Annotated in this window: 40 protein-coding genes, 1 tRNA gene and 1 pseudogene (1 of these 42 only partly in view); 19 read left to right on the forward strand and 23 right to left on the reverse strand. The window is 68.5% G+C overall.

Annotation, left to right across the window (positions count from 1 at the left end):
* Together G328_RS0111290 and G328_RS15220 are read left to right on the forward strand one after the other, a co-directional pair.
* Nucleotides 1–1,166, forward strand: partial view of a hypothetical protein gene (locus G328_RS0111290; protein ID WP_019619465.1) — the 3' portion only. 238 nt of this gene lie to the left of the window's left edge; 1,166 of the gene's 1,404 nt are visible here — the last part of the coding sequence; the start codon falls outside the window, past its left edge; it ends in the stop codon at nt 1,164–1,166.
* A gap of 42 nt (nt 1,167–1,208) precedes the next feature.
* Nucleotides 1,209–2,354: a DNA recombination protein RmuC gene (locus G328_RS15220; protein WP_019619466.1), complete on the forward strand. Its 1,146-nt coding sequence runs from the start codon at nt 1,209–1,211 to the stop codon at nt 2,352–2,354.
* A gap of 16 nt (nt 2,355–2,370) precedes the next feature.
* On the opposite strand, the gene glpX is transcribed toward G328_RS15220, so the two are convergent.
* Entirely contained in the window at nt 2,371–3,315 is a 945-nt protein-coding gene (gene glpX / locus G328_RS0111300) for a class II fructose-bisphosphatase (RefSeq protein WP_051082908.1), read from the reverse strand.
* Between the two features lie 216 nt (nt 3,316–3,531).
* Here glpX and fbaA point away from each other — a divergent pair, with 216 nt between their 5' ends.
* From fbaA to G328_RS0111325, 5 genes and pseudogenes are all read left to right on the forward strand, one after another.
* Nucleotides 3,532–4,560, forward strand: coding sequence for a class II fructose-bisphosphate aldolase (gene fbaA / locus G328_RS0111305; protein ID WP_019619468.1), 1,029 nt, complete (start codon nt 3,532–3,534; stop codon nt 4,558–4,560).
* Nucleotides 4,541–5,074, forward strand: a pseudogene (locus G328_RS0111310) (DUF6264 family protein); the annotation flags it as partial. The gene fbaA and the pseudogene G328_RS0111310, both read left to right, overlap by 20 nt.
* A gap of 116 nt (nt 5,075–5,190) precedes the next feature.
* Nucleotides 5,191–6,402: an exodeoxyribonuclease VII large subunit gene (gene xseA, locus G328_RS0111315; protein WP_019619470.1), complete on the forward strand. Its 1,212-nt coding sequence runs from the start codon at nt 5,191–5,193 to the stop codon at nt 6,400–6,402.
* 5 nt (nt 6,403–6,407) lie between these two features.
* Nucleotides 6,408–6,695 (forward strand): exodeoxyribonuclease VII small subunit, encoded by a 288-nt coding sequence (locus G328_RS0111320; RefSeq protein ID WP_019619471.1) that lies wholly within the window; start codon nt 6,408–6,410, stop codon nt 6,693–6,695.
* Nucleotides 6,696–6,698: 3 nt separating this feature from the next.
* Nucleotides 6,699–7,355, forward strand: a complete 657-nt coding sequence (locus G328_RS0111325; protein WP_019619472.1) for a DUF4245 domain-containing protein — start codon at nt 6,699–6,701, stop codon at nt 7,353–7,355.
* Nucleotides 7,356–7,438: 83 nt separating this feature from the next.
* Here G328_RS0111325 and G328_RS0111330 read toward each other — a convergent pair whose 3' ends face one another.
* The 4 genes from G328_RS0111330 to G328_RS0111345 all read right to left on the reverse strand — a co-directional run bounded on the left by G328_RS0111330 (nt 7,439) and on the right by G328_RS0111345 (nt 11,950).
* Nucleotides 7,439–8,863: a class II fumarate hydratase gene (locus G328_RS0111330; protein WP_390295465.1), complete on the reverse strand. Its 1,425-nt coding sequence runs from the start codon at nt 8,861–8,863 to the stop codon at nt 7,439–7,441.
* Between the two features lie 51 nt (nt 8,864–8,914).
* Nucleotides 8,915–9,370 (reverse strand): prepilin peptidase, encoded by a 456-nt coding sequence (locus G328_RS15225; protein ID WP_019619474.1) that lies wholly within the window; start codon nt 9,368–9,370, stop codon nt 8,915–8,917.
* Between the two features lie 93 nt (nt 9,371–9,463).
* Nucleotides 9,464–10,855 carry a PhoH family protein gene (locus G328_RS0111340; RefSeq protein ID WP_019619475.1) on the reverse strand — a complete coding sequence of 464 codons (1,392 nt, stop codon included), beginning with the start codon at nt 10,853–10,855 and terminating at the stop codon, nt 9,464–9,466.
* A 306-nt stretch (nt 10,856–11,161) separates the two neighbouring features.
* Nucleotides 11,162–11,950, reverse strand: a complete 789-nt coding sequence (locus G328_RS0111345; RefSeq protein WP_019619476.1) for an isoprenyl transferase — start codon at nt 11,948–11,950, stop codon at nt 11,162–11,164.
* A 39-nt stretch (nt 11,951–11,989) separates the two neighbouring features.
* Here G328_RS0111345 and trhA point away from each other — a divergent pair, with 39 nt between their 5' ends.
* Complete coding sequence (gene trhA / locus G328_RS0111350) at nt 11,990–12,712, forward strand: PAQR family membrane homeostasis protein TrhA (protein ID WP_019619477.1); 723 nt, start codon at nt 11,990–11,992, stop codon at nt 12,710–12,712.
* Nucleotides 12,713–12,738: 26 nt separating this feature from the next.
* Here the strand turns inward: trhA and G328_RS0111355 are convergent, their stop codons facing one another.
* From G328_RS0111355 to mca, 3 genes are read right to left on the reverse strand one after another with little or no spacing between them, the layout of a single operon-like run.
* Nucleotides 12,739–14,571, reverse strand: a complete 1,833-nt coding sequence (locus G328_RS0111355; RefSeq protein WP_019619478.1) for an AMP-dependent synthetase/ligase — start codon at nt 14,569–14,571, stop codon at nt 12,739–12,741.
* Nucleotides 14,568–14,918 carry an FxsA family protein gene (locus G328_RS15230; protein ID WP_019619479.1) on the reverse strand — a complete coding sequence of 117 codons (351 nt, stop codon included), beginning with the start codon at nt 14,916–14,918 and terminating at the stop codon, nt 14,568–14,570. The genes G328_RS0111355 and G328_RS15230 overlap by 4 nt, the downstream gene beginning before the upstream one ends.
* Nucleotides 14,915–15,820, reverse strand: a complete 906-nt coding sequence (mca, locus tag G328_RS0111365; RefSeq protein ID WP_019619480.1) for a mycothiol conjugate amidase Mca — start codon at nt 15,818–15,820, stop codon at nt 14,915–14,917. Before mca ends, G328_RS15230 begins: the two co-directional genes overlap by 4 nt.
* A gap of 83 nt (nt 15,821–15,903) precedes the next feature.
* Between mca and G328_RS15235 the strand changes: the two genes are divergently transcribed.
* Complete coding sequence (locus G328_RS15235; RefSeq protein ID WP_235619881.1) at nt 15,904–16,302, forward strand: DUF4307 domain-containing protein; 399 nt, start codon at nt 15,904–15,906, stop codon at nt 16,300–16,302.
* A gap of 127 nt (nt 16,303–16,429) precedes the next feature.
* Complete coding sequence (gene greA, locus G328_RS0111375) at nt 16,430–16,915, forward strand: transcription elongation factor GreA (RefSeq protein ID WP_019619482.1); 486 nt, start codon at nt 16,430–16,432, stop codon at nt 16,913–16,915.
* Between the two features lie 95 nt (nt 16,916–17,010).
* On the opposite strand, the gene ilvA is transcribed toward greA, so the two are convergent.
* From ilvA to eno, 12 genes are all read right to left on the reverse strand, one after another.
* Nucleotides 17,011–18,267: a threonine ammonia-lyase gene (gene ilvA / locus G328_RS0111380; protein WP_019619483.1), complete on the reverse strand. Its 1,257-nt coding sequence runs from the start codon at nt 18,265–18,267 to the stop codon at nt 17,011–17,013.
* Nucleotides 18,260–19,474 carry an AI-2E family transporter gene (locus G328_RS15240; protein ID WP_083919637.1) on the reverse strand — a complete coding sequence of 405 codons (1,215 nt, stop codon included), beginning with the start codon at nt 19,472–19,474 and terminating at the stop codon, nt 18,260–18,262. The genes ilvA and G328_RS15240 overlap by 8 nt, the downstream gene beginning before the upstream one ends.
* Before the next feature lie 6 nt (nt 19,475–19,480).
* On the reverse strand, nt 19,481–20,053 hold the full coding sequence (locus G328_RS0111390; protein WP_019619485.1) for a LemA family protein: 573 nt from the start codon (nt 20,051–20,053) through the stop codon (nt 19,481–19,483).
* 85 nt (nt 20,054–20,138) lie between these two features.
* The gene (locus tag G328_RS0111395) at nt 20,139–21,125 is read right to left on the reverse strand and encodes an ABC transporter substrate-binding protein (protein WP_019619486.1); all 987 of its coding nucleotides are present in this window, start codon (nt 21,123–21,125) and stop codon (nt 20,139–20,141) included.
* Between the two features lie 53 nt (nt 21,126–21,178).
* A complete protein-coding gene (locus G328_RS0111400; RefSeq protein ID WP_019619487.1) occupies nt 21,179–21,979 on the reverse strand; it encodes an amino acid ABC transporter ATP-binding protein in 801 nt (266 codons plus the stop codon).
* Nucleotides 21,976–23,142, reverse strand: coding sequence for an amino acid ABC transporter permease (locus G328_RS0111405; protein WP_019619488.1), 1,167 nt, complete (start codon nt 23,140–23,142; stop codon nt 21,976–21,978). The genes G328_RS0111400 and G328_RS0111405 overlap by 4 nt, the downstream gene beginning before the upstream one ends.
* Nucleotides 23,143–23,317: 175 nt before the next feature.
* Nucleotides 23,318–23,884 carry a GNAT family N-acetyltransferase gene (locus tag G328_RS15245; RefSeq protein ID WP_019619489.1) on the reverse strand — a complete coding sequence of 189 codons (567 nt, stop codon included), beginning with the start codon at nt 23,882–23,884 and terminating at the stop codon, nt 23,318–23,320.
* A 152-nt stretch (nt 23,885–24,036) separates the two neighbouring features.
* Nucleotides 24,037–24,110: transfer RNA gene (locus tag G328_RS0111415), tRNA-Leu, on the reverse strand.
* A gap of 69 nt (nt 24,111–24,179) precedes the next feature.
* Entirely contained in the window at nt 24,180–25,529 is a 1,350-nt protein-coding gene (locus G328_RS0111420; RefSeq protein ID WP_019619490.1) for an NAD(P)/FAD-dependent oxidoreductase, read from the reverse strand.
* 108 nt (nt 25,530–25,637) lie between these two features.
* Entirely contained in the window at nt 25,638–26,162 is a 525-nt protein-coding gene (locus G328_RS0111425) for a DUF501 domain-containing protein (RefSeq protein WP_019619491.1), read from the reverse strand.
* Nucleotides 26,159–26,584 (reverse strand): FtsB family cell division protein, encoded by a 426-nt coding sequence (locus G328_RS15250; RefSeq protein WP_019619492.1) that lies wholly within the window; start codon nt 26,582–26,584, stop codon nt 26,159–26,161. The genes G328_RS0111425 and G328_RS15250 overlap by 4 nt, the downstream gene beginning before the upstream one ends.
* Before the next feature lie 88 nt (nt 26,585–26,672).
* Nucleotides 26,673–27,965, reverse strand: coding sequence for a phosphopyruvate hydratase (eno, locus tag G328_RS0111435; protein ID WP_019619493.1), 1,293 nt, complete (start codon nt 27,963–27,965; stop codon nt 26,673–26,675).
* 287 nt (nt 27,966–28,252) lie between these two features.
* On the opposite strand from eno, the gene G328_RS0111440 reads away from it, so the two are divergent.
* From G328_RS0111440 to G328_RS0111480, 8 genes are all read left to right on the forward strand, one after another.
* A complete protein-coding gene (locus G328_RS0111440) occupies nt 28,253–29,320 on the forward strand; it encodes an LLM class flavin-dependent oxidoreductase (RefSeq protein WP_019619494.1) in 1,068 nt (355 codons plus the stop codon).
* Nucleotides 29,321–29,349: 29 nt separating this feature from the next.
* Nucleotides 29,350–30,465: an LLM class flavin-dependent oxidoreductase gene (locus tag G328_RS0111445; protein WP_019619495.1), complete on the forward strand. Its 1,116-nt coding sequence runs from the start codon at nt 29,350–29,352 to the stop codon at nt 30,463–30,465.
* A gap of 30 nt (nt 30,466–30,495) precedes the next feature.
* Nucleotides 30,496–31,869 carry an NtaA/DmoA family FMN-dependent monooxygenase gene (locus G328_RS0111450; RefSeq protein WP_019619496.1) on the forward strand — a complete coding sequence of 458 codons (1,374 nt, stop codon included), beginning with the start codon at nt 30,496–30,498 and terminating at the stop codon, nt 31,867–31,869.
* Nucleotides 31,870–31,964: 95 nt separating this feature from the next.
* Nucleotides 31,965–33,614, forward strand: a complete 1,650-nt coding sequence (locus G328_RS0111460; RefSeq protein ID WP_019619497.1) for an ABC transporter substrate-binding protein — start codon at nt 31,965–31,967, stop codon at nt 33,612–33,614.
* A gap of 51 nt (nt 33,615–33,665) precedes the next feature.
* Complete coding sequence (locus G328_RS0111465; RefSeq protein WP_019619498.1) at nt 33,666–34,643, forward strand: ABC transporter permease; 978 nt, start codon at nt 33,666–33,668, stop codon at nt 34,641–34,643.
* A complete protein-coding gene (locus tag G328_RS0111470; RefSeq protein ID WP_019619499.1) occupies nt 34,640–35,488 on the forward strand; it encodes an ABC transporter permease in 849 nt (282 codons plus the stop codon). The genes G328_RS0111465 and G328_RS0111470 overlap by 4 nt, the downstream gene beginning before the upstream one ends.
* Nucleotides 35,485–37,167: a dipeptide ABC transporter ATP-binding protein gene (locus G328_RS0111475; RefSeq protein WP_019619500.1), complete on the forward strand. Its 1,683-nt coding sequence runs from the start codon at nt 35,485–35,487 to the stop codon at nt 37,165–37,167. Before G328_RS0111470 ends, G328_RS0111475 begins: the two co-directional genes overlap by 4 nt.
* On the forward strand, nt 37,164–38,258 hold the full coding sequence (locus G328_RS0111480; protein ID WP_019619501.1) for an MsnO8 family LLM class oxidoreductase: 1,095 nt from the start codon (nt 37,164–37,166) through the stop codon (nt 38,256–38,258). The genes G328_RS0111475 and G328_RS0111480 overlap by 4 nt, the downstream gene beginning before the upstream one ends.
* Here G328_RS0111480 and hisS read toward each other — a convergent pair.
* Both hisS and G328_RS0111490 read right to left on the reverse strand, forming a co-directional pair.
* Complete coding sequence (hisS, locus tag G328_RS0111485) at nt 38,255–39,544, reverse strand: histidine--tRNA ligase (protein ID WP_019619502.1); 1,290 nt, start codon at nt 39,542–39,544, stop codon at nt 38,255–38,257. The two genes, G328_RS0111480 and hisS, sit on opposite strands and share 4 nt — an antisense overlap.
* Nucleotides 39,545–40,201 (reverse strand): nucleoside triphosphate pyrophosphohydrolase, encoded by a 657-nt coding sequence (locus tag G328_RS0111490; RefSeq protein WP_019619503.1) that lies wholly within the window; start codon nt 40,199–40,201, stop codon nt 39,545–39,547. It abuts the gene before it with no gap.
* Between the two features lie 44 nt (nt 40,202–40,245).
* Between G328_RS0111490 and G328_RS0111495 the strand changes: the two genes are divergently transcribed.
* Complete coding sequence (locus G328_RS0111495) at nt 40,246–40,752, forward strand: hypothetical protein (protein WP_019619504.1); 507 nt, start codon at nt 40,246–40,248, stop codon at nt 40,750–40,752.
* A gap of 32 nt (nt 40,753–40,784) precedes the next feature.
* Here the strand turns inward: G328_RS0111495 and G328_RS0111500 are convergent.
* The coding region (locus G328_RS0111500) for an HNH endonuclease (protein WP_026339849.1) at nt 40,785–41,175 on the reverse strand (391 nt) is incomplete at its 5' end.

Raw genomic sequence — 41,175 nt, forward strand, 5'->3', positions numbered from 1 at the left:
TCTTCCCCGAACAGTTCGCGTGGCGCACCGCGATCGCCGAGCCGGGCCCGCGCATCCGTGCCGCGTTCGGGGCGAAGGCCCTTGACGCCCTGCGCAACTGGGTCGACTCGGGCACCGCCGTTGACCTGCCCGCCGATGCCGCGACGGCGCTGCGCATCCTGCACCCCGACGACCACGACGAGGTCTACCTCGGCGCGCGACGGTTGCTGCTCGAACGCGCCCACACCGAGGTTGTGCAGCGCACCAGTGCGCAGCAGCGGGCGACAGAAGCCGCCGAGGCCGCCAAGGCCGAAACCGACGGAGACAACGTCGACGACAACGACAAGGCTGCCTCCGACGCCGAATCCGGCGACGATGCGCCCGAGGCGCCGAGCGACGACACGACCGCCGAGGACCTCGCGGTGCTCGAGTCGGCGATGGCGAGTTCCGAGCTCGTCGACACGGCCGAACGCATCGCCGACAGCCTGCTGATCGCTGCAGCTCGCGCGACTCCCGACTCACCCGGCGTCGAGCGAACCGTGCTCTCGTACTGGGGCCAGGCCGAGCCACTCGACGCCGTTCCCACAGCAAACCCACACCCGGGCGAGCCTCCCGCCTCGTGGACCGCGACGTGCGCGATCATCGCCGCGAGCAAGTCGGCGCGCACCGCCGAGGCATTCATCACGCTCGCCGAATCGTATGGCGAACTGCACGGTCGCGAGCTCGACGAGTATCTCGATGCGCTCACGGTGAGCCATGCACACCGGGCCGACGAGGTGCTGCTCGAGCTCGCGAAATCGGATGCGTCGGCGGCAGGTCGCGCCGTGCGCGCGCTCGCCGATCGGCGTCGGCGACTCGCGAAGGCTGACCCACCCATGATGGCCCGACTCGACGTGCTGGTCGAGACGATGCACGAGCACGGGATTCTCACGGAGCTTCCCGGCGTGCAGGCTCGGACAGCCCTCGCAAAACAGCGCACCGATGTCGAGACGCCGCTCGAGGCCGCGATTGCGGTCGCCGATGCCTTCGGCCGTCCGACCGGTGCCGAACTCGCGCTCGAGTGGGCTTCGTTTGCGAGTTGGCTCGAAGAAGCCGAGCTGCCGGGCGCGGCGCCGGTGCCGCCGGCGGCTCCCCAGCGCCGAACGCGGGGCGGCGGATTCCGCGGCCTGTTCGGCCGCGGAGGGTAGGTCGCGTCGACCGATGTCGCAGGCCCGTGCGACGCTACGGACATGGAAACCCTCGGCTTTGTTCTCGCCCTCGTGATCGGTGCTGTGCTCGGCGCCGCGATCACCTATTTCGCCACCCGCGGGCGCGCCCAGAGCGCGGAGGCGCGCCTCGAGGAAGTGCGGCGCGCGCACGAGCACGACCAGCTGCGCACCGCGGGCGACTCGCGGGTGCTCCAGGAACTCGCGCCGGTACGCCGCGAACTCGAGCACCTGCGCACGACGGTGCAGCAGCTCGAGGCCGAGCGGCAGCAGCTGAACGGACGGCTGAGCGAACAGCTGCGCGTGCAGGCGCAGTCTGACGCCGAGTTGCGCGAGGCGACGCAGCAACTCACCGCGGCGATGCGTTCGACGACGGCCCGCGGCAACTGGGGCGAGGCACAGCTGCGCAACCTGTTCGAAAGCGCGGGGATGCTCCCCCACGTCGACTTCGAAACGCAGGTGACAATCGAGGGCGACGACGGTCGGCTGCGGCCCGACGCGATCGTGCGGCTGCCCGGCGAGCACGCGCTCATCGTCGATGCGAAGGCCCCAATGAACCGATACCTCGAGGCCCTCCGTGTGCCGCAACCGGGTAGCGGCGACGACGAGAAACTCCGGAGGCGACTGCTTCGCGAACACGCACAGGCGGTGCGCGGCCACGTCGACACGCTCCAGGCACGCAACTACCAGGCGCTCGTGCCCGGCTCACCGAGCCTCGTGATCGCCTATCTGCCGAGCGAGGCGGCGCTCTCGGCCGCGGTCACGGCCGATCCTGGACTCCTCGACGACGCCTTCGCGAAGAGTGTCGCGCTTGCATCGCCGACCACGCTGTGGGCGATTCTGCGCTCGGTCGCCGCGGCCTGGCAGCAGGAGCGCGTGAGCGAGTCGGTCGCCGAGGTGCTCACCCTCGCAAACGACCTCTACCGACGCATCGGCACGGCCTCGGGCCACCTCGCGAAGCTCGGCCGGCAACTGCGCGGCTCGGTCGAAGCGTACGACCAGTTCGTCGGCTCGTATGAGGGTCGGGTGCTGCCGACCGCGCGCCGGCTCGTCGAGCACGACGCTTCGGCGCGCCCGCTCGAGACGCCCCGACCCGTGGAAAAAACACCCCGCCCCCTCACCGCGCCCGAGCTGGTGCCGGATGCGAGTGCGGAGGCGGGGGTCGAATAGTCGATCCGGCGCGTGGTTACGCGTCGTCGCCGAGCCACTTGTCGGCGCGGTGCACGGCCGTCACGCGGCGGAACGTGCCCGACCGAGCCCGCAGCACAACCGAGTCGGTCGTGATGTTGTCGCGCTCGCGATTCACGCCCCGCACGAGGCCACCGTCGGTGACGCCCGTGCAGACGAAGAAGGTGTTGTCGGTGCGCACGAGGTCATCTGCCGTCAGCACGCGGCCGAGCTCGTGGCCCGCGTTCACCGCGTTGCTGCGCTCCTCGTCGTTCCGCGGGTAGAGGCGGCCCTGCATCACGCCGTCGAGGCCCTTGATCGCGCACGCGGTGATGATGCCCTCGGGCGTCCCGCCGATGCCGACGCACATGTCGATGCGCCCGTTCTGGAGCGCCGCATTGATGCCGCCAGCGACGTCGCCGTCGAGCATGAGCTCGGTGCCGGCGCCCGACGCCCGGATGTCCTGAATGAGCTGCTCGTGGCGCGGACGGTCGAGCACGGCGACGGTCATGTCTTCGACGTGCTTGCCGAGCGCCTCGGCGAGGGCCGTAATGTTCTCGCCGATCGGCCGCTCGAGATCGATGATGCCCTTTCCCGCGGGGCCCGTGACGATCTTCTCCATGTAGAAGACCTCCTTCGGGTTGTACATTGACCCGCGATCGGCAACCGCGATAACGCTGATCGCGTTCTGGCGACCCGCCGCCGTCAGGCTCGTGCCGTCAATCGGGTCGACCGCGATGTCGCAGAGCGGACCGCGACCGTTGCCGACAACCTCGCCGTTGAACAGCATCGGTGCTTCGTCTTTCTCGCCCTCACCGATGACGACCTCGCCCTGAAACTCCACGGTCGCGAGGAATTTGCGCATCGCGTCGACGGCCGCACCGTCGGCGGCATTCTTGTTGCCGCGGCCAATCCACGGCACCGCCCGAATCGCCGCAGCCTCAGTCGCGCGAACCAGCTCCATTGCGAGGTTGCGATCGGGGTGCTCGATCAGCTCTGCTTCATGACCGGCTTGGTTGTTTTCGGACACGCTGAACCCTTTCGACGGTGGCAGATCTGCATTCAGCCTACAAGTCTGAAACGAATGCAAGATGACGCCGCACCTGCACGTCCCGCCCACTCGCGATGGCTACACTGCGAGGGTCGATGATCGGTGCCGATTGACAGTGAAGGAGTCGCTATGCCTATCGCCACACCCGACCAGTATGCCGAGATGCTCAACCGTGCGAAGGAGGACGGATTCGCCTACCCCGCGATCAACGTCTCGAGTTCGCAAACGATCAATGCCGTGTTGCAGGGCCTGACCGAGGCGGGGTCTGACGGAATTCTTCAGGTGACGACGGGCGGTGCCGACTACTTCGCCGGGCAGACGCGCACGGCTCGCGCCTCGGGCGCGCTCGCAATGGCCGCCTTCGCGAAGGAGGTCGCGAAGAACTACCCCATCACCGTCGCGCTCCACACCGACCACTGCCCGAAGAACGCGCTCGACACCTTCGTGCTCCCGCTCATCGAGGCGTCGGAGGATGCGGTGAAGCGCGGCGAAGAGCCAATCTTCCAGTCGCACATGTGGGATGGCTCGGCGGTGCCGCTCTCCGAGAACCTCGAGATCGCGAAGGAACTGCTCCCGCGCATCCGCAACAACGGCCAGATCCTCGAGGTCGAGATCGGTGTTGTCGGCGGCGAAGAAGACGGCGTCGCGGCCGAGATCAACGACAAGCTCTACACGACGGTCGACGACGTCATCGCGACGGTCGAGGCGCTCGGCCTCGGCGACGAAGGCCGCTACATGGCGGCGCTCACGTTCGGCAACGTGCACGGCGTCTACAAGCCCGGCAACGTGAAGCTGCGCCCCGAGCTCCTCGCTGAGCTGCAGGCCGGCATCGCCGAGAAGTACGGCACCGGCCCGAAGCCGCTCGACCTCGTGTTCCACGGCGGCTCGGGTTCGAGCGCCGAAGAGATCGCGACGGCGGTCGGCAACGGCGTCATCAAGATGAACATCGACACGGATACGCAGTACGCGTTCTCGCGTTCAGTCGCCGACACGGTGCTCAAGAACTACGACGGGTTCCTCAAGGTCGACGGCGAGGTCGGCAACAAGAAGGTCTACGACCCCCGCTCGTGGGGCAAGAAGGCCGAGACCGCCATGTCGGACCGCGTCATCGAGGCCACGCAGCAGCTCGGCTCGCACGGCAAGTCGCAGTCCATCTAGCGTGTCGCAGACTCCACCCACCGGGCCCCGCGCTTCCAAGCCGGGGCCCGGTGGCCAATTTTCACCCGAAGAATTGCGTCGCCTGCGGCTCCGCAGCGACCGCACGATGGGCATCGGCCTGTTTGCGCTCGGCATCTTCGGCACGATCATGCACATGACGTCGGTCGGCGAGCAGGCACTTGTCTCGCAGGTGGTGGTGCTGTTCGACCAGTTTGGGCTCGGCGCCTACCACCGTCCCTCGGGCCTCGCGGCGATTTCGTGGACCGGCATCGTGCTCCACGTCGTCAACTACGCCGTGTGGCTCTACGTTGCGGTGCGCCGCTGGCAGGCGCAGAAGTTCGCGCTCTGGTGCGCGGGAGTCGGCGCGGTGTGCGCTCTCGTGATCACGCTCGTCGTCGTGACGATGGCGCTGTTCGCGCACCCCGAGATCATCGATTGGCTTGTCGCGGGCGGCGAGCTGCCCGGCGCGTCAACGACGCCGAATCCCACAATGACACCGACACCGACGCCGTAACCACGCTTATCCACAGCGCTCCGCGCGCCCGGCTGTGGCCGCGTATCCTCGTCATGCGCCGCGTCTCGGCTCCACGACGGCCCGGCCACACATCTCTCGAAGGCAGGTGAACTCGCTTGGCGGCGAACCAGTCAACCCCCGAGACCCCGTTTCAGGTGTCGTATATCTCGCAGGCGATCCACGACTGGGTCGCGAAGCTCGGCAGTGCCTGGGTCGAGGGCGAGCTCACGAGCTACGACATTCGCGGCGGTCACGCCTACGCGAAGATCCGCGACCTCGAGCAGGACGCCTCGCTGTCGATCGTGATGTGGCGGTCGGTGCGCGAGCGCCTCACCGAACAGTTCAAGAAGGGCGACCGCGTCATCATCAACGCGAAGCCCGACGTGTGGGTCAAGGGCGGCTCGCTCTCACTGCAGGTGTACGACATGCGCCACGTCGGCATCGGCACGCTGCTCGAGCAGCTCGAGCGGCTGCGTCGCAAGCTAGGCGAGGAGGGGCTGTTCAACCTCGACCGTAAGCGCCGGCTGCCGTTCCTCCCGAATCGCATCGGGCTCATCACGGGCCGCGATTCCGACGCCGAAAAGGATGTGCGCCGCAACGCCGAGCTGCGGTGGCCGGCCGTGCAGTTCCGCACCGAGTACGCGCGCGTGCAGGGCGATAGCGCCGCCGCCGAGGTCGTCGCGGCGCTCCGGCTGCTCGACGATGACCCCGAGGTCGACGTCATCATCATCGCGCGCGGCGGCGGCGACTTCCTGCACCTGCTGCCCTTCAGCGACGAGACGCTCGTGCGGGCCGCGGCGGCCGCGAACACCCCGATCGTGAGCGCGATCGGGCACGAGGCCGACCGCCCAATTCTTGACGAGGTCGCCGACCTGCGCGCCTCGACGCCGACCGACGCCGCGAAGCGGGTCGTGCCCGACGTTGCCGAGCAGCTCGACCTCGTCTCGCAGCTGCGCGCGCGCATCCGCCGCCACCTCACCGACCTCGTGCGGGTCGAGGGGCGTCGCTTCGAAGACCTGCGGTCGCGGCCGGCCCTCGCGAACCCGAGCTGGATGATCGACCAGCGCGGCGACGAAGTCGGCCGCTACGCGACTCGCGCAAATGAGCTCATGGACTGGCACCTGCGGCGCTTCGACGACCAGGTCACGGGTCTCGGCCACCGACTCGCGGCGCTGTCGCCGCTCGGTACGCTGCAGCGCGGCTACGCCATTGTCGAACGAGTCGACGGCGACTCCCCCGGCGTCATCGCCGCGACCGGCCAGGTCGAATCCGGCGCGAAACTCAATATCCGTGTCACCGACGGCAGAATCGAGGCAACCGTAGAATGAGCAGCATGGCCGAATCGCAGCCAGCAGGCAGCCCGACAGCAGACCAACAGCACCCCGGCAGTGGGTCGACTGAACCGACCCCGGTCTCGGAGCTGAGCTTCGAACAGGCCCGAGACGAACTCGCGCTCGTGGTGCAGTCGCTCGAACAGGGCTCGCAGTCGCTCGAAGACTCGCTGCGCCTGTGGGAACGGGGCGAAGCACTCGCCGGCCGGTGCGAGCACTGGCTCAAGGGCGCGCGCGAGCGCCTCGAACGCGCCCGCGAGGCGAACGACCCCGAAGCTGCCGAGGAGTAGCGCTTGGCCGACCTCCCCAACGAATCCCGCGTCGTCGCCGAACTCGGCCGGCCTGAGACGCCCGAAGAGACCGCCGCCCGCAAAGCGGAATCGTCGCGCAAGTACCGTCAGCGCAAGACCGTCCAGAACCTCATCGCCGCACTCGGCGTGAGCGTCGCGCTCATGGCCGTCATGATCCTCGTCGTGCCGCGCGACGACCAGGAGCAGCTGCCCGACATCGACTACACGCAGGCCGCCGCCGAGGCGCAGCCGCAGTTCGAGGTTGAGCTCGTGGTGCCGGAGCTCGGCGACGACTGGCAGTCGAACGGTACCGAGATTCGCACCGGAAACGACGACGTCACCGAGTGGTACATCGGGCTGCTGAAGATCGAGAACGACCGCGCCGACGAGTTCGTTGGCGTCCGCCAGGCCGTGAACGCGAACGACACCTGGACGTATAGTAAGGTCGGCAACCGCACGCCCACCGGCACGACCAACGTCGGCGGCATCACGTGGGACGAGTACGACTACACCGACCTCGACCGTGAGGATGCGGGCAATAACCGGTACGTGCTCGTCGCGACGCGCGCAGGGTCGACCTATATCGTGTTCGGCTCGGGCTCGATCGAGTCGGTGCAGGAGGTCGCGAGTTCGATCGCCGACCAAATTCCGGCTGAGTAGTCGGCGCCCGACCGACTCACCACACGAACGAAGAAGCCGGCCGGCCCGCGAATGCGGGCCGGCCGGCTTCTTCGATGCACGCCCTACAGGTTCGGCGTCGTCATCTTCAGCACGTCGAGCTTCGCGTCGAGTTCAGCCTCGGTGATCTCACCGCGCTCGACAAAGCCAAGGTCGATGACCGCCTGGCGCACCGTCACCTTGCTCGCGACGGCGTGCTTCGCGACCTTCGCCGCGGCCTCGTAGCCGATCACGCGGTTGAGCGGCGTCACGATCGAGGGCGACGACTCCGCGAGGTCGCGCGCGTGCTCGACGTTCGCCTCGAGGCCCTCGATGGTCTTGTCGGCGAGCACCCGCACCGAGTTCGCGAGCAGGCGGATCGACTCGAGCAGCACGGTGCCCATGAGCGGGATCTGCACGTTGAGCTCGAACGAGCCCGAGGCGCCACCGAACGCGATCGCCGCGTCGTTGCCGATGATGCGCGAGGCGACCATGAGCACCGCCTCGGGGATCACGGGGTTCACCTTGCCGGGCATGATCGACGAGCCCGGCTGGAGGTCGGGAATCGCGATCTCGCCGAGGCCTGTGTTCGGGCCCGAGCCCATCCACCGCAGATCGTTGTTGATCTTCACGAGCGACACCGCGATCGTGCGCAGCGCGCCCGAGGCCTCCACGAGCCCGTCGCGGGCGCCCTGGGCCTCAAAGTGGTCGGCGGCCTCGTGCAGCGGCAGGCCAGTGTTCGAGGCGAGCTCGGCAATGACCTGCTCCGAGAAGCCGGCCGGCGTGTTGATGCCCGTACCGGTGGCGGTGCCGCCGAGGGGCACCTCGGCGACGCGCTCGATCGTCGCGTTCACGCGGTCGACACCAAGGCGGAGCTGGCGGGCGTAGCCGCCGAACTCCTGGCCGAGGGTGACGGGGGTGGCGTCCATGAGGTGCGTGCGGCCCGCCTTCACGGCGTCCTTCCACAGCTCCGCCTTCGCCTCGAGTGCGCCGGCGAGGTGCTCGAGCGCCGGCACGAGCTCCTCGAGGAGTGCACCGGTGACCGCGACGTGGGCCGAGGTCGGGAAGACGTCGTTCGACGACTGCGACGCGTTCACGTGGTCGTTCGGGTGCACCTGCTCGCCGAGCGATGCCGACGCGAGGGTCGCGAGCACCTCGTTCATGTTCATGTTCGAGCTCGTGCCCGACCCGGTCTGGTAGACGTCGATCGGGAACTGGTCGAGGTGCTGGCCGCCGATGATCTCCTCGGCCGCGGCCACGATCGCCTTGGCACGGCCACCGTCGACGATGCCGAGCTTCTCGTTCACGATCGCGGCGGCGCGCTTGATCTGCGCGAGCGCGATGATCTGCCGGTCTTCGAGGCGGCTGCCCGAGATCGGGAAGTTCTCGACGGCGCGCTGCGTCTGGGCCGCGTAGAGCGCGTTCTTCGGAACTCGCACCTCGCCCATCGTGTCGTGCTCGATCCGGTACTCGGTCTCGGGGGTGTTCACCACGTGTGTGCCTTTCTCCACGGCGAAAATTCGACCTCCTCAGCCTAGTTGACGGGCGGGATCACGGGCTGGTTACTTGCCAGACGCCCACCAGACCGCCGCGACCCAGAATCCGAGCAGCAGCCAGGGGCCGAAGGCGAGCTGCGCATCCCGCCGCCGCGTGCGCACGAGCACAATAAGCGCCGCGAGGCCACCCGAGGCGAAGGCGATCACGAGCCCGAGCGCCGCATTCACTGGCCCGACGAGCCCGAGTCCGATCGCGAGCGGCACCGCGAGCTTCACGTCGCCGAGGCCGAGCCCTGCGACCACCGCGAAGAGCCCGAACAGCACGAGCGCTGCGGCACCCGCCACAACGCCCGCGGTCGGGAAAGACCCGGTCGTCGCCCAGTCGACGACAAGACCCACCAGGCCCGCGATCCAGCCCGGCAGGGTCCAGACGTTCGGCAGCCGATGCTCGCGCAGATCTGCAGCAACAAGCGGCCCCGTGGCCACGGCGAAGTACGCGATGACGACGACGCTCCCCCACATACGTCCGAGCGTAGGCGCCCACACGAATCGGCCGCCGAGTTGTCCACAGGCACACGGCGGCCGATTCGAGTCGTTACGAAGTCGCGGGCCCGGCTAGAAGTTGTAGTCCTCGAGCAGGTCGGTCACGAGCGCCGCGATTTCGCTGCGCTCCGAGCGCGTGAGCGTGATGTGCCCGAACAGCCGGTGCCCCTTCAGCGTCTCGATCACCGAGGCGATGCCGTCGTGACGCCCGACCCGCAGGTTGTCGCGCTGAGCGACGTCGTGGGTGAGCACGACCTTCGAGTTCTGTCCGATGCGCGAGAGCATCGTGAGCAGCACGTTGCGCTCGAGCGACTGCGCCTCGTCGACGATCACGAACGCGTCGTGCAGCGACCGGCCTCGGATGTGCGTGAGCGGGAGGACCTCAAGCATGTTGCGACCGATCACCTCGTCGATGACGTTGTCCGACACGATCGAAGACAGCGCGTCGTAGACCGCCTGCCCCCACGGGCTCATCTTCTCGTCGGCGTCACCCGGCAGGTAGCCGAGCTCCTGCCCGCCCACCGCGTAGAGCGGACGGAAAACCATGATCTTGCGCTGCAGCTGCCGCTCGAGCACGTGCTCAAGCCCCGCCGCGAGCGCGAGCGCCGACTTCCCGGTGCCCGCCCGACCGCCAAGCGAGACGATGCCGACCGTCGGGTCCATGAGCAGGTCCATCGCGAGCCGCTGCTCGGCCGAGCGGCCGTGCAGGCCGAACACGTCGCGGTCGCCGCGCACGAGGCGCACCTTGCCGGGTTCGACGACGCGGCCGAGGGCCGAACCGCGCTCGGAGCTGATCACGAGCGAGGTGTTCACCGGGTGCGCCGCGACCTCGTCGGTCTCGAGTTCCTCGGCGTCGTAGAGGGTGCCCATGTCGTCGGCGCCGAGGGCAAGCTGCCCAAGCCCCGTGTAGCCGGTGTCGCGCGCGAGCTCGTGCCGGTACTCGTCCGCCGCCATGCCGATTGCGGAGGCCTTGACGCGCATCGGGGTGTCCTTTGACACGACCGTGACGTGCGCGCCCTCGGAGGCGAGGTTCGCCGCGACCGCGAGGATGCGCGTGTCGTTGTCGCCCTGCTGCATGCCGCTCGGGAGGATCTGCTGATTCGAGTGGTTCAGCTCGACGCGGATCGTGCCGCCCTGCTCGCCGACCGGCATCGGCAGGTCGAGCCGCCCATACTCAACGCGAAGCTTGTCGAGCAGTCGCAGCGACTGGCGGGCGAAGTAGCCGATCTCGGGGTCGTGGCGCTTCTTCTCGAGCTCGGTGACGACGACGATCGGAATCACGACCTCGTGCTCCTCGAAGCGGAACATCGCGCGCGGGTCGCTGAGCAAGACCGAGGTGTCGAGCACGTAGGTGCGCACCGCGACCCGATCGCCCGTCTCACCCCCGCCCTGCGGCTCGCGCTGCGCATCCGTTGCCGCTGCGTTCGTGTCGTCGAGGTGTTCGGGAATGGTGGTGCTGGTCACGGAATTCGCTCCTCGCCGAGCGGGTGCTCGTTGCTGGTGCGAAACGGCCACGGGGGTTACGACGCGAACTTATGTGGCCGCCTCGATCAGGACGCATACCTGATACCTGCAACCTACGCCGAGGCGGCTCGACAACGCGGTAGCCGAGGGCAGTTCTTCGAGGTCATTGCCGGTTCGTCACCGGAAGTTCATCTGCGGCGTTACTGGTGTGACGCAAGTGACGGATGTTGTGCTCACGACGGCAAAACCATCACCAAAGTTGCAACCCGCGCTTGAGGGTTCCGGCGTGTCGGCCGACACGCCGGCCTATTTGCCGTAGCGGCGCTCGCGCTTCGCGAAGTCGCGCAGGGCGCGGAGGAAATCGATCTCGCGCAGGTCGGGACCGAGCGCCTCGACGAAGTAAAACTCGGAGTGCGCGGCCTGCCAGAGCATGAAGTCACTGAGCCGCTGCTCCCCCGACGTGCGAATCATGAGGTCGGGGTCGGGTTGACCACCGGTGTAGAGGTGTTCGCCGATCATCTCGGGCGTGAGGATGTCGGCGAGCTCCTGGATGCTCCCGCCCGAGTCGGCGTGCCCCTGCACGATCGAGCGCATCGCCTCGACGATCTCGTTGCGCCCGCCGTAGCCGATTGCGAGGTTGACGTGCGGCCCGCGCGCCTCGCGCGTCGACGCCTCGACCCGCTCGAGCGTCGATGCGAGTTCGGGGGCGAGCCCCTCGGTCGACCCGACGTGCTGCACTTGGAATCGCCCGGCCTCGGCGATCTCGTCGGCGAGCAGGCCGATGATCACCATGAGTTCGCGCAGCTCGTCGGGCGAGCGGCTCGTGAGGTTGTCGCGCGAAAGCAGGTAGAGCGTGACGGTGCCGACATGGGCACGGTCGCACCACCGCAGAAACTCGATCATCTTTGCGGCGCCGGCGCGGTGCCCCGCGGCGGCGTCCTCGAGTCCGAGCTGCTTCGCCCAGCGCCGATTCCCGTCGATGATCATCGCGAGGTGATTCGGGCGGGTTTGCGTGCGCTGCAGGGAGTTCCACAGCCGACGCGCGTACAGCCGATACAGGAAGGCTGGGATGCGCACGACGGTTTTGCGATTCACACCCGTCAATCTAGTGCACCGCGTACGATCGGGAGCGTGATGAAGACGAGTGATCGACGCGCCGCGACACGGCCCGACTCCCCCGCGACGACGGGCGAGGCGGGCACAACGTCGTACCTCGCGGTCGCCCGACCGCTCCTGCGCGGCTGGCTGCACACGGGCGCTGCGCCCCTCGCGCTCGTGCTCGGCACCCTACTGTTCCCGTTCGTACACAGCGCGCGAGGCGTCGCCGCGGTGACCGTGTTCACGCTGTGCTCGATCATCCTGTTCGGGATGTCGGCGCTGTACCACCGCTTCGACTGGAAGCCGCGCACGAAGGCGCTCCTGCGCCGCTTCGACCACGCAAACATCTTCTTGCTCATCGCCGGCACCTATACGCCGCTCGCGCTACTCGCCCTCCCGCCGCAGAAGGGCTGGATCCTGCTCGCGCTCGTGTGGACGGTCGCCGTCATCGGCATCGTCTTCAACGTCGCCTGGATCACGGCACCGCGCTGGCTCACGACCGCCCTCTATCTCGCCACCGGCTGGATCGCGATGATGTACATCGTCGACCTCGTGCACGCCTCGGTCGGCATGATGGTGCTCGTGCTCGTCGGCGGGCTCATCTACACGGCGGGCGCCGTCGTCTACGCGCTCAAGCGGCCGAACATCTGGCCGAACACGTTCGGGTTCCACGAGGTGTTCCACGCCGCCACGGTCGCCGCGTGGGTGTGCCACTGGGCCGCGATCCTGCTCATCGTGCTCGACCCGGTCACGGGCTAACCTCGCCTGACCGGGCGCAGGCGGCGCTACTTGCGGTCGTAGATCTCCTCGAGCGACTCCGCAAAGTGTTCGAGCACAACGCGCCGCACGAGCTTCGTCGAGGCCGAGACCTCCCCGCGATCCTCGCTGAAGGCGCGGGGCACGATCACGAACTTGCGAATCGACTCGGCCCGCGACACGTGTTCGTTTGCGCGATCGACGGCCGACTGCAGCGACTCGAGCACGGCCGGATGCGTGCGGGCCTCCGCGAGCGTCAGCTCGCCAAGGTCGTGGTTGCGCAGCCACCCGGGCAGCATCGACTCGTCGAGCGAGATGAGCGCGCCGATGAACGGGCGGCCGTCGCCGACGACCATGATCTCGCCAATGAGCGGATGCGACCGCAGGTCGTTCTCGAGCACGGCCGGCTGCACGTTCTTGCCGCCCGACGTGACGAGAATCTCCTTCTTTCGCCCTGAGATGCGCAGGTAGCCGTCGGCGTCGATCTCCCCGAGGTCGCCCGTGTGGAACCAACCATCGGCATCGACCGATTCGGCCGTCGCGTCGGGACGGCCTCGGTAGCCACGGAACAGGCTCGGCCCCTTGATGAGTACCTCGCCGTCGTCGGCGATCGCGAGCGACATGCCCGGATACGGCGCCCCGACCGTGCCGATCTTGCTGCGCCCCGGTCGGTTGACGCTCGCCGGAGCGGTCGTCTCGGTGGCCCCGTAGCCCTCCATGATCATGACGCCGAGGCCGCGATAGAAGTGCGCGTGCCGGGTCGACAGCGCGGCGCCGCCCGAGATTGCGAACTCGACGTGGCCGCCCATGACCTCGCGCACCTTCGCGAGTACGAGCCGATCGGCGACGGCGTGCCGGGCGCGGAGCCCGAGGCCGGGACCGCCCTTCGCCTCAAGCGCCTCGGAATAGCACACGGCCGTGTTCACTGCCCAGCGGAAGAGCCGCAGCTTCGCGCCCGAGCCCGCCTTCGCATCCGCCGCGTTGTAGACCGTCTCGAACACCCGCGGCACGGCGATGAGCCACGTCGGTTTGAATGCCTGAAGGTCGTCGACGAGCCGCTTCGTGTCCGGCGCGTAGCCGAGCACCGAGCCGGAGTGCACGCAGAGGAACTGTGCGAAGCGCCCGTAGACGTGCGCGAGCGGCAGGAACAGCAGCGTGCGCTTCGCTGCACCGTCGTCGCCGGACGTCACGACGTGGCCAAGGCCCGGGTCGAGCACGCCGTTCACGACGTGGGCGAGCCAGTTGCGGTGAGTGAGCGCGACGCCCTTCGGGCGGCCGATCGTGCCAGAGGTGTAGACGATCGACGCGACGTCGTCGATGCGCACGCCGTCGGTGAGCTCGGCGAGCCGGTCGTCGTCGATCTCGGCGTCGGCGCCCCGCTGCGCGAGCGTGTCGAGATCGCCGCAGTCGATGACGTAGACGCGCTCGAGCCCCGTGCGCTCGCGAATCTGCTCGGCAAGCGCCGCGTGTTCCTCGGTCTCGACAATGAGGGTCGCGATGTTCGAGTCGGAGCAGATCCACTCGAGCTGCTCCGCCGACGAGGTGTGATACACCGGCACGACGACGCCGCCGACGCCATACACGGCGAAGTCGGCGACGGTCCAGTCGTAGCGGGTGCCGGCCATGATGCCGACCGTGTCGCCCGTTGTGACGCCGGCCGCCGCGAGCCCGCGGGCGACGGCGCGCGCGTCATCGACGAGCTGACCGACGGTGATCGCCTCGAAGTCACCCTCGCGGCGATGCTCGCCGAACACCGAGTCGCGCCCGCGCGCCGCGCGCCGCTCGAGCATCCCGAGCAGCGTGTCGGTCTCGGCGAACTCGCCGAGCCCCTCGCTTTCGACGGTGTTCGTGATCGCGGTCACGAGCGCGGCTCCCCCGCGTCGGGCGAAGGATCGTCGTGGCTCGGCTCGTCTGGCCCGGGCGTCGCGTCAGGCTGTTCGGGGCGGGCGCGCTCAGCCGCCCGCGCGGCGTCCTCTTCAGCCGCCTCGCGTTCGAGCTGCTCGCGGATGTCATAGCGAGCGTTCGCGCGCGCCGAGCGACGCATGAGGCTCATCGCGAGCAGGCCGACGGCGAGCATGAGCAGCATCGTCGCGAAGAACCCGATGGGCCCCGGCGTCACGTCGACGGGGTCAAACGGCAGGTCGGTCGGCGACGGGCTCGGCGATGGTGTCGCCACGGCGGCGAGCAGGTTCGGCAGGTGGAGGGTCATCGCGCGGGGTGCTCCTGGGAATCTTGGCCGTCGCTCGCGGCAGGGTCGTCGTCGGCGATGCCGTTGAAGAGATCGTTCTCAGGCAGCTCGCAGGGTACGCGCGAGGCGACGAGCTCGTAGTCGTCGTACGGATACGCGAGGCGCTCGAGGTCGCGCGGGTAGCCGAAGAAGAACTCGTTGTCGGGCCCGACCTGGCTCGCGTGCGCGCGAAGGGCTGCGTCGCGCACCTGAAAGTGCTCCTCGATCGAGATCTGGGTCGTGATGTTCGCCTGGCCCTCCATGAGCCGCGCGAGCATCGCCTCGACGCGCTCGGTGAGGTGCACCTCGGGGTGGTCTTTCAGCAGTTCGGCCATCGACTTCGCGCGCTGCTGGTTCATCGTGCGGTCGTAGTAGAGCTTGAGCGGCGCCCAGGGCTCGCCGAGCTCGGCGTACCGGTCTTCGCCCGCGAGCTGCCACGCGAGCATCGTCACCTCGTGGGTGCGAATGTGGTCGGGATGCGGGTAGCCGCCGTTCTCGTCGTACGTCACGAGCACGTGCGGGCGGAACTCGCGAATGAGGCGCAGCAGCGGTCGCACGCTCACCTCGAGGGGGATGCGCGCGAACACGCCGGGCTCGAGCCGGCCGTCTTCGGGCATGTCGGAGTCGCGATACCCGAGCCACCGGTGCTCGACGCCGAGCACCCGCTGCGCCTCGGACATCTCGAGGCGACGCAGGCCCGGAAGGTCGCGCTCGGCATGCGAGCGCGCGTGCACGGCAGTGTTGAGGATGCTCCCGGCCTCCCCACCCGTGCAGCTCACGATCATGACCTCGGCGCCGCCGTGCACGTACGCGGCGTAGGTCGCCGCACCCTTTGACGACTCGTCGTCGGGGTGGGCGTGGACGGCAAGCAACCGAAGCGACACGGCAAAACTCCTGATTCCGGTGCGACATCGTGCCGGCGGTAGGCTGGCACCAAAGGGAAATCTTATCGCGGGGAATGGGCAGCGTGACCGATCTCGACACCAGGTACGGGCGAACCCGCACCCAGCGCCGTTCGCCGCGGTGGCTGTGGGGTGGCCTGTTCGGCGTCCTCGTCGCCGGCGTCATCGCGTTCTGGGGCTTCTCGCAGCTCAATGCCGCCGCGACGATCGAGGCGCAGACCGGTGGGTTCACGGTGGCGTCTGACAGCGAGGTCTCGGTAACGGCGCGGGTCTCGGTGCAGCCGGGCACGCCGGTCGCCTGCGCCCTCGAAGCGACGAACACGACCCAGACGGTCGTCGGCTACAAGGTGGTCGAGCTCGAGGCCGCCACCGAGCAGCACCGAACAGTGCACGTCACGCTTCGCACGACGGGGCCTGCTGTAGGGGCCGCGGTCGCCGAATGCTGGGTACTCGACGGCGAGTAGCGCGGGAAAAATCCCTGATCGCTTCGGCGCGCCTGGCCAGACCGCATTTGGACGCGCTAGAATAGTCGCTATTGCAGCAGCCTCGACGCGGTCGAGGCTGCGTTGTTATATCCAAGGAGACTGACCGATGACCACCTCTGAGCCCACCTGGCTGACGCAGGCCGCGTACGACCGTTACGCCGAGGAACTCGAGTTCCTCACGACGACCCGCCGCGTCGAAATCGCCAAGGAGATTCAGGAAGCCCGCGAAGACGGCGACCTCAAGGAGAACGCCGGCTACCACGCCGCGAAGGATGAGCAGGGGCAGATCGAGTCGCGCATCGTCGAGCTCGAGGCGCTCCTGAAGTCGGCCGAGGTGCACGAGGCTCCGCAGGCATCGGGCCGCGTTGAGCTCGGCACCGTCGTGAGCGCCAAGGTGGCGGGCCGCGACCAGCGTTTCCTCTACGCGAGCACCGAGCTGCAGGGCGAGACCGACCTGCGCATCTTCTCGCCCGAAAGCCCCATCGGCAAGGTCATTGACGGCCTGAAGATCGGCGAGAAGGCGAGCTACGAGGCGCCGAACGGCCAGCAGGTCGAGGTCGAGATCACGAACGTCGAGACCTTCGAGTCGTAAGGGGCTTCGCGGCCGCACGGCCACAGCAACCGTCACAAGGGTGGCGGCGGGTATTCCCGCCGCCACCCTTGTGCATGTGGGTGATTGCTCGCTGGCTAGACCGTCGCATTGCGGTCGATGCGCGGCTCGTAGCCGGCTTCGCGCAGCGCCGCGATCACCTGCCGCGCGTGGGTGGTACCGCGGGTCTCGACCGAGACCTCGAGCTCAACGCGGTCGATCTGCAGCGCCTTGTTGTGCCGCGTGTGGAGCACCTCGATGACGTTCGCGCCGATGTCGGCGAGGATCGTCGCGATGCGCGCGAGGTGCCCGGGCACATCCTGCAGCGCGATGACGAGCTTGAGGTAGCGGTCGGACGCCGTGAGGCCCTGCGAGATCACCTTTTCGAGCATCATCGGGTCGATGTTGCCGCCAGTGAGCAGCGCGACCGTCTTGCCCGTGTCGCGCACCTCCCCGCTGAGGATCGCGGCGACGGTCGCCGCGCCCGCCGGTTCGGCGACGAGCTTCGCGCGCTCGATGAGCAGCAGGATCGCGCGCGAGAGGTCGCCCTCCGACACCGTGATGATGCGGTCGAGGTAACGACGAACAAGCTCGAACGTGAGCGAACCGGGCTCGGCCACCGCGATACCGTCGGCGATCGTGGGGCGCGCCGCGATCTTCACCGGGTGCCCCGATTCGAGCGACACGGGGAACGGCGCCGAGTTCGCGGCCTGCACACCGATCACCTGAATCTCGCGCCCCGCTTCGGCTGCGTACTGCTTCAGCGTCGCGCCGAGCCCCGCCGCGAGGCCACCGCCGCCGATCGGCACGAGCACCGTGTCGAGATCGGGCAGCTGATCGATGAGGTCGAGCGCGAGCGTGCCCTGCCCCGTGATGATGTCGGGGTGATCGTACGGGTGGATAAACACCGCCCCCGTCTCCTCGGCAAAGCGTTGGGCACCGGCGAGCGCCTCGGCGACGCCGTCACCCTCAAGGCGAATCTCGGCGCCGTAGCCCGCCGTCGCCTCGAACTTCGGGATCGGCACGCCCTTCGGCATGAAGATGGTGGCGGGGATGCCGAGCTCACGCGCGGCGAACGCGACGCCCTGCGCGTGGTTGCCGGCCGAGGCGGCGACGACGCCGCGGGCGCGCTCGTCATCGGTCAGCTTCGAGAGCCGGTTCGTCGCGCCGCGGAGCTTGTACGAGCCCGTGCGCTGGAGGTTCTCGGCCTTGAGGAACACCTCGGAGCCGACGTACTGCTGCAAAAATCGTGCCGATTCCAGCGGCGTGGTGCGCGTCGTCTTGCGCACAATGTCTCTGGCGGCCCGCACGTCGTCAAGAGCTGGAACGAACGAGGTGTCGAGCGATTCACTCACCTGGAGTGGCCTTCTTTCTCACGCGAATTTTTAGGGGACGACGCACGGGAATTTTCTCGGCGTGCGTATCGAACGCGGGTTCGAGCCCGCGGGTCGGGTCGGGTTCATCGCGCCACTTGCCCGACGCGATGTACCGCACCATGACGTTGACCGCCGCGACCAGCGGCACCGCGACGACGGCGCCGGCGATGCCGGCGAAGATCGAGCCCGCGCTCACCGAGACCAGGATCGCCAGTGGGTGAAGTTGGACCGCCTGCCCCATGATGAGGGGCTGCAGGACGTTCGACTCGATCGCCATGACGGCGACCACGATAATCAGCATAATCACTGCGGGCCAGAGCCCGTGCGCGAGGAGCGCGAGCACGACCGCGAGGGCCCCCGACAGGAACGCACCGATAAGCGGCACGAACGCGAACAGGAACACGATGATGCCGATCGCGAGCGAGAACGGCACCTGCAGCACGACCGCGCCGATGTAGATGCCGACCGCGTCGATGAGCGCAACGACCACCTGCACTCGCACGTAGTGGCCGACCGAGATCCACGCGCGCTCCCCCGCACCGTCGACCGCGGCGCGAGCCGCGCGCGGGAAGAGGCGCACGACGAAGAGCCAGAGGCGGCGTCCGTCGAGCAGGTAGAAGATGATCGCGAAGATCGTGAACGCGAACCCGGTCGCGATACCGGCGATTGTGCTGCCGGCGGTGAGGGTCGTCTCGATGAGCGTGCCCGCGTTCGTCTCGAGCCACGCGGTCGCGCTCGTCAGCCACTCCATGAGCTGCGCCTCGTTGAGGTGCAGCGGCGAGTTCTCGGCCCACGAGATGAACTCCTCGTAGCGGGTCGTGAACTGCGAAAGGTCGAGCCGCTCCCCCGTGCGGAACGCGAGCACCGTGAGCGCGACGAGCGCCGCCACCGCGCCGAACAGGGCGACGAGTGCCGCGACGAGCGCGAACCCCTTGTGCCAACCGAGGCGGAATCGCAGGTAGTTCGTGAGCGGCACGAGCAGGGCCGTGAACAGCAGCGCGACGACGAGCGGCACGACGATGAATGTCGTCTTCGCGAGCAGCCAGAAGATCGGGATACACCCGACGACGATAATGATCCATCGCCACGACCAGGCCGCGGCGATGCGCACCGGCCTCGCGACGAGGTCGGCGTCACTATCGCCCGCGGCCTGCGGGGGTCGTGGTGCCTGGGTGGACCCTGCCATACGGCGCTAGAACTGCACCCGCGGCGGCTCCGAGATGGCGGCGCGATCGGCGACGTCAAAGAACTCGTGGTCGTGGAAGCCGAACGGCCCGGCGATGAGGTTGTTCGGGAACACCTTGATCGATGTGTTCAGCTCGCGCACGCTGCCGTTGTAGTAGCGGCGCGACGACTGAATCTTGTCTTCGGTCTGCACGAGGTCGCGCTGCAGCTGCGTGAAGTTGTTGCTTGCCTGCAGCTGCGGATACGCCTCCGCGACCGCGAACAGGCTGCGCAGGGCTCCCTGCAGGTGGTTCTCGGCCTGCGACGCCTGACCTGGGGTCGACGCCTGCAGCGTCTCGCTGCGAGCCCGCGTGACGTCTTCAAACACGCGCTGCTCGTGCTTCGCGTATCCCGCGACCGTGTTGATGAGGTTCGGGATGAGGTCGGCACGCCGTTTCAGCTGCACGGTGATGTCGCTCCACGCCTCATCGACGCGAATGCGATTCTTCGTGAGGCGGTTATAGGTCGTCCACACCCAAATGACGAGGGCGATGACGACGACCGCGATGACAATAAGGGTGATCAGCAGCGCCGGTTCCATGCTGGCAGTCTAAACAGCGTGCGTGCGCGCAGCCTCACAGACTGCGCGCACGTTGCCGATTGCTACTTCGGGACTACTCCGAGGACTACTCGCGGGGCAGGCCCTGCGGGTTGAGCTCCGACTCGTCGATCGCCTCGGCGTCGAGCGCCCATCGGTCGATGACCTCTTGGTACTCGCCCGACTCGATCGCCGAGTTGAGCACGAGCTGCACGGGCTCGATCAGGCCGTTGCCCTTTGCGGTCGTCGCGCCGATCCGCGCGGTATCGGGCCAACCACCGTTCAGCGTGCCGACCACTTCGGTCTCGCCGGTCGCCGCCGCCGCGTACGCGAGGGTCGCGTTCGGCGCGAGCAGCGCATCCACCCGCCCCGACTGCAGCGCGAGTACGGCTGCGGCGTTGTCGTCGTAGTAGACGAACTCGACGGGGTCGAGGCCGTTCGCGACGTTCTCGGCGTCCCACGCCTGCAAGACCTTCTCTTGGTTCGTGCCGGAGCCGACGACGATCTTGAGCCCCGCAACGTCGGGCGCCGACTCGATCTTATCGATGTCAGGGTTGCCGGCCTTCACCGAAAAGCCGAGCACGTCTTCGCGGTAGGTAGCGAAGTCGAAGAGGTCTTTGCGCTCCTCCGTCACGGTGACGTTCGAGGTGATGAGGTCGTACTTGCCCGACTCGACGCCGAGCGGCCAGTCGGCCCACGACACGGGCACGAGCTTGAGCTCGAGCCCGAGACCGTCGGCAATGAGCTGCGCGAAGTCGGCCTCGCTGCCAATGATCGTGTCGGGGTCGTCCTCAGCGGCAATCGCGAGCGGCGCCGTGTAGGGCGAGATCGCGACCGTGAGGGTGCCCTCGGTGATGGGTTCGAAGCCGCTCTCCTTAAGCGCTTCGATGGCCTCTGGCACCTCGTCGAGGCGGGGGCGGTCTTCGGCGTTTGCCGAGGTGAGGTCGAAGCTCGGTCCCGAGCTCGTCGAGCCGGTCGTGGCCTCACTCACGGGGTTCGTGCAGGCCGTGAGGGCGAGCGCGGCCGCGGCGAGCACGGGCAAAATGCGGGCGAGACGGGGGCGGGTCGTTGGCACTGGTGGCTCCTGAGAGTTCTGGGGCGTGGAGGGGGATGGATGAACGAGGTGAGTTAGGCGGCGGGCTCGGCCGGCGCGAGGAAGCGACGCAGGAAGTCGCGCGTGCGCGCCTCCTGCGGGTTCCCGAGCACCTGCTCGGGCGGCCCCTGCTCGACGAGGCGGCCTTCGGCCATGAAGACGACGCGGTCGGCGAGGTCGCGAGCGAAGCTGATCTCATGTGTGACGACGATGAGGGTGCGGCCCTGGTCGGCGAGGTCGCGAATCACCGCGAGCACCTCCCCCACGAGCTCGGGGTCGAGGGCTGAGGTCGGTTCGTCGAACAGCATGACGTCGGGGTCAAGCATGAGCGCGCGGGCAATCGCAACGCGCTGCTGCTGCCCGCCCGAGAGCTGGCGCGGATAGCGGTCGGCGAGTGCGGCGAGCCCCACGCGGCCGAGCAGCTCGAGGCCCCGCTCGCGCGCCGCAGCCTTGCTCCGGAGCTTGCGCGAGGTCACGGGCAGCGTGACGTTCTCGAGCACCGTGAGGTGCGGGAACAGGTTGAACTGCTGGAACACCATGCCGACGCGCAGGCGGCGCTCGAGGATCTCGCGTTCGCTGAGTTCGAGCAGCTCGTCGCCGCGTTCGGCGTAGCCAATGAACTCGCCGTCAATCGTGATTTCGCCGAGGTCGATCGTCTCGAGGTGGTTGATCGAGCGCAACAGCGTCGACTTGCCCGAGCCCGAGGGGCCGAGCAGCACGACGACCTCGCCCGGGCTGACGGTGAGGTCGATGCCATGGAGCACCTCGACGTCGCCGTACGACTTGTGCACGTTGCGCAGCTCGACGCGGCCGCGGGTCGTGGTGGTGGCGGTCATGCGAGGTCCTCTCGGTTCGTCAGTGTCGTGTTGGTCGCGGCGCTGTTCGTGAATGGCGCATTCGCGTCTCCCGACGTGACGGCGGTCGGCCCAGTGGTGACGGCAACGCGTTCGCGGTTGCGCGCAGCGGCCGCGGCGTCGATGCGGGTGGGCACCGGGTTCGGGCGTCGCGGGGCGAGCCAGCGGCGCAGGCGCTCGGTCGGCGACGGCGGCAGCTGCTGGGCGGAACCACGCGCGTAGTGGCGCTCGATGTAGTACTGGGCGACGTTGAGCACGCTCGTGATGACGGCGTACCAAACGACCGAGACGAGCAGCAGCGGAATCACGAGCTGGTTGCGGTTGTAGATGACCTGCACTGTGTAGAACAGCTCGGGCAGGGCGACGATGAACACGACCGAGGTGCCCTTGACGAGCCCGATGACCGAGTTGAACGCGTTCGGCACGATCGAGCGCAGTGCCTGCGGGAGCACGATGCGGAAGAACCGGGTGCTGCGCGGCAGCCCGAGCGCCTTCGACGCCTCGACCTGGCCCGCGTCGACCGAGAGCAGGCCGCCGCGAATGATCTCGGCAGAGTACGCGGCCTCGTGCAGCGAGAGGCCGAGGATCGCGGCCGTGAACGCCGAGATGAGCTGCACCGTGTTCACCTCGAGCAGCCAGAAGTCGGTCGTGAACGGGGTGCCGAGCCCGAGGGTGGGCCAGAGGTAACCGAGGTTGTACCAGACTACGAGCTGCACCACGAGCGGCACGGCGCGGAAGAACCAGATGTACGTGCTCGCGAGGCCCGACAGAATCGGCGACCCGCTCATCCGCATGACGGCGAGGATGCCGCCGAGCACGAACCCGATCGTCGCCGAGATGGCGGTGAGCGCGAGGGTGATGCCGACGCCCTCGACGACCTGCACCGAGAGGAAGTACTGCGCGAACACGTCCCAGCGCCACTGCGGGTTGCGCACGAGCGAGACGGCGAACTGCGCGACGAAGAACAGCGCGATCGCGGCGAAGATCCAGCGGCCGTAGTGGCGGCGAGTGCGGATACGCCGGGTCGGGGGCACGGCGCGGGTGCCCGTGGCGGACTCGTGCTGAGCTTCGAGGTCGGGCTGCTGCGTGGTGGCCTGCGGCGCGTCGTGCGCGACGTCGACCGGCGCGTGGGTGGTGTGCGTCACGAGGGCTCCTCGTCTGGCGATGGTGGTCGGGGTGAGACGACTTCAGCACGCAGACGACAGGGCCGCGACTTCGTTACGACACGAAACGACGCGGACGCGTAATAGTTGTCACGGAAAGAAATATGACGGCGCCGGGCTCGACATCTCGGCGCTGATCAGCGATAAGCACCGAGCGTCAGTCGCGGTGCGCGACGAGCTCGTGAAAGTCGACGAGTTGCGCCCGCGCGAGGTCGGGCAGCACCGAGGCGTCGACGCCCTCGACGAGCGCGCGCGTGTACGGGTGCACCGTGAACGCCTCGGGGTCGTAGTGCGCCGTGTAGCCGGCGTGCTGGTAGAGCCGGTCGGCCTCGGGCTGGCGGGGCCCGGTCGTAAGGTAGACGAGCGTGTACCCGAGGGCGCGGGCCTCGTCCTCGAGGCGCGCGAGCAGTCGCGACGCGAGCCGCTGGCCGCGGCGGTCGGGATGCGACCAGATCTTCTTGAACTCGGCGATATCGCCGTCAAAGTGCTTGATGGCGCCGGTCGCGATCGCCTCGTCGCCTTCGAAGAGCGCCACGAACGCTCCTCGGTTCGCGACGACGTACTGCACCTCGAGGTTTCGATACACCTCGTCGCGGGCACTGTGCCCGTCGAGGTCGCCATAGCGGCCGTCGTACTCGCGCACGAGGTCTTCGAGCACCGGCTGGATGCGCGCATCCGTCGGCTCAACAATTTCGAATCGCTGCGTGGCGAGAAGGTCGCTCATGAGTGCTCCTGGGATAGTCGCGTGGTGCGGCACGCGGTCGGTGCGAGAGAAAGCTGCGCAGCCGTCTTGTGCGGCCGCGCGCTCACTTCACCACCGCGAAACGTGGTGCGCAATACGCGGCGTAACACTGCGCATCCGAATGACGGAAAGTGTCCCCCCGGTCGGGTTCGAACCGACACTTTCGCGATTTTAAGTCGCGTGCCTCTGCCAGTTGGGCTACGGGGGGCTGCGGGCGTCTCGTGAGAACGACGTCGCCGCCGCACCCCTGACAGGATACGGCGGCGACGTCGTTCGGCTACTTCGCCTCTTCGGTCTTCGGCGCGGCCGGCTTCGGCCGGGTCGCGAAGCGCTCGAAGAAGGCCTTCGGCTGGCTCACCTTGCCGAGCGACACGAAGTCGCGGCCGAGCACGAGCTGGCCCGCCCAGCCGCCGAACACGCGAATCTTGCGCTCGTAGGTGGGGATGGCGACGCCGTGGTAACCGCGGTGCATCGCCCAGGCCGGAAGGCCCGTGATCGCGGTCTTGCCCGACTGGAACGCACCGATGCCGAGGCCGAGGCCGGCAACGGCGCCGATGTTCTCGTGGTAGTAGTCAGTCGGCGCGTCACCGCGCAGCGTCGCGACGATGTTCTCCGAGAGCACCTTGGCCTGGCGCACGGCGTGCTGCGCGTTCGGCACGCAGAAGCCGTTGACGCCGCCGCCCGAGAGGTCGGGCACCGCGGCGATGTCGCCGGCGGCCCAGGCGTCCTCGACGATGCCGTCGTCGCCCTCGACCCGCAGGTCGGCGCGCACGCGCACGTTGCCGCGCTCGCTCACGGGGAGGTCGGTGAAGCCCTTCGCGAGGGGGTTCGCCATCTGGCCCGCGGTCCAGACGATGACGTCGGTCGGGAACTTGTCGCCGTTCGAGGTCTCGACGACGCCGTCGACGGCCGAGGTGCACTGCGTGTTGAGGTGCACCGTCGCGCCGCGCTCAGCGAGGTTCTTGATGACCCAGAGGGCCGTCTCTTCGGAGACCTCGGGCATGATGCGCCCGGCAGCCTCGATGAGGTGGAACTGCACGTCGTCGAACTGCAGCGACGGGTAGTCGGCAAGCAGCGCGGTTGCGAGCGAGCGCATCTCACCGAACGCCTCGATGCCGGCGAAGCCGCCGCCGACGACGACGAACGTGAGCAGGCGCGAGCGCTCGGGGCCGGGCGCCATGGTCGACGCGCGGTTGAAGTTGTCGATGATCGTGTCGCGAACCCAGACGGCCTCTTCGACGTGCTTCATGCCCACGGCGTTGTCGGCGATACCCGGAATCGGGAACGTGCGCGACACGTTGCCCGCGGTCACCACGACGATGTCGTAGCCGAGCGTGTAGTCGTCGCCGTCTTCGGGCGTGATCGTCGCGGTCTTCGACGCGTGGTCGATCTTCGTCACCTCGGCGGTGATCACGCGGGTGCGCTTGAGGTGGCGACGCAGCGAAACGACTGCGTGCCGCGGCTCGATCGAGCCGCCCGTCACCTCGGGCAGGAACGGCTGGTAGGTCATGTAGGGAAGCGGGTCGACAAGAGTGACCTGGGCCTCTCCCGGGTTGAGCTGCTTCTCAAGCTGACGGGCCGTTGTGAACCCGGCATATCCGCCACCGACGATGAGAATCTTCGTCACGCGTCACTCCTCACTGTTGTACAAGCTTGCGACCTGCCAATGCTACCGCCGGAACATGACCCACACCTGACGATGATGTGACTTATTCGACTGATTCGGATGCGCGACTTATTCGGATGCGGCGCCGCGGGGATTCGCGCACTGGCAGACCTCCGGGCTCCACGCCGAAACTCGCAGCGCCCAGTCGCCGATGGGGTTCACACCCGGGCCGGCGGTGAGCGAGTGCGCCGCGAGGGCGTGCAGGCACTTCACGCGCGTCGGCATGCCGCCGGCCGTGACGCGGGCGATCTCCTCGACGTGCTCGATGGCCTCGCGCTGCGCGAGGTACCCCTCGTGCGCCCGCTGGTAGGCGGCGCGGAGCTCGTCGTCGGCCGCGAGCGCATCCTGCATCTCAACCATGAGGTGCGCGCCCTCGAGCCGCGACATCTCGGCCGCTGCCTCGGGATGCGTGAGATAGAACAGCGTCGGAAACGGCGTGCCGTCGGGCAGGCGCGGCGCCGTCACGACGACGGTCGGGTTGCCGCACACGCAGCGGGCGCCAATGCCGAGCACACCGCGCATGGGGCGACCGAGCTGCTCGAGCATCGTCGCGAAATCGGCCTCGGATGCGGGGCTCCAGGTGGGGGTCGTCATGGGGTCTCCTGCGGGGCGTCGGCGTCGTTCGCGCGAATCAGCGAGTCGAGGAATAGCTCGGTCGAATCGGTATTGGTTTCGTGGAGGTCGGAGCTCACGTCGGGCTCATCCTCGACCGCGGGGAGCGACTCGTCGTCGATGACGACGTAGGTCGTATCGCCCGGTTCCACGAACAGCAGCCGACCGCGGGCCTGGGCCCGGATGTAGGCGGGGTCTTCCCAGCGGTCGACCTCGTCGTTCACCTGTTCGATCTGCTGCTTCGACTCCTCGATCTGCGACTCGAGCTCGGTGATGTGCTGCCGCTGCGTGATGAGCTGCTGAATCGTCGGCACGATCATGGCGACCGACACGACGAGCACGATGAGCAGCAGGATCGAGCCGCCGGTGGGTCGGCGGCGAGCGGATGAGTTCGTCTGCGGCATCTTGCCATTCTCCCCGAACGGGGCGACGGGCCGAGCGGAATCGCTCGGCCCGTCGCCGAAGTGGTGAACCGTGAACCTGCTGAGCGGGCTAGCTGGCGGTCGGCGTGAAGCGCGGGAACGCCGAGGCGCCCGCGTACACGGCCTGGTCGCCGAGGGTTTCCTCGATGCGCAGGAGCTCGTTGTACTTCGCGACGCGGTCGGTGCGGGCCGGCGCACCGGTCTTGATCTGGCCACAGTTCGTGGCAACCGCGAGGTGCGCGATCGTCGTGTCTTCGGTCTCGCCCGAGCGGTGCGACAGCACGGCGGTGTAGCCGTGGCGCTGCGCGAGCTCGACGGCGTCGAGCGTCTCGGTGAGCGTGCCGATCTGGTTCACCTTGACGAGGATCGAGTTCGCGACCTTGAGCTCGAGGCCCTTCTGGAGGCGCTCGGGGTTCGTCACGAAGAGGTCGTCACCGACGAGCTGCACCTTGTCGCCGATGCGCGCGGTGAGCTCGACGTAGGCGTCCCAGTCTTCTTCGGCGAGCGGGTCTTCGATCGAGACGATCGGGTAGTCGGCGATGAGCTGCTCGTAGAAGTCGACCATGTCGGAGGCCGAGTGCTCGTTGCCCTCGAACTTGTAGACGCCGTCTTCGTAGAACTCGGTCGACGCGACGTCGAGGCCGAGCACGATGTCGCGGCCGAGCTCGTAGCGGGTCTCGCCAATCGACTCGACGATGAGGTCGAGCGCCTCGCGCGTCGAACCGACCGACGGGGCGAAGCCGCCCTCGTCGCCGAGGCCGGTCGACAGGCCCTTCGCGCCGATCGTCTTCTTCAGCTGGTGGTAGACCTCGGCACCCCACTGGAGCGCCTCGCGGAAGGTCTCGGCGCCGATCGGGAGAATCATGAATTCCTGCACGTCGACGCCCGAGTCGGCGTGCGCGCCACCGTTGATGATGTTCATCATCGGCACGGGGAGCACGTGGGCGTTCGCGCCGCCCACGTAGCGGAACAGCGGGAGCTCGCTCACGTCGGCCGCGGCCTTCGCGGTCGCGAGGCTCACGCCGAGGATCGCGTTCGCGCCGAGGCGCTGCTTGTTCGGGGTGCCGTCGAGCTCGATGAGCTCGGCGTCGAGCGTGCGCTGGTCGGTCGAGTCGAAGAATTCGATCGCGGGGTTGATCTCGTCGGCGACCGCCTGCACTGCCTTCTCGACGCCCTTGCCGAGGTAGCGGTCGGCGTCGCCGTCGCGCAGCTCGTACGCCTCGAACGCACCGGTCGACGCGCCCGAGGGCACGGCAGCGCGGCCGATGGTGCCGTCTTCGAGCGTGACCTCGACCTCGACCGTGGGGTTGCCGCGCGAGTCAAGAATCTCGCGTGCGTAGACATCAGTGATGAACGTCACCATTGGCTCCTCTGAGTTGGCATGTGGGATGCGTCGTCAGTCTATCCAGGACACCTTCCCATCGCCTCCGACTGTCGCGACGCGATGGCCTGGGGTTGCGGCCCGGCGCAGCCTGCCGCAGGTGTCGAACGATGAGCAACGGTGCGCACGTCATATGACCCCGCGTGACCCGCATATGAACCGCATTACCGCGCATGAATGTGCGTGACTCGCCATATTCGCACTCCACCTCGGGCACTCAATAGGTTCGCAGCCAATCGCTTACCCCTCGCCGAATTGGAGCACCCGCCATGGTCCGCGTTATTGGTCTCGACATCATCAGCAACATCCCATCGGTCGATGGAATTCAGCTCAGCGACGTCGATCGATTGAATTCCGTCGTCGAAAATGCGGTGCGGTTCGAAGAGCTCGGTTTTGACGGCTATGCCGTCGGCGAGCGTCACCACGCGCCATTCCTTTCGAGCGCGCCACCGGTCATTCTCGCGAATATCGCCGCCCGCACGTCAACGCTTCGCCTCTTTACCGGAGTGACGCTGCTCTCGGTGCTCGACCCGGTTCGCGTCGCCGAGGACTACGCGACCCTCGACCAGCTCTCGGGCGGGCGCCTCGAGCTCATCGTCGGCAAGGGCAACGGTTCGGAACAGGCCGAGCTGTTCGGCGTGGCCCGCGACGACGCGCACGTCACCGAACACGAGAACTACCGGGTACTGCGCCAACTTTGGTCGGGCGAACCCGTGCACTGGGCACCGACGCCGGGGCGGCCGACGACCCGCACCGTGCCGCTTGAGGGCTGGGTGAGCCGACCCCAGCCGCTGCAGCCGCGCATCCGTACCTGGCACGGCTCCTCGACCTCGACCGAGACCGTCGAGCTGGCGGCCGAGTACGGCGACCCGATCTGGGTCGCCAACGTGCAAAAGTCGATCGAGGGCTACGCTCCCCTCGTCGAGCGCTACCGCGAGGCGTGGCGCGAGCACGGTCGCGACCCGAAAGACGCGAAGGTCGGCGCCGGTTTCAGCCTGTTCCTCACCCGCAATTCACAAGACTCGGTCGAGGCATTCCGCCCGTTCTATGAGCGCACCGCGGCCGGCCGAGTCGACACCTATAACAACTTCGCTCCGGAAACACTCTTCCAGGATTACGACGACTACGTCGCCCGCAGTTCGTTTCTCGTCGGTAGCCCGCAGCAGGCCATCGACAAATTGACTCGATATGCGCAGGTTTATGGCCTCGACGCCATTTCAATTCCCGGTAATCGAGGCGATCTCACCGAACGCCAATGGCTCGAAAGCCTTGAACTGCTGAAAACCGAAGTTCTCCCGGCGGTTGAGGCCAATCTCGGCGCCGCCCTCGTCTCCTAACTCGTCTCCCGACTCGATTGGACTAACTCATGACCACTGCACCCTTCACCCTCGCGCTCGAGCTCGACGGAGCTGGCGCGCATCCCACCGCCTGGCGCTTCGCCGCTCACTCCCCCGCCGAGGCACTCACCCCACGCCGCCTCGCCGACAAGGTCCGCTCCGCCGAACGCGCGGGCTTCCACTACGTGACCCTGAGCGATAACACCGCCGCGCCCGAGGCAGCAGGGCCGAGCGCGGCTCGACTCGACTCGGTATTGCTCGCTGCCTTTGCCGGGCCGCTCACCTCGACGATCGGCCTCGTGCCCGTCGCCTCGGCGGTCTGGGCCGAGCCGTTCCATCTCTCGGGCCAGATCTCGAGCCTCGACCACGCCTCGGCCGGCCGCGCCGGCTGGCTCATCGACGGCACCACCTCGCCCGCCGCGAGCGCGACGCTCGGTCGAGAGGAACTCACCGGCGACGAGCTGCTCGCCGAGACGAACGATGTCGTCACTGCGGCGACCCAGCTCTGGGACTCCTGGGAAGACGACGCGGTCATCATCGACATCGACTCGGGCCGCTTCCTCGACAACCAGCGCCTCCACGCCATCAATTTCGCTTCCGAGCGCTTCACGGTGCGCGGCCCATCGATCACCCCGCGGCCGCTCCAGGGCCGCCCGCCCGTGTTCGGCCGCATCGGGGAGGTCGACCCGAGCCTCATCGACGTCGCCCTCGTGCGCGGTGACTCGGTCGAGGCCATCGCCGAGGCGGCCGCCCGGGCCCGCGAGCTCGGCGTCGGCCGCGTCATCGCCGAGGTCGAGGTGGTGCTCGATGCCCGCGGCGAGACGGCCGCCTCGCGGCTCGCCGCGCTCGACGCCGCTGCCCTGGCCGACGGTGTGCCGGCGCACCGCCCCGACTCACTGCGCGTCGTCGGCGACTCTGCCGAACTCGTCGAGCTCATCGCGCAGCTGCAGCGGGCCGTCGACGGTGTGCGCATCCTCCCGGCGGTGCTCGATGTCGACGGCGACGAGCTCGAGCGGCTCGTGCTGCCGGAGCTGCGCCGGCTGGAGATCGCCGCAGCGCCGACGTTCGGCGCCACCCTGCGCGAAACGCTCGGCCTAGAGCGCCCCGCCAATGTCTTCGCCACCGCGGCGACCACCCACGCGTAGCCCGCACCACGACGAGAACGGACCAGAATCATGACCACCACGACCGACTACCCACGCCCGAACGCCCACGTCCACTTCGGCGTGTTCTACGCCGGCGTCAACGAGGGCGTCGACTGGCAATCGCCCACGGCCCTCAACCAGATCGACTTCGAGGCGTTCCGCCAAACCATCCAGACCGCCGAGCGCGGCCTCTTTGACGCGTTCTTCTTCGGCGAGGGCCTGCGCCTGCGCGAGCACCTCGGCGAGGTCATCGAAATCAACGTCGCGGGCCGCCCCGACTCGCAGACCCACCTCGCAGCCCTCGCCGCCATCACCGACCGCATCGGTCTCGTCGCAACACAGAACGCGACTTACCACGAGCCCTACGCACTCGCCCGTCGCCTCGCGACGCTCGACGTGCTCTCGGGCGGCCGCGCGGCCTGGAACATCGTCACCACCGTGAACGGCTGGACCGGCGAGAACTTCCGCCGCGGCGGCTATGTTGACGTGCCGCGCCGCTACGAGCACGCCGAACAGAACGTGCGGCTCGTGCGCGCGCTCTGGGACTCGTGGGCGAACATCGCGCCGAGCGACTCGACGCACGCCGCCGAGTGGTCACAGGCTCCCGAGCTCATCGAGGGCGACGGCGACTTTTCGTCAGTCAAGGCCCGACTCAGCGTTCCCTCGAGCGCCCAGGGGCATCCCGTGCTTTTCCAGGCGGGCGACTCGGCCGGCGGCCGCGATCTCGCGGTCAAGCACGCCGATGTCATCTTCTCGCGCCACCTGCAGCTCGACGACGCGCTCGAGTTCGCGGCCGACATCCGCTCGCGCCTGCGCGCCGCCGGCCGGCCGGAAGACGACGTCCTGTTGCTGCCCGGCGGTTCGATCGTCATCGGCGACACCCTCGCCGACGCCGAGGACCGCTGGCGTGCCGAGCAGGAGGCCGCGCTCACCGACGCCCACGTCGTGCAGTTTGTTGAGCACACCTACGGTGAGGCGCTACCCGACTTCGACCCGAACGGCCCGCTGCCAAGCTTCGCACCGTCGACGAGCGAGATTAGCGTCGAGCGCGGCACCGTCGGCCACTACCGCACGCCGCAGGACGTCGTCGCCGAGTGGCGCGACATCAGCGAGGCGAAGGGCTTCGCGACGGCCCGCGAACTGGTCGCCCACCTCACGAGCTCGCGCTCGTTCGTGGGCACGCCCGACTCCCTCGCCGACGAACTCGCTCACGCCGTGCGCAGCGGCGCCTACGACGGGCTCAACCTCGGGCTCCGCCACGTGCCGCACGGCCTCGATGACGTCGTGAACCGGCTCGTCCCGGCCCTCCAGGAACGCGGCGCCTACCCCACCGAATACGTCGGCACGACCCTGCGCGATCACCTCGGCCTGCGCCCGCCGCTCGGCCGCCGCGCATCCGCCTAGGCCCCAACAGACCGGATGCTGCATGCCGCGGCCGCGCATCCTCACCAACTCCCCTCCCGCGCTCGCGGGCGGACTACACCTCGAAAGGGACTCCCATGTCTTCGACCCCACCAGATCGACCCCGCTCTCGCCGCAGAGCCTTCGCCCCGCTCGCCGCGATCGCCGCCATCAGCGCGCTGCTGCTCAGCGGTTGCGCCAGCGCCGCCACCTCGGCCGACAGCGGTGCCACGAGCGACCCCGTTGCGGGCGGCGAGCTCGTCGTCGGCGTGCAGAGCGTCGGTCAGCTTGACCCTCAGCAGGGCGGCAACAATGACGGCGTCGCCGTGCAGCGCCAGCTCGTCGCGTCGCTCACCATCTCCGACCCCGACAACCCCGGCACGACCCTGCCGTGGGTCGCCGAGTCGTGGGACGTGAGCGAGGACTCGTCGGAATTCGTCTTCCACCTGCGTGACGACGCCGTCTTCCACGACGGCACCCCGATCGACGCGACCGCGGTCAAGGCGAACTTCGACGCGATTCTCGAGCTCGGCGCGGACGCGGCCGGCGCATCCCAGCTGCTCGAGGGCGCGGAGACCTCCGTGGTCGACGACACGACCGTCGAGGTGAAGTTCCCCGGCCCGAACCTGCAGTTCCTCGAGGCCACGAGCACGTCGACGCTCGGCCTCATCTCGACCGAGTCGACGAAGCTCAGCATTGAGGACCGCCAGAACGGTGAGTTCGTCGGCTCGGGCCCGTTCCAGGTCGAGAGCTACACCCCCGAGCAGGAGGTCGTGCTCACGAAGGTGCCCGACTACAACCTCTCGACCGAGGTGAACTCGAACCAGGGCGCGGCCTACCTCGACAGCATCCGCTTCACCCAGATCGACGAGATCAGCGTGCGCTCGGGCAGCCTCACCGCCGGTGACATCCACGCGGCAAGCTTCCTCACGTCGGCCGAACTCGACAACTTCGCGGCGACGCCGGGCTACCACGTGGTCGAGCGCACGAACCCCGGCACCGTCTTCTCGCTCACGCCGAAGCTCGACCGCGACACGCCCCTGCAGGAGCTCGCGGTGCGCCAGGCGATTCAGCTCGCGATCGACCGCGAGGAGGTCTCGCGCATCACGTACGGCGACGACGCGATCCCCGCGACGAGCCTGCTCGCCGAGACCACCCCGCTCTACACCGACCTTAGCGACGAGCTTGGGCTCGACGTGGATGCGGCCAACGAGCTCCTCGACGAGGCCGGTTGGGAGCCGGGCGCCGACGGCATCCGCGAGCGCGACGGCGAGCGCCTCGAGTTCACCGTGATCTTCTGGCAGGCCTCTGACCCGCTCGTCGCGGTGCAGGAGCAGCTCAAGAAGATCGGCGTCGACCTGCAGATTACGCAGGTGAGCGTTTCGGAATCGACGGCCCGTGCCGACCAGTCCGACCTGCAGTACTCGAACGTCTCGCGCAACGAGCCCGACCGGCTGCGCCAGGACTTCATCCAGTACCTCCCGGCGTGGATCGAAGCGGACCTCGACGAGGCCGAGGCCCCCGACCTGGCCGAGATCCAGGCCGAGCTCGACGAACAGGTCGGCGAGCAGGACCCGGAGGCGCGACAGGAGCTGCTTGCCAACGTGCAGACGCAGATCATCGACGACGGCTACCGATTCCCGCTCTACACGCTCATCTCGAGCATCGCGGTGAGTGACAAGGTGCACGACCTCAAACTCGACGGCACCTCCCGACTCACCTTCATCGATACCTGGATCGAGCAGTAACCCCACCCCACCGGCTCGGAACTCGAGTTCATCTGGAAAGGAGGCAGCGACGTGACTCGCGCACTCACCCATCTTGGGCAGGCCATCTTCGTCATCTGGGCGGCCTACACCCTGACATTCCTCGTCCTCTACCTGCTGCCTGGCGACCCGGCCACGATCCTCGTGCTGTCGGCAACGCAGGAGAACGACACGCTCGATCAGGGACAGATCGACGCACTCCGAGCCGAGTGGGGCCTCGACCGGCCCCTCTACGAGCAGTACTTCACGTCACTCTGGGGTGCACTGCACCTCGACTTCGGGCTCTCGTATGAGACTCGCGGTTCGGCGTGGGAGCGCGTCGTGACCCTGCTGCCGCAGACCGGGGCGCTCGCGGCCGCGGCCCTCGTGCTCGCCGTCGTGTTTGGCGGGGCGCTCGCGATCGCCGCGAACTCTGCTCGCCAGCGCTGGGTCCGCCGTCTCTTGGCGGCGGTCCCACCCCTCGGGGTGTCGCTGCCCGGGTTCTGGATCGGTCTACTGCTGATTCAACTGTTTTCGTTCCGGCTCGGGCTCCTGCCCGCGTCGGGTAGCTCGGGCGCCGAATCCCTCATCCTCCCGGCGATCACCCTCGCCATTCCGACCGGCGCGACGCTCGCGCAGTTATTCGCCCGGAGCCTCGAGGTGACGCTCACCGAGCCGTTCATCACGGTGCTTCGCTCGCGCGGTGCCGACCATCGCCGGGTGATCGGCCACGCGGTGCGCAACGCCGTGCTGCCGGTGCTCACGATGGTCGGCATGCTCGTCGGCCAGCTGTTCGCGGGCGCCGCCATCACCGAGACCGTGTTTAGCCGCGACGGCATCGGCAAGCTCACGGTGGATGCGGTGAGCCGGTTCGACGGGCCGGTGCTGCTCGCGATCGTGGTCGTCGTGTCCGCCACGTTCGTGATCTCGAGCCTGCTCGTCGACCTCGTCTATCCCCTCGTCGACCCGCGCCTGCGCACCGCGGCCAAGGCTCGCCGCACGCTTGAACCGGCGATTGGAGCGGCAGCATGACCGCCATCATTTCCGCTCGACCCCGCGCCGCCGCGCTGCGGCAGCGCGTCGTGCGCGACCCGCTCCTCATCGGCGCAATCGCGGTGTTCGCGGTCGTCATCGCCTGGTCGTTCTGGCCAAGCGTGTTCGCCTCGGGCAACCCGACCGCCATCGACGCCGACGCGATGCTCCTGCCGCCCTCGGCCGAGCATCCATTCGGCACCGACCAGGTCGGTCGCGACCAGTTCACTCGCGTCGTCTACGGCACGTCGCTCTCGATGCTCGCGACCCTCGTCGCGGTGCTCGTGGGGCTCACGATCGGCTCGGTCATCGGCCTGCTCGCCGGCTACTTCCGCGGCGTGTTCGACGCCATCGTCATGCGCATCATCGACGTCGTCATCTCGGTGCCCTCGCTGTTGCTCTCGCTCATCATCGTCACCGCGATCGGCTTCGGCACGGTGAACGTCGCGATCGCCGTCGGGCTCGCGAGCAGTGCCAGCTTCGCGCGCATCATGCGGGCCGAGGTGATCAAGGTCGCGAGCTCGACCTATGTCGAAGCGAGCTGGGTGTACGGCGGCGGCGTCTTTCGGCGGTTGTTCCGCCACGTTTTCCCGAACTCGATCGCGCCCGTGCTCTCACTCGCCGCGCTCGAGTTCGGCACCGCGATCCTCGCGGTGTCGGCCCTGAGCTTCCTCGGCTTTGGCGCGACGCCGCCGACTCCCGAGTGGGGCGCCCTCATCTCGGACGGCCGGAGCTACCTCGCGACCGCCTGGTGGCTCACCGTGATTCCGGGCTTCGTGCTCGCCATCGTTGTCGTGGCGGCCAACCACATCTCCCGCGCGTTTCAGAAGGGAACCTCCGCATGAGCGACGTCGCTTCAACCTCACCGCCGCTGCTCACGGTGCGCGACCTCACGATCGATTACGTCGTCGGCGGCCGGTCGACTCGAGCCCTTCGCGGCGTAAGCTTCGACGTCGCCGATGGCGAGCGGGTCGCGCTCGTCGGCGAATCCGGCTCGGGCAAGACGACCACCGCGAACGCGATCCTCAACCTCCTCGGCGGCAACGCGGAGGTGACGGGCGAGGTCGACTTCGACGGCGGTTCACTGCGTGGCCTCACGTCGAAGCAGTGGCGCGCGATCCGCGGGGCGAAGATCGGCCTCGTGCCGCAGGACCCGGCGGTGTCGCTCGACCCAGTGCGGCGCATCGGCGACCAGGTGGTCGACACGCTGCGGCTCCACGACCTCGTGCCGGGCGCGAGCCGCCGCGAGCGTGCCAGCAACGCCCGTGCCCGCGCACTCGAGCTCGTCGCGAGCACCGGCATTACTCGTCCTGAGCAGCGCCTCGACCAGTACCCACACGAGCTGTCGGGCGGAATGCTGCAGCGCGTGTTGATCGCGGCGGCCCTCGCCGCGCAGCCGCGCCTGCTCATCGCCGACGAACCGACGAGTGCGCTCGACGTGACGGTGCAAAAGCGCGTCCTCGACCTGCTCGACGACCAGGTGCAGCGGCTCGGCGCCTCGCTGCTGTTCGTGACGCACGACCTTGCCGTTGCGGCCGACCGGGCCGACCGCGTCCTCGTCTTCTCAAACGGTGAAATCGTCGAGTCGGGTACCCCCGAACAGATTCTCGAGGCGCCCACGCACCCCTACACGAAGCGGCTTATCGCCGCCGCGCCGAGGTTCCGCGCGGGTGCGGGCGCCGCGATTCGGGAGCTTCCCGCGGCCCCCGAGCGCGCCACGGTGCTCGAGGTGCGCGACGTGCGCAAGCAGTACCGAGTCGGGCGCGGTCGACACGGCGAGCAGGTCGCCGCGCTCGACGGCGTTTCGCTCGACGTGCGCGCCGGTGAGACCGTCGCGCTCGTCGGTGAGTCGGGCTCGGGCAAGACGACACTTGCGAAGGCGCTCGTCGGCATCACCGACGTCGACGCCGGGTCGATGAAGTTCGAGGGCACCGAGCTCATCGGGCTCGACGCGAAGGCACACCGGCGGGTGCGCAAGGCGCTCACCCTCGTCTACCAGAGCCCGCTCGCCTCGCTGCCGCCGCACCTCACGGTCGCGCAGACCATCACCGAGCCGCTCGTGAACTTCGGCCTCGCGTCGCGCCGCGAGCTCCCGGGCCGGGCAACGGAACTACTCGATCAGGTGCACCTGCCGCGCGAGTTCGCGCACCGGCTGCCGAGCGAGCTCTCGGGCGGCCAGCGGCAGCGGGTCGCGATCGCCCGGGCGATTGCGCTCGACCCAAAGCTCATCGTGCTCGACGAGCCAGTGTCGGCCCTCGACGTCACGGTGCAGGCGCAGATTCTCGAGCTCCTCGTCGAGACGCAGGAGCGCACCGGGGTCAGCTACCTGTTCATCACCCACGACCTCGCGGTCGTGCGCGAAGTTGCGCATCGCGTCGTCGTGCTGCAGCAGGGAACGGTGCAAGAGATCGGTGCAACCCGCGACGTGCTCTACTCGCCTACGACCGAGTACGCGCGCGAGCTCACCGCAGCGGTGCCAGGCGGGGCGCTCCGCGAGGATGCGCCTGTCGAGGCTCGCGCATGAGCACCACGCAAGCCAGGCCGACGCCCCTTAACGCGCTCGACGTCATCACCATTCCCGAGGGCGGGGATGCGGCGGGCGCCATCACCGCCTCGACGGTCGCGGCCGGCCACGCCGAACGCGCGGGATATCGCCGTTACCTGCTGACCGAACACCACCTCAACGCCGGGGTCGCCGGCGGGCCGATCCCAACGCTGCTGCCCCTGTTCGCCGAGCGGACCGAGCGCATCCGGGTCGGTACCGCCGCGACCCTGCTCGGCAACTATCGGCTCGTTCAGGTCGCCGAGACGTTCGGCGCGCTCGCCGCGCTCTATCCCGACCGGATCGACCTCGGGCTCGGGAGATCGGGCGCCGTGCCCGCCTCGACGCCCGAGTTCCCACAACACCTGACCGCGAAGTTTCAGCTGCAGCGGCGGCTCTTCGGGCGCACGGACGGCGACACGACCGATCTCGCCGCACTGATCGCGGAGTTGCGAGACTTCTTCGCGGGCACCTCGGTCGATGCCGAGGCTGGGCCCTTCGTCGCCCCGCCGGCGACCGCCGCGACGCCGCAGCTCTGGGTGCACGGCACGAGTGCCGGCATCAGCGCTCGGGTCGCGGGTGCGCTCGGGCTGCCGTTTGGTTCGAACTATCACACGTCGCCGCGTACGACGCTCGACGCGATCGCCGAGTACCGGGCCGCTTTCCGGCCCTCGGCCACCCTCGCCGCGCCCTACGTGATGGTGTCGGCCGATGTCATCGTCGGCGACACGGATGCGGCAGCGCAGCGGGCCGCGAAGGGCTACGGCAACTGGGTCGCGTCGATTCGCGCTGGGCGCGGGCAGGGTGCGATCCCCTACCCATCGACCGAGTGGGCCGACGCGCATCCGCTCGATGATGACGACTTCGAGCTCGTGGCCGATCGCCTCGCGACGCGCATCGTCGGCGCGCCCGAACCCGCCGCGGCCGCCCTCGCCGAGTTGGCTACGAAGACCGGCGCCGACGAGCTGCTCATCGCGGTCGAAACCCACGACGCCTCGGACCGCGTTGCCGCCCTCGAGTTGCTCGCGGAGGCGTGGCGGTCGGTCGAGGCGTCGCCCTCGCTGTCGCGCTAGCCGAGCGGTTCGAGCTCGGGCGTCGCGCCGTCGGCGTGCGCGTGCGCGACGTGCGTGAACCCCTCGGCGACGGCACGCTCGAGCAGGTTGCGCACGTTCTTCGGTCGGCGCTCGAGCCGCACCCGGCGGCCGGGGCGCGCGAGCGCGCGCTTGAGCCGCAGCTGTGCCTCGACCGGCAGGCGCTTGTCGACGAGCACGAGCACGGCTTCGCCCTTCGCGTTCGCCTGCTCGGCGACGAGGTCGACGATGCGCTCGAAACCGATCGAGAAGCCGCAGGCGGGCACATCCTGGCCGAGGAACCGGCCGATCATGCCGTCATAGCGACCCCCGCCTCCGACCGACGAGCCCGAGGCCGGGTGCGCGACCTCAAAGATGGTGCCGGTGTAGTAGCCCATGCCGCGTACGAGTGTCGGATCGAATACGAGTGGGAGGGCTCCCCCGCCCGCCTCGACCGCGGCGGCGACCTCGGCGAGCGACGCGGCCGCGGCCTGCGCGCCCTCGCGGGCGGCAAGCTCGGCGGGCAGTGAGTCGAGCACGCGCGTGAGGTCGAGCCCGGTCTCGAGCTGCGGCGCCCAGCCATCGAGTGCGGCACGGATGCGCTCCGCCGCCTGCGGGTTCGTTTCGGCGAGTTCGGTGACGACGCCGTCGACGCCGATCTTGTCGAGCTTGTCGATCGTGATGAGGGCACCCGGCGCCTCGTCGGCGGTAAACCCGCACCAGTCGAGCAGCTCGTTGAGCAGTCGACGGTCGTTGACGCGAATCGTGCAGTCGGCGAGCCCGAGTCGCGCGAGCGCGTCGGAGCCGGCCACGAGCAGCTCGGCCTCGGCGAGCAGCCCCGGCTCCCCGAGAATGTCGATGTCGCACTGCACGAACTGGCGGTAGCGCCCCTTCTGCGGACGCTCGGCCCGCCAGACAGGGCCGATCTGCAGTGCACGGAACACTCCCGGCAGTTCGCCGCGGTGCGAGGCGGTGTACCGTGCGAGCGGCACCGTGAGGTCGAAGCGTAGGCCGAGGTCGCTGAGTTCGAGCGGATCGCCCGAACGTGCCGCGGCCTCGAGGTCGTCGACGCTGAGGCCCCGGCGCATGACCGCGAACGAGAGCTTCTCGTTGTCGCCACCCATGCCCGAGTGCAGGCGGTCAGAGTCTTCGACTACCGGCGTCTCGATCTCATCGAACCCATGCTCGCCGTACACCTCGCGGATGGTCGCGAGCACGCGCTCACGACGGCGCTTGTCGGCGGGCAGAAAGTCGCGCATGCCGCGCGGCGGATTGATCTGAGTGGCCATTCAGCCATTATTCCCCACCCCGCGGCCCGCAGATTGTTCCGCATCGCGGATCCGGGATTCCAGCCCACGGATCGCCCCACGCAGCGCACGTTCCGCATCGAGACCGGCCTCCCGTGCCGCGGCGACGGCCGTGAGCAGCAGTGCGCCGAGCGCCTCTTCGGGGTCGTTGCTTTCGGGGCCCCGCGTATCGACCTCGAGGCCGGATGCGCGGCCGAGCACCTTCTGTGCGAGGGCGAGCGCGGGCATCGCGTGCGAGACGCCGTCAAGCACCGACGTGCGGTCGCGCTTTTCGATCGCCTTCGCCTCTTCCCACATCGCGATAATCTCGCCGATATCGCGCGTCGGTGTTGCGCCGAACACGTGCGGGTTGCGGCGCAGCAGCTTCTCGGTTTGGTCGCGCGCGACGTCGTCGAGGGTGAACGCGCCCCGGTGCGCCGCGACGTTCGCGTGGAACAGCACCTGGAACAGCACGTCGCCGAGCTCCTCGCGCATCTCGGCGTCGTTGTCGGTCTCAATCGCGTCGATGAGTTCGGCCGACTCTTCGACGAGGTATTTCGCGAGCGATCGGTGCGTCTGTTCCTCGAACCAGGCGCAGCCGTGCTCGCCGCGGAACCGTTCGACGGTGTCGATGAGGCGCTGGACTTCGTCATTTGCCATGCGCCAAGGCTAGCGAGCCGGAACCGCTGACTACCCTGGTCGTCATGTCGAAACTTCGCCCGGTTCCCTGGCCCGTATGGCTGATCACTGCCCTCGCCGCAATCGCCACGGCGGCGGCGGTTTCGGGGCAGCACTGGGTCGAGGTGACCGGCGCCGATGACACCGGGCTCTTGTACCCCGTTCTCGTCGGCATCGTGCCCGTGTTCGTGTGGATCGGCACCGGCATCGCCGACTCGATTCTGCTCGTGCGGCGCAGCCGCGAACGCCAGCACCTCGGGCAGCTTGCCGAGGGATGGGGCAAGCGCGTCACGACCTCGTTCGCATGGGTGCTCGGGATGTTCACGCTGGCGGTCATCATCGTTGGCCTGCTCTGGCTCGCGGCCGACCTCTGGATCGCACAGCAGTCGGCCAACTACACCGGCTCGGGCGACGAGTTCGAGCTGCCCCGCACCATCGCCATCGTGATTGGCCTCGTATTCGCGCCCGGGCTCTCGGCCGCGGTGCCCGCCGTGCTGATGGCCGCGAGCTCGGGCCCCGTCGAGGATTTCTAGTCCCGCGAAGGACACCGCATCCCGCGTCCGAGTCAGCATCGAGTCCGGACCCTCGGTGCGTACCTTCTTCGCCCTCCGAGTCTCGGGGTGCGGTCGGGATACACGCTCGCGGGTGGGATGAACCACACCTCGTCGAGCACGCTGAACCGGGCCGGGCGTGCCGGACCTTGGTACGGGTCGGCCGTGCCGGGCGGAACGATCCGGATCTGCCACTCGTCGTCGTGGATGCGGTGGTGGCAGGTCGTGCACAGCAGGATCAGGTTCGCGAGGTCTGTTGGCCCCGCGTCGCGGGTCCAGTAGCGGACGTGGTGCACCTCGCACATGGATGGCTCGAGCCCGCAGAACGCGCAGCCGCCATCGCGCTCGATCAACGCTTTCCGTTGGGCGGGTGTCGCGAGGCGGGATGCGCGCCCGAGATCGAGT

Source organism: [Zimmermannella] faecalis ATCC 13722 (assembly GCF_000381765.1).
Lineage (GTDB): Bacteria > Actinomycetota > Actinomycetes > Actinomycetales > Microbacteriaceae > Gulosibacter > Gulosibacter faecalis.

What these genes read in the sequence shown, in the direction of transcription:
- hisS (WP_019619502.1), bottom strand. Translation starts at nt 39,544, where the DNA reads ATGGCCACTCAGATCAATCCGCCGCGCGGCATGCGCGACTTTCTGCCC.
- eno (WP_019619493.1), bottom strand. Translation starts at nt 27,965, where the DNA reads ATGGTGACGTTCATCACTGATGTCTACGCACGCGAGATTCTTGACTCG.
- trhA (WP_019619477.1), top strand. Translation starts at nt 11,990, where the DNA reads ATGAAGACGAGTGATCGACGCGCCGCGACACGGCCCGACTCCCCCGCG.
- fbaA (WP_019619468.1), top strand. Translation starts at nt 3,532, where the DNA reads ATGCCTATCGCCACACCCGACCAGTATGCCGAGATGCTCAACCGTGCG.
- G328_RS0111425 (WP_019619491.1), bottom strand. Translation starts at nt 26,162, where the DNA reads ATGACGACCCCCACCTGGAGCCCCGCATCCGAGGCCGATTTCGCGACG.
- G328_RS0111450 (WP_019619496.1), top strand. Translation starts at nt 30,496, where the DNA reads ATGACCACCACGACCGACTACCCACGCCCGAACGCCCACGTCCACTTC.
- G328_RS0111320 (WP_019619471.1), top strand. Translation starts at nt 6,408, where the DNA reads ATGGCCGAATCGCAGCCAGCAGGCAGCCCGACAGCAGACCAACAGCAC.
- G328_RS0111470 (WP_019619499.1), top strand. Translation starts at nt 34,640, where the DNA reads ATGACCGCCATCATTTCCGCTCGACCCCGCGCCGCCGCGCTGCGGCAG.
- G328_RS15250 (WP_019619492.1), bottom strand. Translation starts at nt 26,584, where the DNA reads ATGCCGCAGACGAACTCATCCGCTCGCCGCCGACCCACCGGCGGCTCG.
- G328_RS0111495 (WP_019619504.1), top strand. Translation starts at nt 40,246, where the DNA reads ATGTCGAAACTTCGCCCGGTTCCCTGGCCCGTATGGCTGATCACTGCC.
- glpX (WP_051082908.1), bottom strand. Translation starts at nt 3,315, where the DNA reads ATGGAGCTGGTTCGCGCGACTGAGGCTGCGGCGATTCGGGCGGTGCCG.
- G328_RS0111445 (WP_019619495.1), top strand. Translation starts at nt 29,350, where the DNA reads ATGACCACTGCACCCTTCACCCTCGCGCTCGAGCTCGACGGAGCTGGC.
- G328_RS15220 (WP_019619466.1), top strand. Translation starts at nt 1,209, where the DNA reads ATGGAAACCCTCGGCTTTGTTCTCGCCCTCGTGATCGGTGCTGTGCTC.
- G328_RS0111390 (WP_019619485.1), bottom strand. Translation starts at nt 20,053, where the DNA reads ATGGAACCGGCGCTGCTGATCACCCTTATTGTCATCGCGGTCGTCGTC.
- G328_RS15245 (WP_019619489.1), bottom strand. Translation starts at nt 23,884, where the DNA reads ATGAGCGACCTTCTCGCCACGCAGCGATTCGAAATTGTTGAGCCGACG.
- G328_RS0111480 (WP_019619501.1), top strand. Translation starts at nt 37,164, where the DNA reads ATGAGCACCACGCAAGCCAGGCCGACGCCCCTTAACGCGCTCGACGTC.
- G328_RS15240 (WP_083919637.1), bottom strand. Translation starts at nt 19,474, where the DNA reads ATGGCAGGGTCCACCCAGGCACCACGACCCCCGCAGGCCGCGGGCGAT.
- G328_RS0111400 (WP_019619487.1), bottom strand. Translation starts at nt 21,979, where the DNA reads ATGACCGCCACCACCACGACCCGCGGCCGCGTCGAGCTGCGCAACGTG.
- G328_RS0111440 (WP_019619494.1), top strand. Translation starts at nt 28,253, where the DNA reads ATGGTCCGCGTTATTGGTCTCGACATCATCAGCAACATCCCATCGGTC.
- greA (WP_019619482.1), top strand. Translation starts at nt 16,430, where the DNA reads ATGACCACCTCTGAGCCCACCTGGCTGACGCAGGCCGCGTACGACCGT.
- G328_RS0111460 (WP_019619497.1), top strand. Translation starts at nt 31,965, where the DNA reads ATGTCTTCGACCCCACCAGATCGACCCCGCTCTCGCCGCAGAGCCTTC.
- G328_RS0111490 (WP_019619503.1), bottom strand. Translation starts at nt 40,201, where the DNA reads ATGGCAAATGACGAAGTCCAGCGCCTCATCGACACCGTCGAACGGTTC.
- G328_RS0111475 (WP_019619500.1), top strand. Translation starts at nt 35,485, where the DNA reads ATGAGCGACGTCGCTTCAACCTCACCGCCGCTGCTCACGGTGCGCGAC.
- G328_RS15225 (WP_019619474.1), bottom strand. Translation starts at nt 9,370, where the DNA reads ATGTGGGGGAGCGTCGTCGTCATCGCGTACTTCGCCGTGGCCACGGGG.
- G328_RS15230 (WP_019619479.1), bottom strand. Translation starts at nt 14,918, where the DNA reads ATGACCCTCCACCTGCCGAACCTGCTCGCCGCCGTGGCGACACCATCG.